This is a genomic window from Microvirga puerhi (genome assembly GCF_020089865.1).
Taxonomy (GTDB): domain Bacteria; phylum Pseudomonadota; class Alphaproteobacteria; order Rhizobiales; family Beijerinckiaceae; genus Microvirga; species Microvirga puerhi.
On the sequence record NZ_JAIRBM010000018.1, the window covers coordinates 56,962 to 106,250 of the forward strand.

Genomic DNA, 49,289 nt, shown 5'->3' on the forward strand with positions numbered 1-49,289 from the left:
TAATACCCTCCCTCCGGTCGCGGTAGAGCGCCGCCCGCGCGAGCAGCATCAAGGTCACCGGCGTGGTCAGGGTGACGAATACGGCGATCAGGACCTCGTGAACGACCGGCCGCGTCTCGAGCACGCTGAAGCAGAGTGCTGATCCGGCCAGAATGCTTGCCATGCCAACGGTCGTGCCGAGTGTGGGCGCATGAACGCGGGCATAGAACGTGCGAAGCCGGAGCAGCCCGAGCGATCCAATCAGGGTGACGGTTGCTCCGACCAGCAGGCAGAAGGCGGTCAGCAGCGCGGCCCAAGCTGGCAAGGTCCCTGTTGCACTCATTCGATCACCTCTCCACGCATCAGGAACTTGGCAAGCGCCACGGTCGAGACGAATCCGAGAAGGCCGATGACGAGCGCGGCCTCGAAATACAGCGTGCTGCCTGTACGGACGCCGAATGTGATCAGCATCAGCATGGCACTCACGTAGAGAGAGTCCAATCCGAGGATCCGATCCTGCGCTCGTGGTCCCACGACGAGGCGGTAGGTGGCGCAACACATCGACAAGCCCAGCATGACCTGGGCGGCAATGATAGCCCATCCGAGGATAGCAAGAGCGCTCATTCGAAGATCTCTATCAGCCGCCGCTCATAGCGGTCCTTGATGAGCCGGATCCACGCGGTTTCGTCGCTCAGGTCCAGAACGTGCAGCAACAGGGTTCCCTGGGCGGCATCGTAATTCACCCAGATCGTTCCGGGCGTCGAGGTGATGATGATGGACAATACCGCGAGCCCATGGCGGCTGCGCAGCTCGAGCGGGATCGACAGGAAGCCGGCGTTCATACCGGGCTGCCGGGAACCGAGGATGATGCGGCCGACGGCGATGTTGGAGCGGAGGATGTCGATCAGCACCATGCCTGCAAGACGCAGGGCTACCCCAGGGCGACGGATGTGCGGCTTCTCAGGCCGCAGGGCTGCCATCGCCCAGGAGGCAAGAACAGCGAGGACGGCACCAAGGACAATCTGACCAGATGAGACGCTCTGATTCAGCAGGAGCCACAGGACGAGCAGGGCGGCCGAGAGGAGGGGGTAGGGCAAGAGCCAGCTCATGGACCACTCCCCCCCTCGCGCGACCCGGCCCTCGGCGCCGACAGCACACCCGTGACGTAATCCTGCGGAGTCTGCAGGGCCTGCGTCGTCGCCTCCATGTAGCGCATCGCCGGCCCGCCGGCGACCGTCAGGCCAAGGCAGAGCAGCAACAGGCACAATACCGGAGCCATCTCGATGACGCGCACCCGGGGAACGCTGTCATCCATGCGGGCCCAGAAGCTGCTGATCCCGGTCCGTGTCATGGCGATCACCGTCGCCAAGCCCGACGCTGTTAGGAGGCCGATCAGAATCCAAGTCGACGGCTGGACCGCAGGGCCGTCCATCTTCAGCATAGCCGCCATCATGCCGAATTTACCGATAAAGCCGGCCAGGGGCGGCAGCCCGGCCAAGAGCAACGTGCAGGCGATGAAGCTGCCGCCGAGGAGGGCCACCGTGGCGGGAATGGCCACGCCGACCTCGTCCTCCGGATAGTCCTCATCGCCCTCGCCATAGGCCTCCATCGTAACGGCCAGCACATCGGCTCCGGGATCGCGCAGGCGCTCGACCAGTTCGACGAGCAGGAAGAGGGCAGAAATACCCAAGGTGGAGCTGACGAGATAGAACAGGGCCGAGCCTATGACCGCGCCGCTCCCGGTGCCGATGGCCGCGATCAGCGTCCCAGACGAGACGAGTACGCTGCAACCCGCGAGCCGCGTCAGGGACTGTGACGCCAGAATGCCTGCCGTGCCGAATACGATGGTCAGCATACCTCCGAACAGCAGCCACTCCCCGCCGAACCCGGCAAGGGAACTTGCCTCGGTGCCGAAGATCAGCGTCCATAGGCGAAGGATCACGTAAACGCCGAGCTTGCTCATGATGGCGAACATGGCGGCAGACGGCGCGGAAGCGGCCGCGTAGGTGGTTGGGAGCCAGAAGTTGAGCGGCCATGCGCCGGCCTTCAACAGGAAGGCAGTGCCGAGAACCGCTGCCGAGGCGGCAAACATCGTCGCGTCGCTTGATGCTAAGGTAGGAACACGGCGAGCAAGATCCGCCATGTTGAGCGTCCCTGTGGCACCATATGCCAGGCTCGCGCCGATCAGGAAAAGGAAGGACCCTGTCAGGTTGATGGCGATGTAGGTAAGCCCCGCCCTGACCCGCATGACCCCACCCCCGTGCAGGACGAGGCCATAGGAGGCTGCGAGCAGCACCTCGAAGAATACGAAGAGATTGAAGAGGTCACCGGTCAGAAAGGCGCCGTTGAGGCCCATGAGCTGGAGCTGGAAGATCGTATGGAACCGCGGCCCCGCGCGATGCCAGCGCGCGAGTGCGTACAGGAGCGACGCGATGCCCAGCACACTCGTCAGCACCAGCATGAGGGCGGAGAGGCGATCGAGCACCAGCACGATGCCGAAGGGCGCTGGCCAGTTTCCGAGTTGATAGACCTTCACGGCCGATCCGCCCGTCCCGGCAAGGGGCATGTCGGCCTGGCGCAGCAGGATGATAGAGACGATCAACAGGGTGACTGTCGTCACAATTCCGATTCCGGCCTTGAGAGTGCGGCGACGCTCGTCGAGCAGCAGCATCACTGCCCCGGAGACGAGCGGCAGCAGGATCGGCATGATGATGAGGTGATCGAGCATACCCGTCATCGCACATCCTCTCGGCCATCCACGTGATCCGTTCCCGTGAGGCCCCGCGAGGCCAGCAGGACGACGAGGAACAGGGCCGTCATGGCAAAGCTGATGACGATAGCGGTAAGGACCAGCGCCTGCGGCAGGGGATCAGTGAAAAGCGCTGGGTCGATGGCCTCGGTGGTTTCGAGGACCGGTGGCGCCCCGACCCGCAGGCGACCCATGCCGAAGATGAACAGGTTAACGGCATAGGACAGCAGCGACAGGCCGATGATGACCTGGAAGGTTCGGGGACGCAGCAGAAGCCACACGCCGGAAGTGGTGAGGATGCCGACTGCGAGCGCGAAGATGAGCTCCATCACACTTCCTCCTTCGCTATCATAGGCGGCTCCGCGGACGTCGTTGGAGCGCGTACCGAACGAGGGACGCGAAGCGACTGGTGCGCCAGGGCGATCAGAATGAGCACGGTGGAGCCCACCACGACCGTGAAGACGCCGAGGTCGAACAGGAGCGCGGTGGCGGCGGGCACCTTGCCGATGGCAGGCAGGTCGAAGTACCGGAAATAGGAGGTCAGGAACGGATAGCCGAACACCCATGCCCCCATGCCCGTGAAGGCGGCGCAGAGTAGGCCCAGCCCCGTCCAGAGGATCGGACGGATCCGCAGTCGCGCCTCGATCCAGCGCGTTCCGCCCGCCATGTATTGCAGGATGAGGGCGATCGACATCGTGACACCGGCCGCGAAACCTCCGCCCGGCAGATCGTGCCCGCGCAGAAAGAAATACACGGCGACAGTTCCGATCACAGGGAAGAGCCACTGCATGATGATCCCGGGGATGGTGAGGTAATCGGCGAGGGTGTCGCCAACGGCTCGGTCCGGACGGGCCCTGTCATAGGCGTCCTGGGCCTGCTGCTGCTCCGGCGCCTCAACGCTTTCCGGCGCCGGGCGGAAGCGGCGCAGGAGCGAGAAGACCGTGACCGCCACGATGGCGAGAACCACGATCTCGCCGAAGGTGTCGAAGCCACGGAAATCGACCAGGATGACGTTGACGATATTGCGACCGCCCCCCCCGGAATATGCGTTCTCGACGAAATAGCGCGCGATGGTATCCGGCAGAGGCCGCGTGAGCATCGTATAGACGATCAGCGACATGCCTGCCCCGGCTGCGAGGGCCAGCATCAGATCTCGGGCCCGCCGTAGCCTGGCTCTGGTTCCCATCGAGAGCTCTTCGCCCACGACCTCGATCCGCTTCGGCAGCCAGCGCAAGCCAAGGAGGATCAGTACCGTCGTGACGATCTCGACCAGAAGCTGGGTGATGGCGAGGTCCGGCGCGGAGAACCAGACGAAGGTGATACAGGTCACCAGTCCGGCCCCGCCCAATAGCACTAAGGCAGCGAGGCGATGGAACTTGGCCTGGTAGGCCGCGCCGATGGCACAGATGCCTCCGACTATCCAAAGCAGCAGGAAGGCCGGGTCGAACGCAGTCCCCGGGAGTGCGCCAGCCTCAAGCCCATGCCGGTAGAGCGGCCAGAGCGCCGCAATCACCGCGAAGGCCACGAGCAGCCGCAGTTGCGGCTGAAGCCGCTGCGTGCCGAACAGACGGTCCAGGGAGCGGGCCCATTTCCAGGACAGGGTGACGAGGACCTGTTCGAAGAGGCGTTGGCCCTTGAGGCGGCGCACCAGGGGTGATCCGTCGAGGCCCTTCGCGAGATAACCCTGCAACAGCCAGTACAGGATGACGCCGCCGGTCAGGGCGATCATGCTCATAATCAGAGGCTCGTTGAATCCGTGCCATATGGCGAGGCTGTAGTAGGGTGTATCCGGACCCAGGACCGCTCGGACCGCCGTGGCGAGGAATGGCTTGATGGTCATTGCCGGAAGGACGCCGACGAGGAGACATGCCAGGACGAGGAGCTCGACGGGAAAGCGCATCCAGTGCGGCGGCTCATGTGGCGTGCGCGGCAGGTCCGTCGGAGGTGGGCCAAAGAACACGCCGTGGATGAAGCGCAGGGAGTAGGCCACGCTGAAGGCGCTCGCCAGCATGGCGAAGTATGGCAGGGAGTGATCGAGGAGCGAGTCGACGTGGTAGGCGGCCGCCTCGGCGAAGAACATCTCCTTGGACAGGAAGCCATTGAGCAGCGGCACGCCAGCCATGGCAGCGGCTGCGACCATCGCCAGGGTGGCCGTGATCGGCATGAATCGGAACAGCCCGCTCAGGCGCCGGATGTCGCGGGTGCCGGATTCGTGGTCGATGATGCCGGCGGCCATGAATAGGGACGCCTTGAAGGTGGCATGGTTGATGGTGTGGAAGATGGCGGCAACAGCGGCGAGCGGGCTTCCGAGCCCGAGCAGGAGCGTGATCAGGCCAAGATGGCTGATAGTGGAATAGGCAAGCAGGCCCTTCAGATCCTGTTGGAAGATCGCCGCGTAGGCTCCGAGAAGCAGCGTACAGAGACCAGCTGACACTACGATGTAGAACCACGCTTCCGTGCCGGACAGGACAGGCCAGAGCAGGGTCAGCAAGAATACGCCCGCCTTCACCATGGTGGCCGAATGGAGGTAGGCCGAGACCGGCGTGGGTGCGGCCATGGCGTGCGGAAGCCAGAAGTGAAACGGGAACTGTGCGCTCTTGGTCAGCGCCCCCAGCAGGACCAGGATCAGGGCCGGCAGGTAAAGGCTGCTGCCGCGGATGCGGCCACCGGAGGCCAGCACCTCATCCACGCCGTAGCTGCCGACGATGTGGCCGATCAGCAAGACACCGACGAGTAGGCACAATCCCCCGGCGGCAGTGACCGTCAGCGCCATGCGCGCGCCGTCGCGCGCGCTGGCATTGTGGTGCCAGTAGCCGATGAGGAGGAAGGAGAACAGGCTGGTCAGCTCCCAGAAGAAGACCAACTGGATCAGGTTGCCCGAGAGCACGATGCCCAGCATGGCGCCCATGAAAGCGAGCAGGAACGCGAAGAAGCGCGGCACCGGGTCGGCGGGCGACATGTAGTAGCGGGCATAGAGCACGACCAGGAAGCCGATGCTGGTCACCAGCATGGTGAACAGCCAGGTAAAGCCGTCCATGCGCAAGCTGAAATCGATACCGAGGGTCGGCAACCACGCGACACTCATGCGCAGAACGCCGCCATGATGAACGCCCGGATATTGAGCGACCGTCAGGGTAGCGCTGCAGAGGGCCACGGCTCCAGCCAGGAAGGCAGCGCCGTTCCTGGCATCTTGCCGCAAGAAGGCGGCAACGACGCTCCCCACAAAAGGAAGGGCGACGATGGCCAGGAGGGGCATGCCACTGGACATGAGCTGAGCGGTCTCCTTCCGGGTGGAAAGTGCGGGGCGAAACTCCGAAACGATGGGGCGATATCGCCCAATATGGTTGACATATGCGCCCAGACCAAGGGCCTGCCCGATAAAATTTACGTCAGGGTAGGGCTGGACCGGCGCGGGTAGCAGTGCAGCGGTATTGTCTCATTAAGTCGCATCAGTCGCGCTGAGGCAAACTCAGGCAGCTGATGGGGTCAGAGGGCGAGGCCGGCCGCAGACGTCCCGCTATGACATTAAGACGGGGAGGATGAGTAAAAGAGTAGAGCGGAGAAAGCAGAGTGAACGGGGGCGCTCGGTCGAGGAGACATTTCAAAAGCTACTTCAGGCCTCTGGACGATCGAGAGCCCCGCATTGCCCATTCTCACTGACGCACTGCAGATGTGAATTTGCCCGGCTATTGAGGCCCTCGTGCGAGCTTGTCGATGATACGTCGCAGCGGTTGGTAGTCCTGCTTATTCAGGAGGCGTTCGACCGCATTCGTATCACGCCGGGTCTGGCCAAGCCCATCCAGGAGACAGCCATCCTGATCGACCGCTACAGCTACTGCTCCCAGCCGAAAAGGATGTCCGCGACATCATCCAAGTGCCGGATGTCGTGGCGGCTCGGCCATTTACGTTGATGTGCCGGAGCGCAGTCCAGCCCGAACCTCAGGGGCCGACGCTGGACAGTTTCGTAGACACGATGATGCCATGTTCTGACCGCCATCAAATGGGGTCAGCGATCATTCAGGATGGGCGTCAGGACGCTTTGCCCGGCAGCAGCCGCGCGGATCTGTGACTCGCTTGCGGCGCGTTCGGTCCCGCTTGCGGTATTCCTGATCCTGTAGCTGAACTCACCGTTGCTTTCGGGCATCAGACGAATGACTTCGTAGATGCCGCTTGTGCGGTCAGCGAAGTGTGTGCCAGCAGCATGAACCAACTGGCCAATGGAATACTTGTGGCTCATGGCGAAGCCTTTCGAGATTAATTGAGAGACATCGACCGGGGAGCCGTATGTGTCCGGATTGGCAGAACGTGCTCGACCTCAGCATCACATCGCTGATCAATGATCTCAGCGAGAACCATCGTGTCGTCAGCGCCCATCGTACTGGTCGGGTAGATCTGGTACTCGCTGTTCTTCTCGACGACGACGGCGTCGCGATCAAACCGCAGTACACAATTGATTTGCCGCATGAGCCATTCCGGTACGCGGTCTCCGGCCTCGAACGTCCAGGTCTTTTCGCGCATCGTCATTTTCCCCGCAAATCCGCGGCACCTTACCGACGGCGGAACTGTGGACGGCGCTGTGCCGCCGGGCGAGGGCCCGTTGATCCGCTGTCCTTGTGACGGAAGATAAGCCGACCCTTGTCGAGATCATAAGGTGACATCTCGACCGTGACGCGATCGCCCGCGAGCGTCTTGATGCGGTTCTTTTTCATCTTGCCGGCCGTGTAGGCGACGATCTCATGCCCGCTCTCCAGCTTCACGCGGTAGCGAGCATCCGGCAGGATCTCGACGACCTCGCCCTCAAATGTAATCAATTCTTCCTTAGCCATTGCAAAATCCTTCGGTGAAAACAAAAAAGCCGCTCCCGAGGGGCGGCTTTGCCAAGCGGCGTGGGTCTCACGCCGCCTGTTTTGATAAAGATTTAGGCCGTCTGGATGTTGTTGACGGCAACCTTGCCGCTACGGCGGTCTTCTGCCGTGTCGAAGGTAACCTTCTGACCTTCGCGAAGGCCGCGGATGCCGGCGCGCTCGAGAGCCGTGGCGTGGACGAAGACGTCCTTGTCACCGTTGTCGGGCTGAATGAAGCCGAAGCCTTTTTGATCGTTGTAGAACTTAACAGTACCCGAAATCATAGGGGTCATCCTTGGTTATGCGTCAGTGCACGTGGGCAAAGTGCGTGAAAATCACGACCTCCGGCCCGGTTGGTCGATGTTTGGAAGAGTGTCTGAACGTGCGCCTGGCGTACCAAGGCGAAACAGCCCGATTGTCCGGCCAAATGTCGATAGAGCCTATCTAGTGCTCTCTTAAGGCGAATACAAGGCAGCCGGGCAAGAAGGACGTTATTCTCTGCCGAGGCTCAGTTTTAGCTTGTAAAAGGCCAAGTCATCCCCCATCTTAGTCCGATCAACCGACGTGTTCGGCCTGCTCTTGCTCGCTCGTGATCGAGCGCCGAGCCCGCTTTCCGTTCCAATCGCTTGTTATTTTCCAGCCCGCTCAGGCGGGCGCCAGCACGTCGTTGCTCTGCATTCGACGACCTCAAACACAAAAGCTGCTCGATTTTTGAAGTGATGCAGCGACAGGAAATTCATGTCTACTTCTACCCAGAAACGGCTTCAGAAGCACAAGCCGGGGCCCTTAAAAGACGCTCCGCAGGCCAAGGTCGCCGCCAAATCCCAACAATCTGGTCTGTCGCGAGAGGAAATCCGTCAGATCGTCATCGAGATGATCGGCTAACGTCCAGTCACAGCTCCCACATCGAGAGACGACCTCGCTCGATACGCCGTGCGCCATTCGCACAGCGTCTAGCGTGAAGGGTCATAGGCATCTGAAAGGGGACGATGCGTGCGAGGTGGTTCACGCTGTCTCCATTTGCGCTAATGTATCATCGTTTGACATCGGCTGACGCGGCTTCGAGAGGGCGCATAGGGTAGACGCGATGGAGATCTCGGAGCAGGACGCTGAAACCGTTCGGCAGGGCCAGCTTGAGGGCCGTCAGCCACTCTATCTCTCCGTGTATGGTCTGCTGCGGGACGAAATCCAAGTCGGCCGATGGAAGGTCGGTGCTTCACTACCGTCGGAAGCGGCCCTGTCGGATCGGTTCCAGGTCAGCCGCATCACGACACGTCATGCACTCCGGCTTCTCGAGGCAGACGGCTACATCAGGAAGGCGCAATCCCGTCGCCCAGTCGTCACGGCCGCGGCTCCGCCCCGCAGGGAAGGCTGGTTCATGGAATCCTTGGCCGACATCGTCGCGATGGTCGGCGACGCACGCCTCGACATCCAGAGTTGGCAACTGGAGCGTTCCGCCCCGGATGCGAGAGATTTCGGGTTACCACTTGCGACACGGCTCCACTGTCTGCGTGGAATCCTTTCGCGCAACGGACGCCCCTATGCTCGCTCGATCATCTATTTCCGGCCGGAGGTCGGGTCACGGCTGCCCCGCGGCGCCTTCAACGACGCGGTGGTCTTTCGCGTTCTCCAGCGCGAACTTGGCATCCACATCGAGGACGTCCGGATGATCGTATGGGCGGAGCTTGCCTCCGAGGAGGATGCCCGCGATCTCGGATGCGAGGTCGGCGATGCCATCCTGGCGACCCAGTTGCTGTACCGCGACGAGAGGGCTTCTCTCATCGAGATCGCCTATAGCCGCGCCCTCGCATCACAGGCCCGATTGTCCACGCGTCTCGTCACGTCGGCGCGGGATCCTTGACAATTCCTCGGACAAAGCTTGTTATAACAAGTTGAGGGCATAATCCGGCAGAAAGCCGGGGCGCCCCAGAGGGAAACGCCATGCAGGTCGGCCTCCAAGGGAAGGTCGCACTGGTGACTGGCGCGGCGCAAGGGATCGGACGCTCAATCGCCGATACGCTGGCGCAAAACGGCGCGCGGGTCATCTATACGGACCTCGACATCGATCGTGCGGCCGATGCCGCGCGTACCTCCGTTCCATGCGAGAAAGGTCATCTCGCCTTCGCAATGGATGTCTCTGACGGCCGTCACATCGACGCGACGGTCGCCGAGGCTGCGGCGACAGCGGGCCGGATCGACATCCTCGTCAACAATGCCGGGATCGGGGTGAGAGCAGCGGACCGGAAGACCATCGACGAGTTCCCCATCGAGACTTGGGACGAGATGCTCAGGATCGACCTGACGGGGGTGTTCCGGGTCAGTCGTGCCGTCATTCCGCACATGAAGTCCCAGCGCTCCGGCCGGATCATCAACATCGCGTCCGTCCTCGGTCTTGTCCCCATGCGCCTCCAAAGCTCCTACGTCGCGGCAAAGGCGGGGGTGGTCAATCTGACCCGCTCGATGGCGATCGAGCTGGCGCCTCACGGCATTCTGGTCAACGGGATCGCTCCAGGCTCGACTGCTACCGAGGGCTGGAAGCACTGGATTGGCGATGCAAAAAGCGAGGAGCTCGATCTCCATGCGAGGCTCCTGTCGCATATTCCTCTCGGCAGACCCGCATCGACGCAGGAGATCGCGAACGGGGCCCTTTTTCTCGCGGCTCCGGAAAGCTCCTACATCACAGGGCATGTCCTTCCCATCGATGGCGGTTGGACCGCCGGCTTTGCACGGGATTTTTGAGCCATGGCGCAATTGCAGCGGGACACCGGTGGCCAAGAACTGAGCAACCGGCTTCCGCTGCCGGACGGGTTATCTGCCGAAGCGATGGTCGACCTCTACAGGACGATGGTTCTGCTGAGGAAGTTCGAGTTGGCGGCCCAGGTCGCGTGCCGGACGGGAGAAACGCCGGGCTTCCTCCATCTCTATGTGGGCCAGGAAGCGACTGCCACCGGGATCTGCGCCCATCTACGCTCAACCGATTGGGTCACGTCCACGCATCGCGGTCACGGACACGCGCTGGCGAAGGGCATGGATCCGCGTGTGCTCATGGCGGAACTCTATGGGAAACACGATGGATGCTGCGGTGGGCGCGGCGGCACCATGCACCTGTACGATCCAACGATCGGTCTCTTCGGGACGAACGGCTTGGTGGGAGGGGGCATTCCCTCTGCGGTCGGCGCGGCGATCAGCGCCAAATATCAAGGCACGCATGGCGTTTCCGTCGCCTTCTTCGGTGACGGGGCGACCAATCATGCTGCCTTCCATGAATCGCTGAACTTTGCAGGGGTAAGGCAGGCTCCCGTGGTGCTGGTGTGCGAGAACAATCTCTACGCTACGGCAACCGCACTTTCGTCGGTCACCCTCAATCCCGAGATCGCCAGCCGAGCAGCTGCCTACGGCATCCCGGGCATTGCCGTCGACGGCAACGACGTGGCGGCGGTCTGGCAAGCGGCCCGCGACGCGGTGGAGCGTGCCCGCGATGGACACGGGCCGACCCTGATCGAGGCTAAAACCTACCGCACCGTCGGCCATCATGAGGGCGACCCCGTGACAGGCACGTACAGGACGCAGAAGGAAGTGGATGAGTGGGCCAAGCGATGCCCGGTCGAGACCTTCAGGCGCCGGATCATAGAGGATTACGCAATCGTCACCGGACGCGATCTCGATCAGATCGATGCCTCCGTCGACGCCTCCGTCAAGGCGGCGATCGAATACGCGCGCCGGTCGCCCGAGCCGGAGCCGAGGACCTATTCGCTTCACGTTTTCGCGGACCCGATCAATCCGCCCGAAGCGACGGCACCGATACCGCGGGGGCGTCCCACCGCCGAGACGGGTTGGCTCGATGCCGTCAGGGATGGGATCGCCGAGGAGATGCGGCGCGACCGCAACCTGATCTATCTCGGGGAAGGAACAGGCGAGCGCGGAGGCACTTTCGCGCATACCAAAGGGCTGTACCAGGAGTTCGGCGGGGACCGCATGATCGACACGCCGATCTCTGAGCTCGGCTTCACCGGGGCGGCGCTGGGTGCGTCCGCCACGGGAACCCGTTGCATCGCAGACCTGATGTTCGCCGACTTCCTGTTCGAAGCGGCGGGACAGATCGTCCTGCAGGCGGCAAAGCTGCGCTACATGTCGAACGGCCAAATGCAGGCTCCAATGGTCATCCGCGTCGGCGCGGGAGCCGTGCGGTCGGCGGGACCGCACCACTCGGGTACCTACCATCCGGTATGGGCGCATGTTCCGGGACTCGTGGTCTGCCTTCCGTCGACGCCCGCCGACGCTAAGGGACTGATGAAGACTGCTCTCCGAGCCCGCGATCCGGTCATTATGCTGGAGACGAAGGCGCTGTTCTCTTCGAAGGGGCCTGTGCCGGAAGGCGAACATCTGGTGCCTTTCGGACTCGCGCGCATCGCCCGGAAGGGGACTGACCTCACCATTGTGAGCGCCGGACAGCTCGTCATCAGGTCGCTCGAGGCCGCCGACACCCTGGCCGAGGACGGCATCTCCGCCGAAGTCATCGATCTCCGAACCATTCAGCCACTCGATGTTGACACCGTGGCTGATAGTGTCAGGCGCACCCATCGCCTTCTCGTCGTCGACGAGGCATACGCGATGTTCGGAGTCGGAGCGGAACTCGGCCAATCCATGAACGAACTCTGCTTCGATTACCTGGATGCTCCCGTCGCCCGTCTTCATACGGCACCCGTCACCCATCCGTTCGCGCCGTCACTTGAGCGTGCCATGCTAGTGTCCACTGACCGGATCGTCGCTGCCGCGAGACTCCTCATGCGGGGCGAGGTCAGTCCGATCGACCGCGCGGCCCGACACTCCCCAGATGCCGGACGCATAGCGGCGCTGGAGGTTGATAATCTTTCCCCCGTACATCGGCCCCGGCCCGAGATGGGGGCCCCAACACCCGCGCACAGCACGGCCGAAGGGACTCTGATCACGATGCCCTTCGGCGACCTGACGGTGAGCGAGGGCAAGCTCGTCAAATGGTATCGTCGCCGCGGTGACAGCGTGGCGCAGGGCGACCACGTGGCGGACATCGAGACAGACAAGGCCGTTGTCGAGATTGAATCCCCCGCTAGCGGAGTTCTCGCCGAGATACTGGCAGGGGATGGGGCGACGGTCGCAATGGGATCTCCGATCGGTATCGTTCGGGAGGCGAATTGATGCGCATATTATTGTCTCAGTTCAGGCATACCGACGATCGGCTCGAGCGGAGGACGATAGGCAGCGATGACGCGCTCATCGTCCAATCCGCCAATGCGGGCGCGCGGTCCATCGTGCCGATGGACGTTCGTGCAAGCATCGACGGCATTATTCACTCACCCCCTGGTACGGACGTGGACGGGCTTCCCTCGGAATATCCGAACGCCAGGGCACTCGTCCGGGCCGGGGTCGGGTACGATGGGCTGGACCTCGAGGCCTGGGGCCGCAACGGCACTGCCGTCTTCAACGTTCCGGATTACGGTACTTCGGAAGTCGCCGACCATGCCATCGGACTGATGCTGGCACTCACGCGGGGCGTGATCACCTACAACGACGCCATAAGGGCCGATCCAACAACCGGCTGGACGCAAGGCACCGCACCTGCTGTCCGCCGTCTGCGGGACGCGGTCTTCGGGATCGTAGGGCTTGGCCGTATCGGACTGGCCACGGCAATCCGTGCGCGTTCCTTCGGCATGAGGATCGCCTTCCATGATCCATACTTGCCATCCGGCATGGAGATCGCCGTCGGAGCGCAGCGATGCGCGAGCCTCCACGAACTGATCGCGATCTCGGACGTGGTCAGCATTCACGCGCCCTCGAGCGAGGAGACCTGCGGCCTCGTGGGTGCCGAGGCGTTAGCGCACGCCAAATCCGATCTCGTCCTGATCAACACCGCACGCGGCTCGATCGTCGACCTCGACGCGCTTCACGATGCACTTAGGACACGGCGGATCATGGCCGCCGGGCTGGACGTGCTGCCGACCGAGCCCGCCGATTCCACACATCCACTGATCGACGCGTGGCGCCGTGGCGAGGATTGGGTCTCGGGACGGCTCATTCTCACGCCACATGCTGCGTTCTACTCGCCATCGTCCGTCATCGACATGCGTGTGAAGAGCGTCAAGACCGTCCTCCAGCATCTCAGGAATGGCGATCTCTCCAACTGCGTCAATAGGGAGTTTCTGGTGCGTCGCCTGGCGTAGCGTGGAGAAGGATTAACAGATTCCGGCATGATCCTGGGGCGTCCGGACCGGAGCAGCGGATAGGTGACCCATTGAACTACACGTTCCAGTTCGGCACCGTGATGGACCACTTTCCGGATCTTCTCTCCGGGGCCGCGCTGACGATCCGCCTGTCTGCGCTCACGATGGTCTTCGGCCTGGTCATCGGCATGACGTGTGCAGTGGCCAAGGCATACGGTCCGCGACCGATCCGGTGGCTGGCAACGTCCTACATAGAACTCATCCGCAACACACCATTCCTGATCCAGCTCTACTTCGTGTTCTTTGCGCTTCCTCACTTCGGGGTGCGCCTCAGCCCCAACAATTCCGCTCTGATCGCGATGGTGATTAATCTGGGGGCCTATTCGGCTGAGATCGTGAGGGCAGGGGTCGAGTCCATTCCACACGGCCAGATCGAGGCTGGACGGGCGCTTGGTCTGAAGCCGCTCCAGATCGTTCGGTTCCTGATTTTGTTCCCAGCACTGAAGGCGGTCTATCCGGCGCTGACGAGCCAGTTCATTCTCGTACTCCTCGGATCGAGCATCGTCTCCGCCATCGCCGCGGATGAGCTCACGGCCGTCGCCAACACTATCAATTCGCAAACCTTCCGGAGCTTTGAGATCTACACGATCGTGACCCTCATGTACGTGGCGATCGTATTCGGGTTCAGAGCGATCTTCACATCGATCTACGCCTTCGCATTTGCGAGGCGCGGATGAGTTTGAAAAGGCGCGGGAATTGCTGAGAACTTTCACTCTCCATGAAGTTTGGATTCTCGTTCTGGCAGCCCGATGGACGATCGCTCTATCGCTTGCCGCGTTCATTGGCGGCGGAGCGGTCGGCTTCGTCCTCGCCATCGCGAGGATATCGCCCTTCAAGGCGCTGAGATACATCGTGTCCGGCTACATCCAATTCGTGCAGGCCATACCGGGCCTCATGCTGCTGCTTTTGTTCTATTACGGTCTGAACCTATTCGGCATTCGGATCGACGCGTGGACTGCGGCCGTGCTGGCATTCACCCTGTCGACGAGCGCTTTCCTGGCCGAGATTTGGCGCGGCTGCCTCCAGGCCGTTCCCGCAGGGCAATGGGATGCATCTCGATCACTTGCGCTGAACTTTCCCAAGACGCTGATCCTGGTGATCATTCCGCAGGCGGCGCGGATGGCTCTGCCACCAACGGTCGGATACATGGTGCAGGTCGTGAAGGGAACCTCCCTGGCGGCCCTGATCGGCTTCACGGAACTCGCGAAGGCCGGCGCCCAGATCAACACCATTACCTTCGAGCCCGTTCTCGTCTTCGGAACTGTGGCGGGCATTTACTTCCTGATCTGCTGGCCCCTGTCACTGCTTAGCAGCCATCTGGAAAGGCAATTGAAGGTCGGTCACGTGAACATCCAGGCCATGTGACCCAACGATGTACGGCGGGCGGGTCCGAGGAACCCGTGCGCGACGTATGACCGCCACGATGGCGGGCTGAAATGGAGGGAGGAGATCATGGGTATGCGAGGAATCATGAAGTCCGTGCTTGCGCTGGCGACGATGGCCATCGTCGGCCTGTCGACCGCACCGGGCAAGGCTCAGACGGTAGACGAGATCATCAAGCGCGGCAAGGTCGTCATCGCCATCGATACGACGGTGCCACCCTACGGCATGCTCGACGCTGACAACCAGCCGACCGGCATCGATGTCGAGGTGGCGAAACTCATCGGCAAGAACCTCAAGGTGCCGGTCGAGTTCGTCACGGTGAACTCCCCCGGGCGCATTCCTGCTCTGATCAGCAACCGCGTCGATATGGTGGTCGCAATCTTCTCGATCACGGCGGAGAGGGCGCTCCAAGTCTCGTTTTCTATCCCGTACGCGGGCCAGTCCGCTGTCCTCATCGCCCCCAAGACGGCCAACATCAAGGGACCGGAAGACCTCAAGGGTCAGAAGGTCGGCGTCACGCGCGGCGCGCTCGAGGACGGCGCTCTTACGCAAATGAATCCGCCTGGCGTGACCCTGCTTCGGTTCGACGACGGCCCATCGGTCGCACAGGCCATGCTTTCCGGACAGATCGACGCCATGGGCGGGGGAGATTACGGTGAAATCTACCTCCGGAAGGGTGCCAAGGGCGAGGAATACGAGCAGAAATTCCCTCTGAGAGCAGCCCATTTCGGGATCGGCATCCGCCGCGGTAATGCCGACCTGCTGCAATGGCTGAACACGTTTGTCTATCAGATCAAGAACAGCGGCGAGCTGGACGCGATCTCCCGTAAATACCGCAATGGCCAGCCTATGATCCCGCTGCCGGTCTTCTGAGTGCATCACTAGACTCAGCGGTGGGTGACAGGAGCAAGTGAGAGGATGCAGCACATCCGCGCCCGCATGTGTCGTGGGCTCATCGTTTCAAAATCTCAGCCATCGTGACGGGAGTCACGGTGGTGGAATACCTCGTGTTCAAGGGCAGACGTCTAATCGTTCGACGGTCCTACTTCACGTGCGGTGGTGCTTGGCTTGAGGTCCTTATTTTCGAAATCCGGATGAGACAATACCTGAGGGCTCTCGAGTACCGAGCGGGATTATCGTGCGATCAAGCGCAAAGAACAGGCGAAGTATGCCTGTAGTTCGAGCCATTCACTTACTGAGCAGCTCGCTGCATAAACAGTTTGAGGGGGGAGGCCACCTCTGACCGCGAACCTGGCTTGGCAGGTTTAGATGGTCGCTAGGCTCTCGACCCGACGCGTCAAGTCGGCGATCGCAGGACCGTTGCCGGGTCCATAACTCCTCTATGGGCAACGCATATGACGCTCCTCCCGTTGACGACGAAAACCTTGTTCGTCCTTCGACGTTGATCCGGACGGGGCACGAGTTTAACACTATTCTGGTTTCATTCAGTGGCTGAGCGCACTTCAAGGCAACCTCGAGGAGAATCATGCTTTTCTCGAACAGCGTTTCTTTTTAGGAAAGAAACTATAGTTTACTTTCTATAATATTTCTATTATATAGAAAACTATAATTCCTCTCGTGAGCTGATCGAGGCGCAATTTGTGCGCACAGAAAGGCAAACTTCATCATGCCCCTCCGGGCGGCCGATATTCTATTCAAGGACCGGGCTGTCGGCACGTTGATAGAGACGGCGAGCGGCGGGACGCGATTCAGCTATGCCGCGGACTGGGCCGAAGACATTGCCTGCTGCTTGTCGGTTACCCGCCGCGAGCATGAATGGGCGCAAGGACTGCATCCGTTTTTTCAACATCTCGGGCCAGAAGGCTGGCTTCGTGAGCAGCAGGCGCGCGTCGCTCATGTCGTCGAGGAGGACGACCTCGGCTTGCTGCTGCGCTATGGCGCGGACTGTATCGGCGCCGTCAGCGTCAAGCCTCCGAAAGGGAGCGAGCCACCGACGGCGATCACCGAGGCCACGGCCAGCCCAGGTCGCACGGTGTCGGGCATTCAGAAAAAGCTTCTGGTCTCACGTGCGGGACCGAAGAAGCCGTTCCAGCCCGCCGCCGCAGACGGCATTGCCCCTTATATTGCCAAGTTCAATTCGGAGCGGATAGCCACGCTCGTACGCAACGAGGCGCTGAGCTTGCGGTGGTCAGCCATCGTGCTCGGAGCGCGGGAAGTCAACGAATTCACGCTTGCCTTCATCCCGGTCATCGACGAGCAAGCTCTTGTCCTCAAGCGCTTCGACCGCGGCCCGAACGGCGAGAAGCTGCGTCTGGAGGACTGCGCGCAGATTCTCTGCAAACCTCGCGGGCAGGATTATGCAGGTAAGTATGACGCTGGCTATGAGGACGTCGCAGCCATCATCAATCGGCACTCGGCACGGCCAGCGATCGACCTTGCGCGGTTTTTCCGCCGCCTGATCGTTTTCGCCTTGATTGGAAACTGCGATGCGCATCTGAAGAATTTTTCGCTGTTAGAAACTTCCACGGGGCTGCGCCTGTCACCCGCGTACGACATCCTGAACACGGCCTTCTATGACGGCTTCGACCAGACCCTGGCTCTCTCGATCAATGGGAGAAAGGTCCATCTCGATACCATTGACGGCGATCTCTTCCGGGACTTTGGACGGGAAATTGGTCTCCCAGACCGGGCGATTGAGCAGATCTTTGCCGACCTTCGACGTCAGACAAAGAAGGCCGCGTCCGTGATCCGCCTGCCGGACGCCGAAGGGTTCGACGGATTTGTAACCCGTTACGCGGAGATTGTGAGCAACGCATGCCTGAGAATCCTAGGGGCATAGGCCCGCTCGACTGGCAGGGCCTCGTCGATGAGGCCCTGCGGCGCCGCAAGGCAGAAGGCATGACGCAGCGTGAGCATGCGGCGCTCGCTGGCGTTAGCGTGCCGACGATTGCTGCATTCGACCGAGCCGAGCAGACACTCACCCTCACCAAGGCATTCGACATTCTGCGTATCGTCGGGCTGATCGATGAGAAATCCGCGGACGGTGCGCAGAATGTGTTCGTACAAGAATCGTTCAAGCGGTGGCGCACGCTCGTCGATGACCTCCCGACAGATGCCCCAGCGCGCTTCCCGCACGGCTGGTATCGCGTCGATTATTGTCTTGAAGGTGACCTACGCACTGTCAATCTCACCGAGTACGAGGACATTCTGCGCCAAGCAGTGACGCGCTACACGAGCTGGCCCGTCTTTGTCGTCATGTCGCGGCCGGAGCTCGCGCCGCGGGAGATGGACGGCTCGATTGAATGCTGGCTGGCAGAGCCTAGCGTTGAGCGCACCTTCAATGATGCGGCTCATGCGGATTTCTGGCGGGCATTGCCATCAGGGCAACTCTTCTTAATGCGCGGCTATCAGGAGGACGCACAGGACACATTTCCGCCCGGGACGATCTTCGATGCGACCTTGCCGGTCTGGCGACTTGGCGAAGGGTTGCTACATGCGGAGAAACTCGCATCCCTTCTGTGGAAGAGCGACGCCAAGCCTATCACAGTGCGGTTCAGAGCCGTCTATACAGGGTTGAGTGGGCGCGTCCTGCGGTCGTGGGCCAATCCTTTAAGCGATCTATTGCTGGAAGGGCAGGCCGCGCGCAGTGACGAGGCGGTGCTGGAGGTGACGGTGCCTGCGGGAACGATCACCGATCGGCTGGACGAATATCTGTTTCCGATGATTGCTTCGCTCTATGAGCGGTTTGGTGTGACGGGCCTTAGCGTCAATCGCGTGAAAGCTGAAACCAATCGCTTGCTTCATAGCCGGATGGGGTGAACATGGGCTCGCATGCCTACGGCATGCTCAGCGCAAAAAGCAGGACTACATCCGGCTCTCCTTAGATAGGGACTATTTGGCCGGATTCGCCATGGCCGAAATCGTGCCTATCCCGCCCGTGTGAGATCCTCGCGCTCCGCTGCCAGATTCGGCGATGATAAAGGCCTGCCGCGCCGTAGGCGGACGGCCTGTTTATGGCCCTTAACGGGATCCTGCGACGTCGCTGAGTATCCGAATCGGAGCGGTCCCCAGTTAATAGAAATTAATCTGCTACGATCGGCGCCATTCGAGTCGTTCTCGAATCATCGTAGGCATACATCTTTGCCTTTGACTTTCGGCAAAGAATCACGAGCGCAATTAAGAATCAGCTGGAACCAGTATTTTACCTACGGATTGACTCGCCCCCGCATCGACTACGACCCGTCGCCAAGAAGTTTTCCAACGGATTCGTTCGTATAGTGAATGAATGCTTGACGGCCAGACTCCACAGCTAGGGAGGAATCGGTCATTTCTCGATACGGCACGAGTCTGATGGGTGCATGCCATGCCTGACGAGAAACAGATCGAACGTCTCAAGCGGTTTCGCAAGCTCCGTCGCGAGCGCGGAGACCGCGAGATGAACGTCTGGGTTCCCGGTCCTCTTGGGGCTGCGATTGACCATGCGGTCGCTAGCGGCCGCTTCAGGACACGTCAGGAGGCGATCACTCATGCCCTCGAGGCCACATTTGCCGAAAAGGATCGGAATGTCGTGACGTAAATCAGGCAAAGCAAAAGGCCCAGGAGCTGGTAACTCCGGGGCCTTTGGAGACCCACCGAGGGGTGGGCGTAAGAAATTGGTGTAGCGACCTTCTTATGCCATCCCGACAAGCTGAATGTCAAGAGCATCGGTTTCGGTGAAAGCTCTCGCTTTGCCCTCGAAATGGAGGGATGCGATGCATGTTGCATCGTCTGGAGGCCGGCGGCTGAGACATGCCACTCTGGCCGCAAGAGCATTTGCGCTCAGTGAAGGGCGCACTGTAACACGAAAAGAACTCGCCGCTGCCGCCTATGAGGCGGAAGTCGCTCTGGTTTTGCGCCCCTCGGCCAGGCAGGTCCTGTCAGCCCTGGTAGCCAGCTGGGGCGAGCAGGCTTGGGAAAGGCTCCTGGTCTGGCCGTCCAACGAGTATTTGGCTAACCGCACCGGCTATACCGAGCGCGCGATCCGCTTCGCACTCAACCATTTGATCGGGCAGGGACTGATCATTCCTAAGGATTCTCCCAACGGGAAGCGCTATGCGGTCAAAGATCTAGCGGGCGAGATCATCGACGCCTTCGGCTTCGACCTGACCCCGGTTTATGCTCGCCGCGGTGAGTGGGCACGCCTCGTTGCTGAGCAGAAGCAGGCTCGCGCTGAGCGTAAACGTCTGTTCGACGAAATCACCGTCTCACGACGCCAGACCGAGGCGGCGATCGAGGCATTGGCGCTCCATCACCCAACACTCGATCGCACCGCCATCGAAGAGCAACTCGCTGGACTTCTGGAGCGGACGCCAAAACGCTCGACCTATGTGATGCCCCTCGACCTGGCCGAGGCCTGGGAGACACTGAGGAAAACTGCCGAGAAACTCTTTTATGAGATGGGCAATGACGGAATTCGATTCCGCCACAATGAATCAAACAATGAATCTCCTAGCGAAACTTGTACAAACGGCTTTCCGAAGAAAGCTGAGGTCGTTCTGCCAAAAGAACGACGGGCCGAGCTCCTATCACCGACTTTGATCGTTGAGGCGTGTCCAGCGATTGCGGACTATGGTCAGCCGATCCGCGACATTGGCGATATCGTTGGGGCAGGGCGCTATCTCAGAGCCTCGCTTGGGGCGCATGAAAGCGCTTGGAACGAGGCTGTCGCCGATCTCGGGCCGATCGCAGCTGCGATCGCGGTGCTGTACGTACTGCAGCTTTACGAGGACGATGTTGCCAGTGGCGCAAGCCGGATACGCAACCCAGGTGGCTACTATCGGGCCCTCGTCCGCATGATAAAAACTCGTAAACTCGACCTTGAAACCGAACTTCTCGCCATGCGGAGACGACGGATGACCTAGCAGGCTCGGCGAAGAGGCAGCAAGATGGTCCAGCAGACCTTCATCATCTTTGGTTTTGGCTCATGGACGGCCATTACGGTCGCCTTAGGATTAGCGCTCGGCTTTCTGGCATTGTTCATGCTGGCCCGGAAGCCCCGCTACAGGCCGCACTCCATCATGACGCCGAACGAGTGCGAGTTCTATGGCCGGCTCCTGGCAGCATTTCCTGGATGCCAGATCTGGCCTCAGATCCCAATCCTCTCGCTTGTCCGGCCGGACGCGAAAGAAGGCTCGCGGACCTTCTGGCGCGGGTTTCGCGCGATTTCGAATGCCCGTGTCGACTGGGTCATTGTCCGAGACCTTGTGATTGTTGCGATCGTCGAGCTCGATGATCGAACACACGATGCCCGCAAGGACGCTAGGCGCGATCAGATTCTGGCCTCGTGCGGCTACACGGTGGTGCGTTTCCAATCGAGAACCAGGCCCAGCTCCGAGGCAATCCGAGAGGCCGTTTGGAACCGATCATGACCTATCAATACCTTCGTCACCACGACTGGCATTTTAGGCGGACCTGTACATTTCGATACGCACCACATCTATTTCACACTGCCACTCCTGGAAACAGGTGTGTGAGTTATCTTCGGCTCGATAGATCAACGCGCAATCCTGAAACCGGTGAGATATGCTCATTTTCGACGAGAAGGTGCCCGGATCGAAATGCGGCTATTGGGAGCTGTTCTGTGAGTCGGTGAAATTCACGTTCATCATGATCAGTGCCATTGACATAATCTCAGGCGTGGACCGACGCTGTGCCGGGACTAAGCACGACAGCTCCGCGCTCTTTTACGAGGCAACGGAAATGAACTTGCTTTCCTTCGTGCCAGATGTCCGTCTGAATCGTCTCGCCCGGGAATACTGGCGCGGTGAATCTGGCGCTGATGCTCCGTAGCCGCGCGGGCTCATTCTCACAGCATGCCTTCAAAAGGACGCGCACCGCTATGCCAAAGGTGCAAAGGCCATGCAGAATTGGTCGAGGAAAGCCTGCCTTTGTGGCAGTAGCCGGATCGATGTGAAGCGGATTCAGATCTCCTGAGAGACGATAAATCAGTGCAGCTTGTGGAAGAGTCTTGTTGAGACAAGAGATATCCGGCTGCCGATCCGGCAAGTTTCTGGGCCTTGTCGTCGGATGATCAGATCTACTGGTCCCCACGTTTCCTCGAAGAATAAGGGTTGACTTCAACGTCGCTAGCAGCGAGCCGGAGCTATGATCGAACAGCATCCGTGAGCAGTAAATGTAGACTCCTTTTTCCGGACCTTTGTTGATGACATCGTCAACGGCGTTGTGTGCCAGTACCGTCCCTGCGGCTGGAAGGGGAGCATGAAAGTTGACGGACTGTTCGCCATGAACGACCTTGCGCCAGTCGGCTTCCAAGCATGGGTCCTTGAGCCAAAAACCGGGATCGCCAAGCACGGTTGCCATGGACGGTAGCGCAGTCAGTTTCTTTTCGTAGACGAACGGCAGATCGTCAGCGCCCTCTCCGCATCCGATACCCAGCGCATATAGGATCGTATCCCTCACATTATATGAGTGTATTTGGTTCTCGAATGTCCATTTTGACAGGCGATCGAGGTTTATTGACACTTTAATACGCGCCCTATTTTCCAGCTGCTTGCAGCCAATCTACTCGAACTATCCGACACAGCGATCAATCAGAGTTTTTTGCGGGCAAGGCTACGCACGTCAGGATCTGTATCTCGTCAGCGCCTTCTCAACATAAGCGCAACAATTGCGCGATCAGTACAATAGTCTCATCATATGGAATGAGCCACAATCGAGGCGGCTGCCGAAATACAATATTGCGATTCTATCCTGCGAATTCGGCGCAATGAAAGTCCGTGTATGAACTTGATTAATTGACCGACCAGCGTAACGGCGATAAATTTAGGCAAGTAGCGATCAATACACATGTCCCATATATTGGGATAAGTCTTCGTTCATGGGAGGCAAGAGTTGCCGAGCGGTCAAGACATCTTTGCCGGCATTCGGCTCCCAGTCATCTGCGCACCCATGTTTTTGGTGTCTTATCCGGAACTCATACTTGCCGCGTGCAAATCCAACATTGCAGCTGCCTGTTCCGCAAGTACCGCCCGTTCTGCTTCCGAATATGGCGAGTGGCTCGACCATTTCGACGACGAACTCACCACGTATAGGAAACACAGCGGTCGCCCGACTGGGCCTTATGCGGCCAATATCAGCCTGCGCACCGGCAAAGTCGGAGCGCGGGAGCGGTTCGAGGCTGAGGTTCTTGCCTGTAAAAACCGAAGAGTGCGGCTCCTGATTACGATTAATGGCGCTCCAGGCGAGATTGTCCAGGAAGTTCACGGCTGGGGCGGTATGATCTTCCACGATGTAACGACAATCCGCCATGCAGAAAAGGCCGCAGCGGTGGGCGTCGATGGCATGATCCTGATCTGCTCGGGAGGTGGAGGGCACTCAGGTGGGCTCAATCCCTTCGCATTTGTCTCTGCGGTTCGTAAGTTCTTCGACGGGTATATCGTGCTAGCCGGTGGGATCACGACAGGCGAGCACATTCGTGCCGCGGAAGCTCTGGGCGCAGACCTCTGCTACATGGGCACGCGTTTCATTGCCACGAAGGAAGCCCGAGCTTCTTCGGAATACAAGGAGATCATCCTAACTTCTCGTGCGGAAGATCTCGTCTATACACCCTTCTTCACACATGGGATCCCCGCAAACATGCTGGCAAAGTCGGTCCGGCGCGTTGGGTACGATCCTCATCAGTTACCGGTCTTCGGCACAGAGAAACCACATGAGCACGCGAAGCCCTGGCGGGATGTCTGGGCCGCAGGCCAGGGAGTCGAACTGATCAATGATATTCCCCCGGTCGCCACTTTGGTCGATCGGCTCGCAGCCGAGTACAATATGCCGCCACGCCGCCGGCAACCCTTACTGGATCGTACTGCGTGACTTCCGGCTCAGAGTTCAAAACCTAACCTGAGATTGGAGGAAGACATGAATGGCTTGGTTTTACGCGACGATGTCGGTCCTGTCACAATCCTTACTCTTAACCGGCCCGAAAAGCTGAATGCACTCTCGCCCGAACTCTTCCACGAGCTGAGGGGGCATGTAGATGTCATTGCGAAAGAGGGCACCCAGATCAGATGCATCGTCGTAAGGGGAGCAGGCCGTTCCTTTTGTGCCGGTGCTGACATCAATGCCCTAAAGGCCGGAATCGTCATGGAGGATCGCGAGATGCGGTCCGAGACACTGGAGCGTCTCGGGCGGATGAAACAGGCCGTCATCGCGTCCGTCCATGGACATTGTTATACGGGCGGCCTTGAGTTAGCCCTTGCTGCCGATATCATCATTGCAGCTACAGATACTACATTCTGCGACACTCACGCAAAACTCGGCATTGCCCCTCGATGGGGTATGTCGGCCCGACTTCCACGGCGGGTCGGACCCGCCGTTGCAAAGCGACTCTCGCTAACGTCGGAACCTATCGACGCGCATGAGGCGCTTCGAATCTCGCTGTGCGACTATGTGGTTTCGTCGGAGCGACGCGACACATTCACCATGGGCATAGCGACGAACATCGCTACCAATGATCCGTCTTCGATTGCAACAATCAAGCATTTATATGAGAATAGCCTCGCCGTATCTTTGGATGAGGCGTTGGCCTATGAACGTCAGTACACATCATCGACGGTGCTGAGATGACGTGAATAGGTATGAGATCGGATTGCACATGGAGTTGGCTGATGAGCTGTGATCATTGCTCAATCTGAATATGGATCTTGGTCTTCAACGAGTAGTGGATGTCCAGACCGTTTGCTGAATCCTTCCTACGCGTGCAGGACAGCGTGAATTTCCTCTCGGATGATCTGCTTCCAGTTCTCGATGGTTTGATGATCTGCCTGCGATGCAAGAGCAGCGATGCTGAGCGCCAGATAAGTTGTGCCCTCTGTCATCGGAATCGCCATTCCGATTCCGATGACATCCTTCACGACATTGCTTTTGCTCACTGCGAACCCGGTAGAGCGGGCCTCAGTGACGATCCTACGAATTGCTTCTTGGCTGAGATTCGGATAGCTCTGCAGCAAAGGAGCGATCGTCTGAATGACTTGTTCGGATGTATCGGCGTCCAGTGCGGCAAGTAGGGCTGCGGAGCCTGCTCCGACGCCCAGGGGACGACACTGTCCGACTTCCACCGGGATGACGCGGATCATCGCGCTACCTTCCGTCTTGAGAAGGCACGTAGCCTCAATTCCGCTTCGGCCCATAAGATACGATGTGGCGCCGGTTCGCTTTGCAACCCGGTCGATTGCGATGCGCCATTGTGCAATCTCGAGTGTGTCATGCGTGACGGTGAGGCCCAGCTCATAGGTCAGGCGTCCGACAACATAGCGCCTCTTGTCCTGCTCGTGTCTAACGAGACCTTCCTCTACGAGGCATTTGAGAATGCGGTGGGTTGTGGAGCGCGGCAGCTGCAAGGCCTCGGTAATAGCGCCCAGTTTAACGCCATTGGAACCACCCTGACCGATCCGCCGTAGAATGGCAGCAGCCCGCCGTATGGCTTGCGTCCCATCAATATTGTCGTCAGTGGGCAGCCTTGTCAGTTCCATCGTTCTCTCGTCGATATGTTATCCTGTCCTCGCTATCCGATAGCGAGGTGGCTGGAAATGGGAATCTTCTGGAGGAAATGCCATTTCCCACGGCGCCTCTCCTCGTTCCCACTCTCGAACCGGATCGCGAAGGAGCCTCTCCGAACGGCAGTACCTCTCTGAAAGCTCGGAATCCAGCACGTGTCACAGTCGATATGGTACAACTTTCGCCCAACGGCGATCTAGACAGCGAGATAGCGCTCGACAAGGTCCGTCGAGGCATCGAACTCAGCCCAATCTCCCGAAAAGACTAAGCTGCCCGAATCCAACAGCAGAACTCGCGAGGTGCATTGCCGCGCAAACCAGAGATTCTGCTCCGCGAGCAAGATCCCAATTCCGTAAGTGGCGCAGGCTTCCACGATTTTTTCCGCGAGGTCTTCGACGATGACCGGCGCAAGACCCTCAGTCGGCTCGTCCAACAACATCAATCGTGGTCGAGCTGCGATAGCACGTGCCACGGCCAGGACTTGCTGCTGACCACCGGACAGTTGACCACCCAAGCGGTTGACCAGGTCTCTCAACAAAGGAAACCGGGCGATCACCTCCTCCAGTGTCGGCAATCCGCTTTTACGCTCGGTTCCTTGCTGGGCCAGAAGGATATTTTCCTTGACCGAAATGTGGGTGAAGATGCGGCGATCTTCAGGGACCAGAGACAGACCGCGCCGCACCCGGTCGCTTGCGCCGATGCCGTCGAGCAGCTCGCCCTCAAGGCGGACTTCGCCGCGTACTCTTGGACCAGCATTCATGATGCTCTTCAGCAACGTACTCTTCCCGGCTCCGTTCCGGCCCAAGACCGCGAGACGGCCTCCTGTTGCCAGGCTGAGCGAAATATCGTGGAGGATATGAGCCTGTCCATAGAAGGCGTCGACGCTGTTCAGCTCAAGCATGCTGATATCCTTGGCCGAGGTATACTTTGCGCACGGTCGGGTCATCACGGACTTTTTCCGGGTCGCCTATGGCAATGACCTCGCCGTAGCTTAGGACCATCAGACGGTCAGCCATCTCGAAGATGATGTCCATGTCGTGTTCGGTCATCACGATGGTGATCCCAGTCTCGGCCTTCAGCCGCATCAGCAGCTTGGTCATTTCCTTGCGGTCCGAGGGCGACATGCCGGCCATCGGCTCATCGAGCATTAGGATGTCCGGCCTGGTCGCAAGAGCGATGCAAAATTCCAGGCGTTTTCGGTCACCGTGGGAAAGGTATTGCGCATCGTCGCTCCAGCGGCTTCGGGGAAAGCCAAAACGTTCGAGGATCTCCTCGGCCTCAAGGCGAACGTCTGCTGCAGGTGTCCACCGCCACCAGGCTCCGGGGCTTTGGCCGCTATAGCGCAGTCGGGCTTCGATCGAGATGACGACGTTCGTCATCAGGTCGACCTCACCGAAGATGCGGGCAACCTGAAACGTTCGCCCAAAGCCGATGCGCGCTCGACGGAACGCGGGAAGCTTAGTCAGATCCTCGCCGCGATACCGGACGGTTCCGGCACTAGTCATGCGCTCCCCGGTCAGTACCTTGAAGAGAGTGCTCTTACCGGCTCCATTGGGGCCTATGATGGCGAAAGTCTCGCTCTCAGAAACTTGTAGGGATACACCATGAAGGACCTTCAAAGCGCCGTAGCTCATCTCGATCCCTTGCGCGTCGAGGATCATGCGTGGCCTCCCTTGACAGGGCCTTTGCGGCGCTTTGCCAGTTGGCGCAGCGTTCCGAGGATGCCTTGTGGAGCAACCAGGACGACCGCAATCAGGCTGGCGCCCACGAGCACTTCGGACAGCCCGGTGAAGGTCCGCGTGAAATAGTTCAGTGCGCTCAGGCCAACGATTCCAACCACTGGCCCCCAGAAGAAGCCAGCTCCGCCGAGGAGTGTCGCGAAGATCGGCTGCGCGGAATGCAGCCAATTTACATATTCCGGCGTCACGATCTGCCCCCACGGAGCCAGAAGCGCGCCGGCTACAGCAGCGAATGCCCCGGATATCGTGAAAGCGAACACCCGGATCCGCCAGGCGTCGATTCCGATAAATTCGGCGCGCTCAGAATCGATGCGAACCGCCTGCATTGCTCGTCCCAAATGGCCCTTTACCAGTAGCCACATAAGCCCCACCGCGACGAGACAGACGAAAAGAACAAAGTAGTAGTTTGCCAGGGGTCGATTGAGATCGACGGTGAACAGCCCGAAGTTCATCACGGGGCGAGGTATTGCCGATATTCCCTCGTCATGCCCGAAATAATCTGAGTAGCCGATCAGAACGACGACGAGTTGCGATAGAGCGAGCGTGAGAACAGAGAACTGAATTCCGCTTGCTCTTCGCAGAACGATCAAGGCAACTAGGAAGGCCCCGACAGCTCCGAGCACGGCACAAATCAGCAATACAAGAATGAAGTGAATATCATATCCATAACGCAATGTCGCTGCCGCGACATAGGCTCCGATGCCAAAGAATGCGGCATGTCCGAAGGAAACCAGACCCGCATAAGAGAATAGGAGATTCCAGGAGAGGGCGAAGACGATCTCGATCATGGCAAAGCCAGCGATGAAGACCAGCCCCGGATTGACGAGATAGGGAGCAAAGAGAAACGCCGCGAACAACAGCAGCAGCGCGATCGATGCGATGCGATTCATCGGAACAATTCCAGATGGCGACACGATTGATACAGCGCGATTCATTGAGACTGTTCCGGCCAAAGCCCATGCGGGCGTATCAACACTAGGATGATCAGCAGTGCATATGAGCTGATGCCCGGCATCGTCGGCATCAGCACCGAGTTGAGGCTCTCGGCGAGACCGAAGATGATCGCCGCGATGAACGCGCCGCGGATCGACCCGAGACCGCCCACGATCACCGCGCAGAAGGCCAGCAGGAGATAGGAATGGCCAAGATCGAGCGACAGCGCCTGATTGGCGACGAGCAATCCGCCGGCCAAGCCTGCAAGCGCGAAGCTGGTCGCTACCGAGATCAGCTTGAGGCGCCGAACCCGCAGACCCAGGACGTCGGCCATCCAAGGATCGCGGGCGACAGCCAAAATCTGCTTTCCGAGCCATGTCCGGTTAAGCCCAATTTCAAGCATCAAGAAAACCGCCAGACCGCATGCGATGATGAACAATCCGTAATAGGATATCGGAATGCCGATGTCGGCGATGCCGCCAAGGATGGCAGGTGGATAGATGGCGTGTATGCCTTGGCCGAACACAATCCGCGTACTGCCCGTACAGAAAAGCATGATGCCGAAGGCGGCCATGAGGGTGTAGTCCGCCGGTACTCCAGCAAGACGCCGGAATATGGTCAGGTCGGCGAGGACTCCGATGCTGCCGACCACGATGGTTGCGATCAGGGCTGCCGCCAGAAAGATCCAAAGAGATGAGGCCTCCTGTCCAGTCACAGCGTACGCTACATAGGCGCCGATCATGAAGAACGCGCCGTGCGCGAAGTTGAAGATCTTCATGATCCCAAAGGCGAGGGTGAGCCCTGCGGATACCAGGAAGATCGCCATCCCAAGGACAAGGCCGTTGAAGATCGAATAGAGATAGAGCATCGTCACGCGCTGCTTCCTTCCTCATTCATCGCCAACGCTTTCAACTCGTTCTTCTGGACCTTCCCGACCGTGTTGACGGGCAGCGACGAGACGACGAACAGGCGCTCAGGATATTTCTGCTTTGCAAGTCCCAGCATATCTAGATGAAGAGTCATGTCGGCGAACGTGAACGTTCCGCCGTCCACAGGGAGGACGAAGGCGACCACGATCTCTCCCCGGTCGCGATCTGGGACGCCCACGACGGCCGACTGACGTACGGATTGATGTCGGGCCAAGGCGTTCTCGATCTCGAGCGGACTGATATTCTCGCCCTTCCGGATAATGATGTCCTTCTTGCGACCCGTAATCTGTAAGAAGCGGCCGGAGATGCGCTTGCCGATATCTCCCATGCGGAAGAACCCATCGCTGGCGAAAATGCCTTCCTCGTCGGCTGGGTCCAGATACCCGAGCAGCATCTGCGATGCTCTGACAGCAATTTCTCCCGATTCTCCCTCCACAACAGGCGTTCCCTCATCGGAGAGAATCTGTAGTTCTGCGGTGCACTCGCCATCTGTGTCGGCGCGCTCTTCGGCCTCAACGCGGGTCCGTACGCCTGGACAGACCAGAGGCACTTCGGTCGAACCATAGGCTCGCGATACGACTGCAGCTTGAAATTGCGCGAGTCCGCGCCGCACCAACTCCGGCGGGACGCTTGCTCCGCCACAGATGTAGCGGCGCAGGCTCGGTAGTCCCGAATCTGCCCGTTGAGCGGCGGCAATCAGGCCTGAAAGGAATGGTGTTGCACCGGCCATGAAGGTAGCGCTGTGGGCATCGATCGCCCTGACCGCCTCATCAGGATCCCAGCTTTCGGCAAGCAGCGCGGTGCAGCCGGTCATCCACGGAAATTCGAACGCGTAGATCGAGCCGCCGATATGTCCGATGGGGGAGGGCACGTAGAGTCGATCATCCTTGCCGATCTGCCAGAAATCGGCTGTCCGGCTGATCAGCGCGTCGAAGGTCCCATGACTATGCATAACGCCCTTTGGCCGTCCTGTGCTACCTGATGTGAACAGGATCGTCTTGAGATCACCGGCCGAAGCCGGCTGCGGTTCCGCAGGCTCATGCTCAAGGAGGCGTTCGAACGTGTTCGGCCCCGAGCGGTCACCTCGAACTGTAAAGACATGCTGTGGTCGCTGTGCCAGCCGGTCAATGAGGCTTGGGTAATCGAACTCTCTGAATCGCTCCGGTACGAAGATGACTTCAATGCTGCAAGTAGGCAGTATGACCCCGAGTTCGGCTGCGCGATAAATCGTCAGCAGGGGCACGAGTCTAAAACCGAACAGGGCCGCTGCGAGATTGACGACGCAGGCTTCCCACCAGTTCGGTAGCTGGAAGGCAATGGCTGCCCCGGGAGCAATCCCTCGCGAGAGCAGCGCTCCACCGAGCCGGCGCGCGGCATCGACCATCTCGGCTCGGGTGACGGTTCGCTCTGCGTTGATGACCACGACCCGATCAGGATCATCCGCTGTCTTTTGGAGAGCAATAATCCCGAGGCTGCGTCCGTCTGTATTTGTGACCCGACCGGCGCCCCTCAGCGCGGCCAGCCTCTGATCCAAAACCGCCATAATCGATCTTCCGTGCTGCATAATGCGACTCTGCCGGTGCCAATGCGCCGGCAGAGAAGGTCCTGTTAGCCGAACTTCAGAGCAATGCCCGGGGTCGGATCGCCTGCGAAGGGGGTGCCGTCGATGCGCGCGGAGTCAATGACTTCCCAACCATCCTGGTTATTGGCTGGGCCGATGAGGGCATAGTTGACGTCGCAGAGTGCCTGATGGTCTTCCTTGCGCAGCGTGGTCGGTCCTTTGACCGTATCGAACTTCAACCCTTCCAGGGCAGGGATGAGTTCTTTGCTGCTGTCCCCAGCGCCGTTCTTCATAGCTGCAGCGATGGCCAACACGACCGTGTGTGCCATGCCGATGAAGCCGTCTGGATGCTGCCCATAGCCTTTCGCGCGGAAGGTTTCGACGACCTGCTTCGCGATCGGATTGTCGCGGTACGCGCCATAGTACCAGTGGAACCCTGACCAGAAATTGGCCGGCATCCGGTTCTTCAGCGCCATCGGAGCAACGAACTCGCTTCCGGTGGTGTACATAGCCTTGAGGCGTGAGGCCAAGCCCAGCTGAGTCGCCTGCTGTAGGAAGGTTGCCTCATCGGTGCCACCGACGCCAATGACCAAGCCTTCTATGCCCTGACTGATAAGGCGCGCGATCTCGTTGCGATAATCCGTTGCGCCAAACTTGACCCAGACGGTATCCTTCAACTGGACCTCTGCATTGTGGAGCTTGCGATAGGCTTCTGGCAGGCGACTATTGTAGACTTCCACCACTGAGCGTCCGACCTGGATGTCGGGCGAAATCGACCCCCAGACGCGGACATTGGGGTAACGTTGAGCCATGAGGTGCGAGCCCGCACCGATGCGCATGGCTGAGTAGTCGGTGACTCTGAAGTAGTTGGGGCGGAAATCTTCATGCGTAAGGTTGTTTCCGTGCGCGGCAGCCGTCAACAGGACCGAGTCGAGCTCGCCCATGATGCCGCTCAATGCCAGAGCGACGCCACTGCTGTTGACGCCACCAAAGATACGCACACCGCTCGCAGCAAGCTCGCGCGCGGCCGCCACGGCTGTTTCCGGTTTGAGATCGTCGCTACGTACGACGATTTCCAGTTTGCGGCCGTTGACGCCACCGGCAGCATTGATGGCTTCAGCGGCGATTTCCATACCTCGAACATGGTTCTGCCCGAACTGGCTGTAGCCACCGACCAGACTCGTGATGCAGCCGATGCGGATCGGGGCACTCTGTGAGATGGCCGGCATCGGAAAGCCTGCCAGAGCCGATGCGCCGAGCGCTCCGCCCATGAATTCTCTTCTATTTATCTTCATTGTATCCTCCCGACTTGACGATATTGATGATTGACTTTCTGCGCTATGTTTCGCGCTTTTTTAGCTTCTTCTTCATCGCCTTCACCGCATTGCGGTGCTCCTCGGAGCGCATGGACAGCGATTCGTACGCGATGCCCGGATCCATGAGAGCATGCGCAATGCGCTTGAGTTCCAGATTGATGGTGGTTTTCGTCCACCGGATCGCCTGAGTGGCACCGTCCAGGAGCTCGCGGCAGAAGATGCCGACCCTATCGTCGAGCTCGGCATCGGGCACCGCGTGATTGATCAGCCCAATTTCTGCCGCTTTCGATGCCGTGAGCAGCGTTCCGCTCATCAGGTATTCTTTGGCGCGCGCAAAGCCGATTAGCTGTGGCCAGATGATCGCTCCACCGTCGCCTGCGACGAGGCCGACCTTGACATGGGGATCGCCGATCTTCGCCGATTCTGCAGCGAAGATCACGTCGCAGAGCAGTGCGATCGTCGCTCCCAGACCAACCGCATGACCGTTTACCTTGGCGATAATCGGCTTCTCAAGATCAAGAAGCGTAAAGACGATCCGCTTCGCATCGGCTGCCTCGCGATCAAATTCGGCCGGATTCGCGATGCACTCCTCCATCCGATCCAGGTCCCCACCGGCCGAGAAGGCGCGGCCAGCGCCGGTTAGGACGATCACGTCCGATCCCGGATCGGTCGCAGCAAAGCGTAGCGCATCGATGATTTCGATGTGCATGACCGCCCCGAATGCATTCAAAACTTCAGGTCGGTTGAGCGTGATGGTCAGCAGGCGCTCCCGACGCGCCAGCAGCAATGTTCTGTATTCGGGCAGGTGGTTCACAGTGCACTCCAACGTTTCGCCGATACGGCCGCCAAGTTCGCGTCCGCACCGGAAAGCGATGAGCGCAGCAATCGGGCGCGATACGTCCAGCGATGAAGCGGATGCTCAAGGGTTAGCCCCATCGCGCCCATAAACTGATGAAGATCATAGATGACCTTTGTCGAGGCTTCCTGCACGTAGCCCAGGGCCGCCGCTGCATCTGCCGGCCCGATTCTCTGTGCGGACTTGAGCGTCAGCCAATAGGCAGCTTCAATTTTCGTGGCAGCGCTTGCCAGACGATGCTGGAGAGCCTGAAAGCTACCCAGTGGACGCCCGAACTGATGCCTCTCCCGAACATGTGCGACGACGGCATCGAGACCACCCTTGAGCGCACCGGTCATCTCGGCTGCCAGAGCGATACGCCAACTGTCGTGCACGGCATCCGGATCGGCGTCGATCGGTTGCCAATCGAGCTCCCTGGTCTTGAGAAGGCCCATCGGATAGGCGAAGAGACTTTCGACAGGCTCGACCGCATCCGGATTCAAGATCGCCGCGCTTATTCTATCGCTACCAAGGAACAGAACTGATTTAGCCATAGGGAGGAAACGGATGGGATCTTCCGCGTGCCTCTCGATGACGGCGATCGGACGCGGCAATTCGGGAGCATATTGTGGGCGAAGAATCGATGATGCGGCGCATTCCACAGCGATCGGTAGACTTGCGACGCGGTAGGTCATGGCCGCGGCTGCAACGAGGCCGAGAGTCTCTTCGACGGCGCAATCGAAGAACCCGTTTTCCTCCATCATTGTGTCGAAGGGCGCCGACCAGTCGAAGCGCGCCCATTCGTGCGCTTGCCTCCAGCCAGCCTCTTCCGACTCCATCATCTGCTCGAGGACGGAGAGAAAAGTCGCCTGATCCTCGTTCGGATTGAACCGCATCACGTGGCCTCCCGGGGAAGATCGAGCCAATGACGGGCAATGAGGCCGAGTTGGATTTCGGCCGCGCCGGCGGCGATACCGGTCACGATGGCACGCTCATGATGCGCGAGATGGGCAGGGAAGGCCCGTCCGCTGAACGTATCTGGCAGGAAGTCCAGGCCGAAATCTGTCACAGCGTGATCGGCCTCGACGACTGCGACCCGAGCCATGCTGGCTTCGGCTCCGATCATCTCACCGCGGGCGCGCTTGTCGACCGCCCGATAGACGAGCATCCGGGCTGCCTCGCACGAGGCCAATGCCGAGCCGGCACGGGCCCGCACGACATGATCTTCGAATGCCCCACGTGCCGCGAGCTCCCGCACCATGCCGCCAAGCACGCGGACCGCAAGCTCGTAGCGCGGGATCCCCACACGCTCATTGGCAAGCGAATAGCTAATGATGGACCAAGCCTCTCCCTCCTCGCCGAGCCTGGCGGAGACCGGCACGCGGACATTCGTGAAGAACATCTCGTGGATATCGCCGTGGCCAATGAGGCTAGGGATAGCCCGGACCTCGATGCCTGGTGTCGACATAGGCACGAGGAAGATGGCGATGCCGGCCTTGCCCATCGCCTCTCCAGTCGTACGCGCGAGCAGAAAGCAGTGCTGCGCCATGGCGGCGTACGAGGTCCAGATCTTGTTTCCGTTGATGATATATGCATCGCCATCCCGCTCGGCGTGCGTGCGAAGGCTTGCAAGGTCGGAACCTGCATTCGGCTCCGAAAAGCCCTGGCACCAGATGGCCTTTCCTGCGGCCATTTCAGGGATGTAGCGCCGTTTCTGCTCCGGGGTGCCGAAACGCATGAGCGTTGGCCCGATCCAGTTTACATTCATGTATTGTGCGCCGCGGGGCTCGCCAGCGGCCCACATCTCCTCACCGAGAATGAAGTGCTCCCAGGCCGGGCGGTTCGCGCCACCCCACTCCACCGGCCAATGCGGCACGAGAAGACCCGCCTCGGCGAGTTTGGGGCAAAAATCCAGGCTGAATTCGGTTTGCTCGCGGGATCCGGGGCCGTGCCGGGAGATCTCGACCCAGTTGGGCGGCAGTTCCCGCTCCAAAAAGTTGCGTATTCGCGCGCGGTAGGTCCGATCCTCCTCGGTCCAGTCAAAGTCCATTGGCGTTTCCAAATGGCCCACAAAGTGGGACTGTTCTTGAATCTGTCGTTTTGAAAAAAGTGCAGCCCACTTTGATGGATGTCAAGAAAGTTCGGCACGAGTGCTATTGAAAAATGAGCGATTTAAGATCACTGTGTTGGCGAATACGCTATTCAAGCCCACTGCGGTGCGTCGGGCGATATCAGTTACGTCCAATGTGTTCCATATAATGAGACAGTGGGTCTCGGAGGAAACATGCGAACGACTATATTGACCGGATGCGGCGGTGGAATGGGACGCGCGATCTGTGCGGAAATGAAAAATGCGGGCGATCGCGTGGTCGGGCTTGACAAGCCAGGTACGGAAAGCGGCATTGAGCATGAGCGTCCCGATCGATTCATTCCCTGCGATCTTTCCGATATCGATGACACTCGCCGGGCTCTGGACGACCTTGCGGAAGAGGTTGGCATCGGCTGCCTTGTGAACTGTGCGGGTCTGTACGAAAAGAAGACGGTCTTCGAACTTACGTTGGAAGACTTCGATCGAGTCCTGACGGTCAACCTACGGGCACCTTTCCTTCTCAGCCAACAACTTGCCAAGCGCATGGCCGACGATGGTGGCGGTGTGATCGTCAATATTGCGTCGATCAACGGCAAACTCGGGAGCCCGATCATTCCTTATGGGACGTCCAAGGCCGGCCTCATCGGGCTGACACGTAGCCTCGCCAAAACACTTGCGCCCTACAACATTCGCGTCAATGCAATCGCACCGGGCACCATCCGCACGCCTATGGCGGCTTCTGTCGATTCGATCCAGATGGAGCGACAGATGTATAGCGTCGCGATGGGACGGGTAGGCGAGCCTCGGGAGATCGCCACCGTGGTTCGCTTCTTGGCGAGCGCAGATTCAACCTACATGACCGGCAGCATCGTCGATGTCGCCGGCGGCTGGATATCGTGAGCCAGAAATGCAGTTGGACTTCACCCAGGACGACGAGGCCTTTCGCGTGTCGGCACGCGAGTGGTTGCTGGCGAATGCCCCGCGCAAACGCGGGCCCCTGGACGGCCAGTCGGCGCGCGCCTTTGCGCAAGCATGGCTCTCCCAATGTCATAAGGACGGTTGGTCGGGGATCGGCTGGCCAAAAGAGTATGGCGGACGTGGCCTGCCGACGGAGAAGATCATCCTTTGGTACGAGGAATATGTCAGGGCGCGGGCTCCTTCAGTGCTTGACTGCACTTTTGTGTCGCTGAATCACGCCGGACCGACGCTGATCGCCTGCGGGACCGACGAGCAGAAGGCCTACCATCTGCGCCGCATCCTCGTGGGCGACTCCATATGGTGCCAGGGCTTTTCGGAGCCGGGTTCGGGCTCTGATCTCGCATCGCTGACAACCACCGGCCTCGTGGATGGCGACCATCTTGTTGTGAATGGCCAGAAGATCTGGACGAGCTATGCAGATATTGCAGATTTCCAGGAGCTTCTGATCCGGACCGAGCCTGGATCGAAGCGACACAAGGGCCTTTCCTGGGTGATCTGCGACATGAAAAGCGAAGGGATCACCGTTCGGCCGATCAAGAACATGGCGGGCGCAACGCACTTCGCCCAGGTTTTCTACGACAACGTGCGCATCCCGCTCTCGAACGTGGTCGGGATGCTGCACGACGGCTGGCGTGTAGCGATGACAACTCTTGGGTTCGAGCGCAAGACGGCGGCCATGGGACTTCAGCTTGAATTGTCGATCAAAATCGAGGACCTGATCGCTTTGGCGGAATGTCCGCCCGGCTCAGCAATCGGCAAGCAGTTGGCCGAGCTTCGGGCCGAAGCCGCCGCCCTGAGAGCCATGACCTATCGCACGCTCTTCAAGGATCCCGTCACCGCGTCCGACGGCTCGCTCATGCGACTTTACTTCGCCGAACTGTCGCAACGCATCCACCGCGCCGCCATGGACATCCTTGGAGCCGATGCTCTTACCGACAGCACTTGGACTCATGACTACCTTGAGTCCTACAGCGAGACCATCGCTGGTGGCACAGCCGAAATCCAGCGCAACATCATTGCCGAACGCATTCTCGGCCTGCCGAGGGAGCAGCCGGCGTGACCTGCGACATGAACTACAATGAAGATCAGCGTCAAATTCTCGATGCGGCCAACGCGCTCCTGAACACCAGCTATCCGCTCTCCCGCCTGCAAGAGGAAAAACCGGATGATCTGACGGCTCTGGCCGAGTTCGGAGCTTTCGCGCTGGCGTTGCCCGAGGAGCGCGGTGGGACGGGGTTCACCATCGTCGAAGAGGCCCTCGTGCACGGGCTTCTTGGCCGCCATCTGATCTCGTCGAGAGCGCTGGCCAACCCTATCGCGGCTCGCCTTGCGGCAAGGCTCGGCCGCCACGAGATCGCAGAGCAGGTGGCGGCCGGTACGCTGAGCGTCTGTGCCGCAGTACCGGCGGACGATTCGCTCCTACTGATCGATGGGGCAAAAGCCACTCTTGGGGTCGTCTTTGGCGGTCGACAGGTGATCCTGATTGCGCTTGAGGAACTGCCGAGGGAGGGAGTGCCTGGCCTCGGCCACAGTGTAGTCTTATCGCGTGTCCGCGGACCCTTGAGCATGATCGGGGAGTGCACCGACAGCTCTCTTCTCGATACTTCCGATCTGCTTGTCACAGCGCAACTCCTCGGCATTGCCGAAGCGTCGCGCGATATGGCCGTATCCTACGCCAAGGTGCGAGAACAATTCGGCCGGTCGATCGGTTCGTTCCAGGCCATCAAGCACCATTGTGCGAATATGTCGGTCGACGCCGAAGCACTTTCCGCGCTTCTCGACATGGCGGCCATCGCCGTTCGGGACGAGCGCGGCGACGCGGCCTTTCAGGTCGCCGCACTTCGTCTGCTCGCACCGAGAGTGGCATTCGCCAACGTCAGGACATGCATCCAGATCCATGGCGGCATAGGATTCTCGGCCGAAGCCGATGCGCATCACTACCTGAAGCAGGTGCATGTGTTACGCCAGCTGCTGAGTGGAAACACAATGCTCGATCTTCCAGCACCTCTTGCGCCCTATACCTCGATCAATGAAAGGAACTGACATGCGCGTCGCCCTCATCACTGGAGCCTCCAGCGGTATCGGACTTGCAACCGCTCGGGTCTTCCTCGATGCCGACATCGCCGTGGTGGGCATCGCGCGGGATCCGCAAAAGCTGGCTGCGATGAAGCGGGATCTCGCCGATCGCAACGCGCCGATTGAAACCTTCGCGCTGGATGCCACGGACGGCGAAGCTCCGCGGCGCGCGGTGGACCTTGCCATGGAGAAGTTCGGCAGGCTCGATCATCTAGTGAACAACGCAGGAATCGGCAGCCCGAAGCCGGTACACGAAACCGACGATGCGACGCTCGATTATTTTCTCGATCTGATGCTGCGCGCACCATTCCGATTCTGCCGTGAAGCATTAAAAGTCTTCGGCCCGGAAGCCACAATCGTCAACGTAAGTTCGACATACTCGATCCTTGGCGGGCTGAGGGGTGGGGCCTATTCCGCCGCCAAGGGCGGCATCAATGCCTTAACGAGCCATCTAGCCTGCCAATACGGATCGTCGGGCGTACGGGCCAACGTTGTCGCCCCTGGGGTTATCCCAACCCCGATGACCTTTCATCGGCTGGAAGATGAGGGATTCCTGCGGATGAATCTCGATATGACTCCATCCTCACGGATGGGAACGGTTGAAGACGTGGCGCAGGCGATCTTCTTCCTGTCCTCCCCAGCCTCAGGATGGATCAATGGACAGGTATTGGCGGTTGATGGCGGCTGGAGCGCGACTAAGTTCCTTACTGAAGAAGCCCTGACGGCCGAGCGCAAGATGACGTCTCCTAGCTGGACTCATTCGGGCAAGCCTCGTCCGTCTGAGAAAGAGGAGAGCTAGAACCATTTCCAATTATCTTTTGTCATGAGTTTGCCGTTTCAGACAGTGAACTCGAGCCAGCTTGCTGAAAAAGCCCTCGCTTGCCGATCGTTTTGCGGGGCTCAGATCCATCGGGCCAATGCGGCGTCCATCGTGACGACCTTGTCTGCAATTTTGCGTACCGAGGACGGTGTTCCAGAGAAGCGCGGAGCAGGCGCCGGCTGAGCGACGCCGTTAATGTCGATAAATGTCTGTCGATCGGCCATATGCGGATGCGCGGCGGCCTCGCTCAATGTCAGGACCGGCGTGACACAGGTATCGAGGACGCTAAGGAGCTGGCACCATTCATCTCTGGTCTTCAGCTTAAAGCGTTGCTCCAGGAGCGTGTGCAGCCGCTTCCAGTTCCGGACATCGTCGCGATCGGGCAGCTCGTCGCGCGCGAACCCCAGCTGCGTGCAGAGAAGATCGTAGAATTTCGGCTCGAGGGCTCCGACCGAGAGGTGCTTGCCGTCGGAGCATTCGAACGTTCGATAGAAGGGGGCGCCCCCATCCAGAAGATTCTCTGCTCGTCTTGAGGTCCATTGTCCTTGGCTCGACAGATCGGCGAACATTGCCATCAGGGATGCCGCTCCGTCGCAGATGGCGCAATCGACGACCTGACCGAGGCCGGTTTGCTGAGCAGAGATGATGCCGGCCAGGATGCCAGCCACGAGATAGAGGGATCCGCCCCCATAATCGCCGGCCAGGTTCAAGGGCGGCACGGGTCGATCCTCCGGGCCGATGGCTGCGAGAGCACCCGCAACAGAGATATAATTGATATCATGGCCAGCAATCTGGGAGAGGGGCCCCGTTTGACCCCAGCCTGTCATTCTGCCGTAGACGAGCTTGGGATTGCGCTGCAGTACAAGATCCGGACCGAGGCCGAGGCGCTCCATGACACCCGGCCGGAAACCCTCGATCAGGGCATCCGACCGTTCGATGAGCGACATCAGGTCGGTTACCTGCGATGCATCCTTCAGGTCGACAAAAAGCGTAGGGCGTCCTCTGTTGACGACGTTCCGCGAATACGGATCGCCTCCGCCGGGCCGGTCGATCCGCAGTATGTCAGCGCCCATGTCGGCAAGAAGCATCGCGGCAAACGGACCGGGCCCGATTCCGACAAATTCCAGGACTTTCAACCCCGACAGAGGGCCACTTCTCGCCTTCTCGTTTCCCGCCGACGCTCGCTCTAAATCTGCCATCTGATCAATGTGTCAGAGTTCGAGCGATGACGATGCGCTGGATGTCGCTTGTTCCTTCGTAGATCTGGCAGACGCGCACATCCCGATAGATGCGCTCTACTGGGAAGTCCTCAGTGTAGCCATAGCCGCCGAAAATCTGGATCGCATCGGAGCAGACCTTTTCCGCCATTTCGGACGCAAAAAGCTTTGCCATCGAGGCTTCCTTGAGCGCAGGCTGGCCGGCGTCCCGCAGTGAAGCTGCGTGAAGGACAAGCTGCCGGGCGGCCTCGATCCGTGTCGCCATATCGGCAAGGCGGAAAGCAATGGCCTGGTGGCCAATGAGCTTGCTGCCCATGCTTTCTCTGTCGTTGGCATAGGCAATTGCCGCTTCCAGGGCGGCGCGTGCCATTCCAACCGATTGCGCTGCGATGCCGATCCGCCCGCCCTCAAGATTCGAGAGCGCAATGCGATAGCCTTCGCCCTCGCCGCCAAGCAGGTTCTCGGCCGGGATTTCCAGGTCCTCGAATGCGATCTGCGCCGTATCAGACAAGTGCTGGCCCAGCTTCTTCTCGATGCTGACGATGCGATAGCCAGGGGTTTGGGTCGGCACGATGAAGGCTGAGATGCCGCGCTTGCCAGCATCGGGATTCGTCACGGCAAAGACAATCGCTATATCGCCGTGCTTGCCAGAGGTGATGAACTGCTTCACACCGTTCAATATCCATCCGGTGCTGGTTCTCCGTGCACGTGTGCGCAAGGCCGAAGCATCGGAGCCTGCATGAGGCTCGGTGAGGCAAAAGGCGCCAAGCCACTCCCCTCGAGCCATCGGGCGCAGAAACTTCTCTTTCTGTGCGTCGGCGCCGTAGCGCAGAAGCGGCACGCAGCCGACAGAATTGTGGACGCTCATGATGGTGGAGATCGCACCGTTTCCCGCGGCAATCTCCTCAAGAGCGATGGCATAGGCAACCGAGTCGCTCATGGCCCCGTCCCATTCCTCGGGAACGAGCATGCCCATGAGGCCGAGCGTACCCATCTCTCTGATAACATCCTTCGGGAAGTGGTGTGTTCGGTCCCATTCTGCGGAATTGGGAGCGAGCCGCTCTGCTGCGAACCGGCGCGCCATGTCGCGCACCATCTCGTGGTTCTCGTCAAGGATCATTGAGATTTTCCTTCGACTCTATCGGTTCAGATCAGCTCCAGAGCCATCGCTGTCGCTTCGCCGCCACCGATGCAAAGGGAGGCGACACCGCGGTGTAGGCCGGCAGCTTTCAGGGCGTAGAGGAGTGTGACAATCACGCGTGCGCCAGAACAGCCGATGGGATGACCTAGCGCACAGGCTCCGCCATTCACATTGATCTTGTCGTGCGGGATGTCCAGATCCCGCATGGCCGCCATGACAACCACGGCGAATGCCTCGTTGATCTCGAAGAGATCGACGTCGCTCGCCGACCAACCAACTCGATCGAGGAGCTTACGGACGGCGAAGACCGGTGCCGTGGTGAACCAAGCTGGCTCCTGCGCGTGTCCCGCATGGCCACGAATGACTGCGAGAGGCGTCATGCCCTTGGCCTCGGCTGTTGAGAGACGCGTCACCACGAGTGCCGCGGCACCATCGGAGATGGACGAAGAATTGGCTGCCGTGACCGTGCCGCCGTCGCGGAAAGCCGGACGCAACTGCGGAATCTTTTCGGGCTTGGCCCGAGAGGGCTGCTCATCGTCCGCAACGGCGCCGACAGCCACGATCTCGTTACGGAATGCACCTGCGCGCGTCGCCGTGAGAGCGCGTTCCAGCGACGCGAGTGCATAGGCGTCCTGCGCTTCACGCGTGAACTGGTAGGCCTCGGCCGTATCTTCAGCGAAGGTACCCATCGCCCGGCCCCTGTCGTAGGCGTCCTCCAGGCCGTCGAGAAACATGTGATCCAGGATGCGGCCGTGGCCGATCCGGTAGCCTCCGCGGGCCTTGTCGAGGAGATAGGGTGCATTCGTCATGCTCTCCATCCCGCCAGCGACGACGATATCGGCACTGCCCGCGGCTATCAGATCGTGAGCGAGCATCGCTGTCTTCATCCCCGACCCGCAGACCTTGTTGACGGTGCTGCAAGGAACGGAGGCGGGGAGACCCGCGCCGAGAGCCGCTTGGCGGGCAGGCGCCTGCCCGAGACCTGCCGGCAGGACGCAGCCCATCAGCACCTCGTCCACGTCATCCGGAGAAAGACCTGCACGCTCAATGGCGGCCGCTATGACTGTTGTGCCGAGCTCCGTGGCCGACTTGTCCTTGAGGGCACCCTGGAAGGCGCCGATCGGCGTGCGCGCTGCTGCGGCAATGATAATCGGATCGGTAGCTGCTGGCATGATGGAACCCCGTGGAGACCGATTGACAGTTGTTTACTCGTCAGTATACCTCTTACGCAAGAAAATAATACCGACTGGAGAATAACCTATGGCGCGAAGTTCCGCCGCCGTTGCGTCGCCTTGGTCCACTCCCGAGGAGCGGGCGCGTGAAAGGGAACAGAAGCGTGAGGCGGTTCTGGGCACCGCAGTCAGGTTCTTCAACACGAAAGGATTCCACGCGACATCGCTCGATGATGTCGCGCTGGCATTGAACGTTACCAAGCCCACGATCTATCACTACTTTGCCAGCAAGGATGAAGTGCTGTTCGAATGCGTCCGTCGCGGGCTCGAAAGTATCCGCGAATCCGCGACCACGGCGGCGGCACACGGCGGAACGGGCCGCGAACGCCTGCGTACTATGCTGCTCGACTACGCCATAGTGATGACCAAGGACTTCGGCATCTGCGTGTCGCGTACCCAGGACACGCAGCTCTCACCCGACAGCCGCACCCGGTTTCGTGCTCTGAAGCGCGAGATCGACATCATCATCCGCCACGTCATTGAGGAGGGGATCGCAGACGGCTCGATCAAGGCTGGGGATCCGCGCTTGGCCACGTTCACCGTGACCGGCGCATTGAACTGGATCGCCCACTGGTACGATCCGGAAGGCAGGATGTCGGCTCAAGACGTCGCAGAGGGCACGGTTGCCATGCTTTTGACGGGGCTTTCTCCGGGCGGGAAGGATTAATCATGTCAATTCCGGATGCATTCGGCCGATTGCGGCTGCCTGCGGTGGCGGCGCCTATGTTTCTGACCTCAGGCCCGGATCTGGTGGTCGAGGTTTGCCGTTCCGGAGTGGTCGGCACCTTCCCGGCTCTCAATCAGCGCACCACGGCTGGGTTTGTGGATTGGTTGGATGAGATCGGGGCGCGTCTCGAACCGTATCCAGAGGCGGCGCCCTTCGGCGTCAATCTCATCGTTCATCGTTCCAATCCCCGCCTGGAAGCCGACCTCGAACAGGTCGTCGTTCACAAGGTGCCGCTGGTTATCACTTCGCTCGGCGCAAGGCCGGACGTCGTAAGAGCGGTGCATTCCTACGGGGGACTGGTTTTTCACGACGTGATCAGCCGCCGTCACGCCGAGAAGGCAGCGGAGGCAGGCGTCGATGGCATTGTTGCTGTCTGCGCGGGTGCGGGGGGCCATGCGGGCACGCTCAGTCCCTTCGGACTTATTCCGGAGATTCGCTCGTTCTTCGACGGAACGATTCTGCTGTCCGGTGCGATCAGTACTGGCGCACAGATCGCCGCCGCTCGGATCATGGGGGCGGACATGGCCTATATGGGCACCCGCTTTCTCGTCACGAAGGAGGCGCTGGTCAGCGCGACGCAGAAGGACATGACGGTGGTGGCGCGCTCGTCGGATATTCTCTACACGCCGGCGATTTCCGGCGTGGCGGCCAATTTCCTTCGACCAAGCATCGTGGCGGCCGGTCTCGATCCGGACAATCTCACCATTCACGGCGCGCTCGACATGCAGAACGAGGCCAAGGCCTGGAAGACCGTATGGTCGGCAGGACATGGCGTAGCGGCAATCGACGATCTGCCGGGAGCTGCAGAGCTCTGCGATCGACTCGTGACGGAATATGCCGTGGCCATGGCGGCTGCTGCGAGCGATCCCTATTCAATTCGGACGGTTCGGCTATGAATGCACCCATTCTTGTAGAAAGCGCCGATGGCATCGCGCGGCTCACGTTCAACAGGCCCGAGCGGCTGAACGCGATCGACGTGGAAATGGCTGAAGCCTTCGCGTCCGCCGTTGAAACGGTACTCCGGGACTCGGCCATCCGCGTGATCCTTTTGACCGCCAAAGGCCGCGCTTTCGTGGCCGGCGGGGACCTCGCGAGCTTTCGAAGCGCCGCCGACAAGGTCGCGATGGCCGATGCGATCATCGGACCGATGCACAAAGGACTAAAGCGCTTGGCCGAGGCGCCCGCCATCGTTCTGTGCGCTGCGCACGGAGCCATTGCAGGCGCCGGCATGTCGATCCTCTCCTTCGTCGATCTTGCCATCGTGGCCGAGGATGCGACCTTCAACATGGCTTATGCGCGCGTTGGGGTCCCGCCCGATTGCGGCGGATCATGGGCCCTGCCGCGAATCGTCGGGTTGCGTCGTGCGCTTGAACTCGCTCTCCTGGCAGAGACCATCGATGCGGCTGAAGCACTGAGGCTTGGCCTCGTCAACCGGGTGGTGCCTCGCCCGCTCCTGGAGGAAGAGGCCCTGAAGACCGCCACGCGGCTTGCAAAAGCGGCCCCTGCTGCCATGGCGAGGACCAAAATGCTGATGCGTGGCGCTTTCACGACCGCCGTCGATGAGCATCTCGATGCCGAACGGAGCGGCTTTGCCAGTTGCGCGGCGACCGAGGATTTCATCGAGGCGTTGGATGCCTTCTTCGGTAAGCGCAGTCCCCGATTTACCGGCCGCTGAGGCCAGACCAGAGGATCGATAGGCGATGGCAAAGCAAGCCTATATCGCGGGCTATGTCCGCTCTCCCTTCACCTTCGCTCGCAAGGGCGCGCTGGCCTGCGTTCGACCGGACGATCTGGGTGCACATGTGATCCGGTCGCTCCTGCAGCACACCGGCGTTCCTGGCGATGAAATCGAGGATGTCGTATGGGGCTGCGCCTTTCCGGAAGGGGAGCAGGGGATCAATATCGGCCGCGTCGTCGGACTTCTGGCGGGACTGCCGGAGAGCGTAGCGGGTGCTACGATCAACCGCTGGTGCGGCTCGTCGATCCAGGCCGTGCAGATGGCGGCTGGCATGCTGGCAATGAATGCGGGCGACGCCTTCATCGCCGGCGGGACGGAAAGCATGTCGCGCGTGCCGATGATGGGTTTCAACCTGCTGCCGCATCCGAGTTGGAGCAGGCAGACGATCGACGACTACGTCAATGTCGGATTGACGGCTGAGCGTGTCGCGCGGGAATGCAACGTAACCCGCCAGGATCAGGACGGGTTTGCCCATGCAAGCCACTCCAAGGCGCTCGCCGCACAGGCGGATGGACGGCTCGCGGCTGAAATCGCTCCATATGAGACCGAAGTAGGAATCGTCGCGAATGACGGCTGCATTCGCGATACGAGTTTGGAGAAGCTCGCGGAGCTCAAGACTGTTTTCCTGAAAGACGGAACTGTGACGGCGGCCTCATCCTCTCCAATGACCGATGGAGCAACGGCGGTATTGGTATGCAGCGAGGACTTCATAAAGCGCCACGGGCTCGTGCCGCTGGCGCGCGTGCAGAGCTTTGCAGTCTCCGGTTGCGCACCCGGGATCATGGGTCTCGGGCCCATCGAGGCGTCTCGTAAGGCGATGAAACGGGCAGGGGTAACGATCGAGGATATTGATATCGTCGAGATGAACGAGGCCTTTGCGGCTCAGGCCGAAGCATGTCGTCGCGCGCTCGAGATCGATCCGGTCAAACTGAACGTCGATGGCGGAGCCATTGCCCTCGGGCATCCGCTCGGCGCGACGGGCACCCGGCTCGTGGGCAAGGCCGCGACACTTCTCAAGCGTGAACGCAAGCGCCGGGCGCTGGCGACTCAGTGTATCGGCGGCGGCATGGGCATCGCGATGATCCTGGAGGCCGCATGAACGCTCCCGCTCGCATCTCGTTTCCGCAGGCCCTCGGCATGGAAACCTCAGGCATCCGCCGTGTCGCCGTCATCGGCGCGGGCTCGATGGGCTCAGGCATTGCGGCTCAATTTGCGAATGCCGGAATTCTCGTCGATCTGCTGGACGTCCCCGGCCATGAGAATCGCAACGGTCCGGCCGAAGGCGGTGTCGCTCGGCAGGTCAAGGCCGGTGGTTTCATGGGAGCGGAATGCCCGACCCTAGTTCGGACCGGCAATGTGTCGGATCATTTGCATCGCTTGGCCGAAGCCGACTGGATTGTCGAGGCCGTGATCGAGGATCTGGCGATCAAACGTGATCTTTACCGCCGGATCGAGACGATTCGCCGCCCGGGCACCATCGTTTCTTCGAACACCTCGACCATTCCCCGGGCAGAGCTGGTGGAGGGGCTCCGTGACGATTTCGCGCGAGATTTCATTATCACGCACTTTTTCAACCCGCCGCGCGTGATGCAGCTGGTTGAGATCGTCTCAGCTCCTGAGAACCGAGCCGATCTCGTGAAACGGGCCGTCACCGCGTCGGAAGCCGTCCTGGGCAAAACCGTCGTCATGTGCCGGGACACGCCAGGCTTCATTGCCAACCGAATTGGCTGTTACTGGATCGCTGTCGGCATCTGCGAGGCAATGCGCCTCGGGTTGTCGGTTGAGGAGGCAGACGCGGTCAATGCCGCTTTCGGCATTCCGCGCACCGGTGTCTTCGGTCTCCTCGATCTCATCGGCATCGATCTTGTGCCGCATGTCTGGGGAAGTCTCATGAGGATGCTGCCGGTCACAGATGATATCCATACCTTCGATCTGCCCGCCAACCCTTTAGTCCGGACGATGATCGCTGGTGGTCGCCACGGTCGCAAGACAAGTCAGGGCTTTTACCGGAAGACAAAAGATGGATCCCGGGAAGTGTTGGATCTGACGAGCAGCACTTATCGGCCGGAAGCGTCCGTTGCGCGCGATGCTCTCCCGGGTGGCGGCGACTTGGCGGCTCTCCTTGCGGATGACGGTAAACTCGGCACCTATGCGTTTTCCGTTCTGTCGCACGTCGTCGCCTATGCCGCGCAGCATGGGTCCGAGCTCGCCGCCGACGTCGCTGCCATCGATACGGCCATTGCCCTTGGTTACTCGTGGCGCGAGGGTCCGTTCCGGCTCGCAGACAGAGCCGGCATCAACACCCTTGTCAAACGGATGGCAGCGGCGGGCAAGCCGGTTCCGCCGCTCCTTACCGGTATTGAAGCGCAAAATGGATTCTATGATCGCGGGCCACTTTTGACGACCGGGGCCGGCCGGGCCTCGCTCAAGGCACCTAGTCTCCTCTCGGAAGCGGCAGTGATTGCAGGTAACACCGGGGCACGGCTGCGTGACATCGGAGATGGCGTCGCCTGCTTCGAAGTGACGACGAAAATGGGGACTCTTGGGCCAGATGCTTTCGACATGCTCGAGGACACGCTTGCCCGGGCAGGTCAGGACTATCAAGCACTGGTCATCGGCAACGAGGACGCACGCGCCTTTTCCGCAGGAGCCGACCTCTCATTCATTCTAAGGCTGATCGATGGCGACGGCCTCGAAGCCCTGAGGTCCTACATAGGGCGTGGCCAGGAACTTTTTCTGGCCATGAAATATCTCCCTGTGCCCGTAATTGCGGCAGCCCATGGGTTTGCTTTGGGAGGTGGCTGCGAGTTGATGCTCCATGCGGATGCGATCGTCGCCCATGCGGAGCTGAATGCTGGTTTGCCGGAGATGAAGGTCGGCCTTATTCCTGCATGGGGCGGATGCACGCAGCTTCTCCTTCGCGCGCAGGAAGGAGAGAGTGCGAAGGGGCCGGTCGCCTCTGCCACCAGGGCTTTCGAGACGATTCAGTCTGCTGGAATGTCAGGCTCGGCGCTTCAGGCCCGGGAAATGGGGCTTCTGCGGAATACCGACGGAATCGTGATGCACCGCTCGCACCTCATTCCCGCTGCGAAGAGCCGGGCGCTTGCAATGGTCGAGGAGGGCTACAGCCCGCCTGAACGGGCGCTTCTGACGGCTGCAGGCCCGTCAGGGCGGCTTGGTCTCCTGGCACCGGTCTCCGCTGCGGTCCAGGCTGGCCGGCTAAGCGCGACCGACGATGTCATTGCCGGCATGCTGGCCTCGGTGCTCGTTGGCGGATCCGGAGGAGATCCGACCCGACTGATGACGGAAGCTGACGTAATGCGTCTTGAGCGGGAGACGCTGGTCGCATTGGCCAAGATGCCGACAACGCGTGTGCGCATGGAGCATATGCGGAAGACTGGCAAACCGTTGAAGGATTGATTGTCTCAGTAGCGATCCTTCAGGCATCAAATCATGAATCAAAACGGACGAGTAGGTAGTCTCCGATGAAGCTTCTTGTGTGTGTGAAGCGGGTTGTCGATTTCAATGTGAAGATCCGTGTGAAGGGGGACGGGTCGGGTGTCGAGCTGGCGAACGTCAAGATGTCGATGAACCCATTCGACGAGATTGCGGTCGAGGAAGCCCTCCGCCTCAAAGAGCAGGGCAAGGCGACCGAAGTGGTGGCGGTGTCGATCGGCCCGCAACAGGCCGCCGAGACGATCCGCACGGCACTCGCCATGGGCGCCGACCGCGGCCTTCTGGTGAAGACCGATGCGAGCGTCGAGCCGCTGGCCGTGGCCAAGATCCTCAAGGCGGTGATCGCGCAGGAAAAGCCCGATCTCGTGATCCTGGGCAAGCAGGCCATCGACGACGATGCCAACCAGACCGGCCAGATGCTCGCGGCGCTCTTGGGCTGGCCGCAAGGCACCTTCGCCTTCAAGGTGGCCGTGGACGGCAACACTCTCGAGGTCACCCGCGAGGTCGATGGTGGCCTGCAGACCGTCGCGCTGACCCTGCCGGCGATCGTCACCACGGACCTGCGCCTCAACGAGCCGCGCTATGCCAGCCTGCCCAACATCATGAAGGCCAAGAAGAAGCCGCTCGACGAGACCTCGCCTGAGGCGCTCGGCGTCGATGTCGCGCCGCGCCTGAAGGTGCTCAAAACGGCCGAGCCCGGCGGGCGCAAGGCCGGCGTCAAGGTGGCCTCCGTCACCGAGCTGGTCGCCAAGCTGAAGACCGAAGCCGGCGTGCTCTAAGG

Annotated in this window: 49 protein-coding genes (1 of these 49 running past the window's edge); 25 read left to right on the top strand and 24 right to left on the bottom strand. The window is 60.2% G+C overall.

Annotated features, from left to right (window positions below):
* The 10 genes from mnhG to K9B37_RS19525 all read right to left on the bottom strand — a co-directional run.
* Positions 1 to 322 carry the 5' portion of a monovalent cation/H(+) antiporter subunit G gene (gene mnhG, locus K9B37_RS19480; RefSeq protein ID WP_224315195.1) on the bottom strand. 50 nt of this gene lie to the left of the window's left edge, so 322 of the gene's 372 nt are visible here — the first part of the coding sequence; the start codon lies at positions 320 to 322; the stop codon falls past the left edge of the window.
* Positions 319 to 603: a K+/H+ antiporter subunit F gene (locus tag K9B37_RS19485; RefSeq protein WP_224315196.1), complete on the bottom strand. Its 285-nt coding sequence runs from the start codon at positions 601 to 603 to the stop codon at positions 319 to 321. The genes mnhG and K9B37_RS19485 overlap by 4 nt, the downstream gene beginning before the upstream one ends.
* Positions 600 to 1,088 carry a Na+/H+ antiporter subunit E gene (locus K9B37_RS19490; protein WP_224315197.1) on the bottom strand — a complete coding sequence of 163 codons (489 nt, stop codon included), beginning with the start codon at positions 1,086 to 1,088 and terminating at the stop codon, positions 600 to 602. Before K9B37_RS19490 ends, K9B37_RS19485 begins: the two co-directional genes overlap by 4 nt.
* Positions 1,085 to 2,716: a monovalent cation/H+ antiporter subunit D gene (locus K9B37_RS19495; protein WP_224315198.1), complete on the bottom strand. Its 1,632-nt coding sequence runs from the start codon at positions 2,714 to 2,716 to the stop codon at positions 1,085 to 1,087. Before K9B37_RS19495 ends, K9B37_RS19490 begins: the two co-directional genes overlap by 4 nt.
* Positions 2,713 to 3,057, bottom strand: a complete 345-nt coding sequence (locus tag K9B37_RS19500; RefSeq protein WP_224315199.1) for a Na+/H+ antiporter subunit C — start codon at positions 3,055 to 3,057, stop codon at positions 2,713 to 2,715. Before K9B37_RS19500 ends, K9B37_RS19495 begins: the two co-directional genes overlap by 4 nt.
* Positions 3,057 to 5,996 carry a monovalent cation/H+ antiporter subunit A gene (locus tag K9B37_RS19505; protein ID WP_224315200.1) on the bottom strand — a complete coding sequence of 980 codons (2,940 nt, stop codon included), beginning with the start codon at positions 5,994 to 5,996 and terminating at the stop codon, positions 3,057 to 3,059. Before K9B37_RS19505 ends, K9B37_RS19500 begins: the two co-directional genes overlap by 1 nt.
* Positions 5,997 to 6,734: 738 nt before the next feature.
* Positions 6,735 to 6,965 carry a hypothetical protein gene (locus K9B37_RS19510; RefSeq protein WP_224315201.1) on the bottom strand — a complete coding sequence of 77 codons (231 nt, stop codon included), beginning with the start codon at positions 6,963 to 6,965 and terminating at the stop codon, positions 6,735 to 6,737.
* 17 nt (positions 6,966 to 6,982) lie between these two features.
* Complete coding sequence (locus K9B37_RS19515) at positions 6,983 to 7,246, bottom strand: hypothetical protein (protein ID WP_224315202.1); 264 nt, start codon at positions 7,244 to 7,246, stop codon at positions 6,983 to 6,985.
* A gap of 29 nt (positions 7,247 to 7,275) precedes the next feature.
* On the bottom strand, positions 7,276 to 7,554 hold the full coding sequence (gene infA / locus K9B37_RS19520; RefSeq protein WP_224315203.1) for a translation initiation factor IF-1: 279 nt from the start codon (positions 7,552 to 7,554) through the stop codon (positions 7,276 to 7,278).
* 92 nt (positions 7,555 to 7,646) lie between these two features.
* Positions 7,647 to 7,856 carry a cold-shock protein gene (locus tag K9B37_RS19525; protein WP_224315204.1) on the bottom strand — a complete coding sequence of 70 codons (210 nt, stop codon included), beginning with the start codon at positions 7,854 to 7,856 and terminating at the stop codon, positions 7,647 to 7,649.
* Between the two features lie 454 nt (positions 7,857 to 8,310).
* On the opposite strand from K9B37_RS19525, the gene K9B37_RS19530 reads away from it, so the two are divergent.
* From K9B37_RS19530 to K9B37_RS19590, 13 genes are all read left to right on the top strand, one after another.
* Positions 8,311 to 8,457: a hypothetical protein gene (locus tag K9B37_RS19530; RefSeq protein WP_224315205.1), complete on the top strand. Its 147-nt coding sequence runs from the start codon at positions 8,311 to 8,313 to the stop codon at positions 8,455 to 8,457.
* Positions 8,458 to 8,659: 202 nt separating this feature from the next.
* Complete coding sequence (locus K9B37_RS19535) at positions 8,660 to 9,433, top strand: GntR family transcriptional regulator (RefSeq protein ID WP_224315206.1); 774 nt, start codon at positions 8,660 to 8,662, stop codon at positions 9,431 to 9,433.
* Between the two features lie 80 nt (positions 9,434 to 9,513).
* A complete protein-coding gene (locus K9B37_RS19540; RefSeq protein WP_224315207.1) occupies positions 9,514 to 10,311 on the top strand; it encodes an SDR family NAD(P)-dependent oxidoreductase in 798 nt (265 codons plus the stop codon).
* Positions 10,312 to 10,314: 3 nt separating this feature from the next.
* Positions 10,315 to 12,747 (top strand): thiamine pyrophosphate-dependent enzyme, encoded by a 2,433-nt coding sequence (locus tag K9B37_RS19545; RefSeq protein WP_224315208.1) that lies wholly within the window; start codon positions 10,315 to 10,317, stop codon positions 12,745 to 12,747.
* Entirely contained in the window at positions 12,747 to 13,769 is a 1,023-nt protein-coding gene (locus K9B37_RS19550; protein ID WP_224315209.1) for a C-terminal binding protein, read from the top strand. Before K9B37_RS19545 ends, K9B37_RS19550 begins: the two co-directional genes overlap by 1 nt.
* A gap of 101 nt (positions 13,770 to 13,870) precedes the next feature.
* Entirely contained in the window at positions 13,871 to 14,506 is a 636-nt protein-coding gene (locus tag K9B37_RS19555; RefSeq protein WP_439651762.1) for an amino acid ABC transporter permease, read from the top strand.
* Between the two features lie 19 nt (positions 14,507 to 14,525).
* A complete protein-coding gene (locus K9B37_RS19560) occupies positions 14,526 to 15,194 on the top strand; it encodes an amino acid ABC transporter permease (RefSeq protein WP_439651761.1) in 669 nt (222 codons plus the stop codon).
* 87 nt (positions 15,195 to 15,281) lie between these two features.
* Positions 15,282 to 16,085 carry a transporter substrate-binding domain-containing protein gene (locus K9B37_RS19565; protein WP_224315211.1) on the top strand — a complete coding sequence of 268 codons (804 nt, stop codon included), beginning with the start codon at positions 15,282 to 15,284 and terminating at the stop codon, positions 16,083 to 16,085.
* Positions 16,086 to 16,839: 754 nt separating this feature from the next.
* On the top strand, positions 16,840 to 18,012 hold the full coding sequence (locus K9B37_RS19570; RefSeq protein ID WP_224315212.1) for a type II toxin-antitoxin system HipA family toxin: 1,173 nt from the start codon (positions 16,840 to 16,842) through the stop codon (positions 18,010 to 18,012).
* Complete coding sequence (locus tag K9B37_RS19575; protein ID WP_224315213.1) at positions 17,988 to 18,992, top strand: helix-turn-helix transcriptional regulator; 1,005 nt, start codon at positions 17,988 to 17,990, stop codon at positions 18,990 to 18,992. Before K9B37_RS19570 ends, K9B37_RS19575 begins: the two co-directional genes overlap by 25 nt.
* A gap of 544 nt (positions 18,993 to 19,536) precedes the next feature.
* A complete protein-coding gene (locus tag K9B37_RS19580) occupies positions 19,537 to 19,749 on the top strand; it encodes a ribbon-helix-helix domain-containing protein (RefSeq protein ID WP_224315214.1) in 213 nt (70 codons plus the stop codon).
* A 175-nt stretch (positions 19,750 to 19,924) separates the two neighbouring features.
* Positions 19,925 to 21,073: a plasmid replication protein RepC gene (repC, locus tag K9B37_RS19585; RefSeq protein ID WP_224315215.1), complete on the top strand. Its 1,149-nt coding sequence runs from the start codon at positions 19,925 to 19,927 to the stop codon at positions 21,071 to 21,073.
* Between the two features lie 24 nt (positions 21,074 to 21,097).
* Positions 21,098 to 21,580, top strand: coding sequence for a DUF2726 domain-containing protein (locus K9B37_RS19590; protein WP_224315216.1), 483 nt, complete (start codon positions 21,098 to 21,100; stop codon positions 21,578 to 21,580).
* Between the two features lie 262 nt (positions 21,581 to 21,842).
* Here the strand turns inward: K9B37_RS19590 and K9B37_RS24975 are convergent, their stop codons facing one another.
* A complete protein-coding gene (locus K9B37_RS24975) occupies positions 21,843 to 22,694 on the bottom strand; it encodes a MaoC/PaaZ C-terminal domain-containing protein (protein WP_224315217.1) in 852 nt (283 codons plus the stop codon).
* Positions 22,695 to 23,063: 369 nt separating this feature from the next.
* Here K9B37_RS24975 and K9B37_RS19600 point away from each other — a divergent pair, with 369 nt between their 5' ends.
* Positions 23,064 to 24,038 (top strand): NAD(P)H-dependent flavin oxidoreductase, encoded by a 975-nt coding sequence (locus tag K9B37_RS19600; protein ID WP_224315218.1) that lies wholly within the window; start codon positions 23,064 to 23,066, stop codon positions 24,036 to 24,038.
* Positions 24,039 to 24,083: 45 nt separating this feature from the next.
* Positions 24,084 to 24,791, top strand: a complete 708-nt coding sequence (locus K9B37_RS19605) for an enoyl-CoA hydratase/isomerase family protein (protein WP_224315219.1) — start codon at positions 24,084 to 24,086, stop codon at positions 24,789 to 24,791.
* A gap of 125 nt (positions 24,792 to 24,916) precedes the next feature.
* Here K9B37_RS19605 and K9B37_RS19610 read toward each other — a convergent pair whose 3' ends face one another.
* The 10 genes from K9B37_RS19610 to K9B37_RS19655 all read right to left on the bottom strand — a co-directional run bounded on the left by K9B37_RS19610 (position 24,917) and on the right by K9B37_RS19655 (position 35,084).
* Entirely contained in the window at positions 24,917 to 25,696 is a 780-nt protein-coding gene (locus K9B37_RS19610) for an IclR family transcriptional regulator (RefSeq protein ID WP_224315220.1), read from the bottom strand.
* A gap of 221 nt (positions 25,697 to 25,917) precedes the next feature.
* Positions 25,918 to 26,667, bottom strand: a complete 750-nt coding sequence (locus tag K9B37_RS19615) for an ABC transporter ATP-binding protein (RefSeq protein WP_369414364.1) — start codon at positions 26,665 to 26,667, stop codon at positions 25,918 to 25,920.
* Positions 26,615 to 27,382 carry an ABC transporter ATP-binding protein gene (locus tag K9B37_RS19620; RefSeq protein ID WP_224315222.1) on the bottom strand — a complete coding sequence of 256 codons (768 nt, stop codon included), beginning with the start codon at positions 27,380 to 27,382 and terminating at the stop codon, positions 26,615 to 26,617. Before K9B37_RS19620 ends, K9B37_RS19615 begins: the two co-directional genes overlap by 53 nt.
* Positions 27,379 to 28,350, bottom strand: a complete 972-nt coding sequence (locus K9B37_RS19625; protein ID WP_224315223.1) for a branched-chain amino acid ABC transporter permease — start codon at positions 28,348 to 28,350, stop codon at positions 27,379 to 27,381. The genes K9B37_RS19620 and K9B37_RS19625 overlap by 4 nt, the downstream gene beginning before the upstream one ends.
* Positions 28,351 to 28,391: 41 nt before the next feature.
* A complete protein-coding gene (locus tag K9B37_RS19630) occupies positions 28,392 to 29,261 on the bottom strand; it encodes a branched-chain amino acid ABC transporter permease (protein WP_224315247.1) in 870 nt (289 codons plus the stop codon).
* 2 nt (positions 29,262 to 29,263) lie between these two features.
* A complete protein-coding gene (locus tag K9B37_RS19635) occupies positions 29,264 to 30,865 on the bottom strand; it encodes an AMP-binding protein (RefSeq protein ID WP_224315224.1) in 1,602 nt (533 codons plus the stop codon).
* Between the two features lie 65 nt (positions 30,866 to 30,930).
* A complete protein-coding gene (locus K9B37_RS19640; RefSeq protein ID WP_224315225.1) occupies positions 30,931 to 32,178 on the bottom strand; it encodes an ABC transporter substrate-binding protein in 1,248 nt (415 codons plus the stop codon).
* A 43-nt stretch (positions 32,179 to 32,221) separates the two neighbouring features.
* Positions 32,222 to 33,013: an enoyl-CoA hydratase/isomerase family protein gene (locus K9B37_RS19645; RefSeq protein WP_224315226.1), complete on the bottom strand. Its 792-nt coding sequence runs from the start codon at positions 33,011 to 33,013 to the stop codon at positions 32,222 to 32,224.
* The gene (locus K9B37_RS19650) at positions 33,010 to 33,930 is read right to left on the bottom strand and encodes an acyl-CoA dehydrogenase family protein (RefSeq protein WP_224315227.1); all 921 of its coding nucleotides are present in this window, start codon (positions 33,928 to 33,930) and stop codon (positions 33,010 to 33,012) included. Before K9B37_RS19650 ends, K9B37_RS19645 begins: the two co-directional genes overlap by 4 nt.
* Complete coding sequence (locus tag K9B37_RS19655) at positions 33,930 to 35,084, bottom strand: acyl-CoA dehydrogenase family protein (RefSeq protein ID WP_224315228.1); 1,155 nt, start codon at positions 35,082 to 35,084, stop codon at positions 33,930 to 33,932. Before K9B37_RS19655 ends, K9B37_RS19650 begins: the two co-directional genes overlap by 1 nt.
* Before the next feature lie 234 nt (positions 35,085 to 35,318).
* Between K9B37_RS19655 and K9B37_RS19660 the strand changes: the two genes are divergently transcribed.
* Genes K9B37_RS19660 through K9B37_RS19675 form a run of 4 tightly spaced genes read left to right on the top strand, consistent with a single transcriptional unit; the run spans position 35,319 to position 38,976 of the window.
* Positions 35,319 to 36,023, top strand: coding sequence for an SDR family NAD(P)-dependent oxidoreductase (locus K9B37_RS19660; protein ID WP_224315229.1), 705 nt, complete (start codon positions 35,319 to 35,321; stop codon positions 36,021 to 36,023).
* 7 nt (positions 36,024 to 36,030) lie between these two features.
* Positions 36,031 to 37,161 carry an acyl-CoA dehydrogenase family protein gene (locus K9B37_RS19665; RefSeq protein WP_224315230.1) on the top strand — a complete coding sequence of 377 codons (1,131 nt, stop codon included), beginning with the start codon at positions 36,031 to 36,033 and terminating at the stop codon, positions 37,159 to 37,161.
* 8 nt (positions 37,162 to 37,169) lie between these two features.
* Entirely contained in the window at positions 37,170 to 38,144 is a 975-nt protein-coding gene (locus K9B37_RS19670; protein ID WP_224315231.1) for an acyl-CoA dehydrogenase family protein, read from the top strand.
* A 1-nt stretch (position 38,145) separates the two neighbouring features.
* Positions 38,146 to 38,976 (top strand): SDR family NAD(P)-dependent oxidoreductase, encoded by an 831-nt coding sequence (locus K9B37_RS19675; protein WP_224315232.1) that lies wholly within the window; start codon positions 38,146 to 38,148, stop codon positions 38,974 to 38,976.
* A 101-nt stretch (positions 38,977 to 39,077) separates the two neighbouring features.
* Here the strand turns inward: K9B37_RS19675 and K9B37_RS19680 are convergent, their stop codons facing one another.
* The 3 genes from K9B37_RS19680 to K9B37_RS19690 are packed head-to-tail and all read right to left on the bottom strand — an operon-like array spanning position 39,078 to position 42,527.
* On the bottom strand, positions 39,078 to 40,196 hold the full coding sequence (locus K9B37_RS19680; protein WP_224315233.1) for a CaiB/BaiF CoA transferase family protein: 1,119 nt from the start codon (positions 40,194 to 40,196) through the stop codon (positions 39,078 to 39,080).
* 4 nt (positions 40,197 to 40,200) lie between these two features.
* Positions 40,201 to 41,334, bottom strand: coding sequence for an acyl-CoA dehydrogenase family protein (locus K9B37_RS19685; protein WP_224315234.1), 1,134 nt, complete (start codon positions 41,332 to 41,334; stop codon positions 40,201 to 40,203).
* Between the two features lie 26 nt (positions 41,335 to 41,360).
* The gene (locus tag K9B37_RS19690) at positions 41,361 to 42,527 is read right to left on the bottom strand and encodes an acetyl-CoA C-acyltransferase (RefSeq protein WP_224315235.1); all 1,167 of its coding nucleotides are present in this window, start codon (positions 42,525 to 42,527) and stop codon (positions 41,361 to 41,363) included.
* 88 nt (positions 42,528 to 42,615) lie between these two features.
* On the opposite strand from K9B37_RS19690, the gene K9B37_RS19695 reads away from it, so the two are divergent.
* The 6 genes from K9B37_RS19695 to K9B37_RS19720 all read left to right on the top strand — a co-directional run bounded on the left by K9B37_RS19695 (position 42,616) and on the right by K9B37_RS19720 (position 49,287).
* Positions 42,616 to 43,254, top strand: coding sequence for a TetR/AcrR family transcriptional regulator (locus K9B37_RS19695; RefSeq protein WP_224315236.1), 639 nt, complete (start codon positions 42,616 to 42,618; stop codon positions 43,252 to 43,254).
* Positions 43,255 to 43,256: 2 nt separating this feature from the next.
* The gene (locus K9B37_RS19700; protein WP_224315237.1) at positions 43,257 to 44,210 is read left to right on the top strand and encodes an NAD(P)H-dependent flavin oxidoreductase; all 954 of its coding nucleotides are present in this window, start codon (positions 43,257 to 43,259) and stop codon (positions 44,208 to 44,210) included.
* The gene (locus K9B37_RS19705) at positions 44,207 to 44,989 is read left to right on the top strand and encodes an enoyl-CoA hydratase/isomerase family protein (RefSeq protein WP_224315238.1); all 783 of its coding nucleotides are present in this window, start codon (positions 44,207 to 44,209) and stop codon (positions 44,987 to 44,989) included. The genes K9B37_RS19700 and K9B37_RS19705 overlap by 4 nt, the downstream gene beginning before the upstream one ends.
* A 25-nt stretch (positions 44,990 to 45,014) precedes the next feature.
* Entirely contained in the window at positions 45,015 to 46,151 is a 1,137-nt protein-coding gene (locus K9B37_RS19710; protein ID WP_224315239.1) for a thiolase family protein, read from the top strand.
* On the top strand, positions 46,148 to 48,472 hold the full coding sequence (locus tag K9B37_RS19715) for a 3-hydroxyacyl-CoA dehydrogenase/enoyl-CoA hydratase family protein (protein ID WP_224315240.1): 2,325 nt from the start codon (positions 46,148 to 46,150) through the stop codon (positions 48,470 to 48,472). Before K9B37_RS19710 ends, K9B37_RS19715 begins: the two co-directional genes overlap by 4 nt.
* 65 nt (positions 48,473 to 48,537) lie before the next feature.
* Positions 48,538 to 49,287: an electron transfer flavoprotein subunit beta/FixA family protein gene (locus tag K9B37_RS19720; protein ID WP_224315241.1), complete on the top strand. Its 750-nt coding sequence runs from the start codon at positions 48,538 to 48,540 to the stop codon at positions 49,285 to 49,287.
* Positions 49,288 to 49,289 lie beyond the last annotated feature (2 nt).

Excerpts from the sequence above, each read along its gene's own strand:
- K9B37_RS19485 (WP_224315196.1), bottom strand. The coding sequence starts at position 603 with ATGAGCGCTCTTGCTATCCTCGGATGGGCTATCATTGCCGCCCAGGTC.
- K9B37_RS19490 (WP_224315197.1), bottom strand. The coding sequence starts at position 1,088 with ATGAGCTGGCTCTTGCCCTACCCCCTCCTCTCGGCCGCCCTGCTCGTC.
- K9B37_RS19495 (WP_224315198.1), bottom strand. The coding sequence starts at position 2,716 with ATGACGGGTATGCTCGATCACCTCATCATCATGCCGATCCTGCTGCCG.
- K9B37_RS19500 (WP_224315199.1), bottom strand. The coding sequence starts at position 3,057 with ATGGAGCTCATCTTCGCGCTCGCAGTCGGCATCCTCACCACTTCCGGC.
- K9B37_RS19505 (WP_224315200.1), bottom strand. The coding sequence starts at position 5,996 with ATGTCCAGTGGCATGCCCCTCCTGGCCATCGTCGCCCTTCCTTTTGTG.
- K9B37_RS19510 (WP_224315201.1), bottom strand. The coding sequence starts at position 6,965 with ATGAGCCACAAGTATTCCATTGGCCAGTTGGTTCATGCTGCTGGCACA.
- K9B37_RS19515 (WP_224315202.1), bottom strand. The coding sequence starts at position 7,246 with ATGCGCGAAAAGACCTGGACGTTCGAGGCCGGAGACCGCGTACCGGAA.
- infA (WP_224315203.1), bottom strand. The coding sequence starts at position 7,554 with ATGGCTAAGGAAGAATTGATTACATTTGAGGGCGAGGTCGTCGAGATC.
- K9B37_RS19525 (WP_224315204.1), bottom strand. The coding sequence starts at position 7,856 with ATGATTTCGGGTACTGTTAAGTTCTACAACGATCAAAAAGGCTTCGGC.
- K9B37_RS19530 (WP_224315205.1), top strand. The coding sequence starts at position 8,311 with ATGTCTACTTCTACCCAGAAACGGCTTCAGAAGCACAAGCCGGGGCCC.
- K9B37_RS19535 (WP_224315206.1), top strand. The coding sequence starts at position 8,660 with ATGGAGATCTCGGAGCAGGACGCTGAAACCGTTCGGCAGGGCCAGCTT.
- K9B37_RS19540 (WP_224315207.1), top strand. The coding sequence starts at position 9,514 with ATGCAGGTCGGCCTCCAAGGGAAGGTCGCACTGGTGACTGGCGCGGCG.
- K9B37_RS19545 (WP_224315208.1), top strand. The coding sequence starts at position 10,315 with ATGGCGCAATTGCAGCGGGACACCGGTGGCCAAGAACTGAGCAACCGG.
- K9B37_RS19550 (WP_224315209.1), top strand. The coding sequence starts at position 12,747 with ATGCGCATATTATTGTCTCAGTTCAGGCATACCGACGATCGGCTCGAG.
- K9B37_RS19555 (WP_439651762.1), top strand. The coding sequence starts at position 13,871 with ATGGACCACTTTCCGGATCTTCTCTCCGGGGCCGCGCTGACGATCCGC.
- K9B37_RS19565 (WP_224315211.1), top strand. The coding sequence starts at position 15,282 with ATGGGTATGCGAGGAATCATGAAGTCCGTGCTTGCGCTGGCGACGATG.
- K9B37_RS19570 (WP_224315212.1), top strand. The coding sequence starts at position 16,840 with ATGCCCCTCCGGGCGGCCGATATTCTATTCAAGGACCGGGCTGTCGGC.
- K9B37_RS19575 (WP_224315213.1), top strand. The coding sequence starts at position 17,988 with ATGCCTGAGAATCCTAGGGGCATAGGCCCGCTCGACTGGCAGGGCCTC.
- K9B37_RS19580 (WP_224315214.1), top strand. The coding sequence starts at position 19,537 with ATGCCTGACGAGAAACAGATCGAACGTCTCAAGCGGTTTCGCAAGCTC.
- repC (WP_224315215.1), top strand. The coding sequence starts at position 19,925 with ATGCATGTTGCATCGTCTGGAGGCCGGCGGCTGAGACATGCCACTCTG.
- K9B37_RS19590 (WP_224315216.1), top strand. The coding sequence starts at position 21,098 with ATGGTCCAGCAGACCTTCATCATCTTTGGTTTTGGCTCATGGACGGCC.
- K9B37_RS19605 (WP_224315219.1), top strand. The coding sequence starts at position 24,084 with ATGAATGGCTTGGTTTTACGCGACGATGTCGGTCCTGTCACAATCCTT.
- K9B37_RS19610 (WP_224315220.1), bottom strand. The coding sequence starts at position 25,696 with ATGGAACTGACAAGGCTGCCCACTGACGACAATATTGATGGGACGCAA.
- K9B37_RS19615 (WP_369414364.1), bottom strand. The coding sequence starts at position 26,667 with ATGACCCGACCGTGCGCAAAGTATACCTCGGCCAAGGATATCAGCATG.
- K9B37_RS19620 (WP_224315222.1), bottom strand. The coding sequence starts at position 27,382 with ATGATCCTCGACGCGCAAGGGATCGAGATGAGCTACGGCGCTTTGAAG.
- K9B37_RS19625 (WP_224315223.1), bottom strand. The coding sequence starts at position 28,350 with ATGAATCGCATCGCATCGATCGCGCTGCTGCTGTTGTTCGCGGCGTTT.
- K9B37_RS19630 (WP_224315247.1), bottom strand. The coding sequence starts at position 29,261 with ATGCTCTATCTCTATTCGATCTTCAACGGCCTTGTCCTTGGGATGGCG.
- K9B37_RS19635 (WP_224315224.1), bottom strand. The coding sequence starts at position 30,865 with ATGGCGGTTTTGGATCAGAGGCTGGCCGCGCTGAGGGGCGCCGGTCGG.
- K9B37_RS19640 (WP_224315225.1), bottom strand. The coding sequence starts at position 32,178 with ATGAAGATAAATAGAAGAGAATTCATGGGCGGAGCGCTCGGCGCATCG.
- K9B37_RS19650 (WP_224315227.1), bottom strand. The coding sequence starts at position 33,930 with ATGCGGTTCAATCCGAACGAGGATCAGGCGACTTTTCTCTCCGTCCTC.
- K9B37_RS19655 (WP_224315228.1), bottom strand. The coding sequence starts at position 35,084 with ATGGACTTTGACTGGACCGAGGAGGATCGGACCTACCGCGCGCGAATA.
- K9B37_RS19660 (WP_224315229.1), top strand. The coding sequence starts at position 35,319 with ATGCGAACGACTATATTGACCGGATGCGGCGGTGGAATGGGACGCGCG.
- K9B37_RS19665 (WP_224315230.1), top strand. The coding sequence starts at position 36,031 with ATGCAGTTGGACTTCACCCAGGACGACGAGGCCTTTCGCGTGTCGGCA.
- K9B37_RS19670 (WP_224315231.1), top strand. The coding sequence starts at position 37,170 with ATGAACTACAATGAAGATCAGCGTCAAATTCTCGATGCGGCCAACGCG.
- K9B37_RS19675 (WP_224315232.1), top strand. The coding sequence starts at position 38,146 with ATGCGCGTCGCCCTCATCACTGGAGCCTCCAGCGGTATCGGACTTGCA.
- K9B37_RS19680 (WP_224315233.1), bottom strand. The coding sequence starts at position 40,196 with ATGGCAGATTTAGAGCGAGCGTCGGCGGGAAACGAGAAGGCGAGAAGT.
- K9B37_RS19685 (WP_224315234.1), bottom strand. The coding sequence starts at position 41,334 with ATGATCCTTGACGAGAACCACGAGATGGTGCGCGACATGGCGCGCCGG.
- K9B37_RS19690 (WP_224315235.1), bottom strand. The coding sequence starts at position 42,527 with ATGCCAGCAGCTACCGATCCGATTATCATTGCCGCAGCAGCGCGCACG.
- K9B37_RS19695 (WP_224315236.1), top strand. The coding sequence starts at position 42,616 with ATGGCGCGAAGTTCCGCCGCCGTTGCGTCGCCTTGGTCCACTCCCGAG.
- K9B37_RS19700 (WP_224315237.1), top strand. The coding sequence starts at position 43,257 with ATGTCAATTCCGGATGCATTCGGCCGATTGCGGCTGCCTGCGGTGGCG.
- K9B37_RS19705 (WP_224315238.1), top strand. The coding sequence starts at position 44,207 with ATGAATGCACCCATTCTTGTAGAAAGCGCCGATGGCATCGCGCGGCTC.
- K9B37_RS19710 (WP_224315239.1), top strand. The coding sequence starts at position 45,015 with ATGGCAAAGCAAGCCTATATCGCGGGCTATGTCCGCTCTCCCTTCACC.
- K9B37_RS19715 (WP_224315240.1), top strand. The coding sequence starts at position 46,148 with ATGAACGCTCCCGCTCGCATCTCGTTTCCGCAGGCCCTCGGCATGGAA.
- K9B37_RS19720 (WP_224315241.1), top strand. The coding sequence starts at position 48,538 with ATGAAGCTTCTTGTGTGTGTGAAGCGGGTTGTCGATTTCAATGTGAAG.